Here is a 55,428-nt window from a genome sequence, read left to right as displayed (position 1 = left end):
CGTACGTCCGGGGGCAGCCGTCACAGCAGCGCTGCATGGGGGCGTACGCGACCTGGACGCCGAGCGAGTTGAGGGCGAAGTGCACCGACTGGTGGCAGGAGCGGTCCGCGAGGACCCGGGAGCCGGGCTGGGTCAGCGCGGTCAGGGCGACCCGGTTGGCGGTGCTCGTGCCGGCGGAGAGGAAGAAGGTGGCGTCGGCGCCGAAGCTGCGGGTCGCGAGGCGCTGGGCCTCGCGGAGCGGGCCCCGGGGCCGGAAGAAGGAGTCGAGCATCGTGCCGCTGTAGGACACGTCGGCCGCGAGCTGCGCGACGCCGAAGAGCGCCTCGTAGGTCTCCCGCATGTGGGAGTCGCGGATAGACCGGCCGTGCGAGAGGGGCAGCGCGTGGAACGTGGCGATGTCACGTCGGGCGACTGCCAGCACGGCATCGGCGAGGGGGGTCCTGCCGTCCGGGTGGGCCCCGGAGTGAGTCGGCAGTGAAGCCGACTCCGGAGTGGAGCTGGTGGATGCGGTCATGGACCCATGAAATAAAAACCTTTGCGAAGGTATCAACTGTCATCAGTGACGCTGATGGACGGCCGGGCCACTCCCCCGGCCGACCTGCGGCAATGACGACGCCCCCTAACCAACGGCCCGCCCCGGCCGCACCCGCGACAACACCGCCGCGGCTGCCGCCCGCGCCCACTCGGCGAGTCGACAGACGGTGCAGGCGCCGAACGCGGTGATCGCCGAGGCACGCCGCCACATCCGCAAATCGGTCAGCGACAGCAGCTCGGTGCGCTTGGGCGGACGGCTCTGGTCGGCGGCCTGGCGGGCCAACGCGTAGCTGGCCCGCTCCCCCGGCGCGTGCCCCTGCTCCTCCTCGTACCGGGCGGTGAGGATGGCCAGCGCGTCCTCGATCTACTGGCGGCGGGTCGGCTGCCAGCCGATGAGCCGCCGGTCGATGCCCGCGACGTCCCTCACGGGTCGGCGGCCCGGGGTCGCCTCACGCGGCTCCCACAACCCACCCGAGCCGGGCGGTCACCTCCTCCATGAAGTAGAAGGGTGTCGGCGGCGACGATGTGGGTCATCAGCGAGCCGGCCGGCAGGTCGCCCCACTTCCCGCCGTACGGCTGGCCTTGTCGAGCAGTAGGGGGTTCTGGCACAGATCTTGGGAACCGTCGCGGAGAGTGACGACTTTGTTCGATTGCGGGGGGCACGAGTCCGAGGCCCGTCAGCGTTCACGCGTTCTGGTCCACCACCAGCCGAACACCGCCAACTCGATGTGGTGGGGTTCCGGCAAGGTGCGGCGCTCGAATTCCGCGTCGATGCGCGCGATCAGCCGTCCCAAGTCCCTTTGGGCTCCGGAAGGGAGGCGCAGCACCGCCTGCTCCAGATCGTCACGAGCGTCTTCCACCTCCATCCCGGGCGAACAGGCCTCGGAGGCGTTCAGGTAGCGACCAGACCGCTTGAAGGCCCACTCGAAGCGAGAGAGCGCAATCGCGACCGCGTTGGGCTGCATCTCCTGGTCTTCGACCCGGCGGATCGCTGCACGAGTCCGCGCGGAGACGCCGGGGACCCTCAGGACCGGATACTGCCATCGTGGCCGCCACCGCTCTGCACGGACGGCCTTGGGACGCCTACGCGGCATCGCCCTTTCGGATCAACATGAGGTCATCCTGCCACGGCTGGGCACCTGCCTGGGCCTGGATCCGCATGTCCGCCGCAGCCGGTGTCCCTGCCTCTCGGTTCTGGCGCAGATCTTGAGTGGCGTCTCGGAGTGCCATGGGAGCAGGATCAGTTTGCGCAGGAGTACGAATCCGGCCCGACCGTAGAGCTGTCGCTTGATCTTCTTGATGCGGTTGACGGCGCCCTCGATGCTGCCCGAGCTCCAGTCGAACAGCTCGGCCGCCCGCACACGCCGGGCCTCAGCCAACTACGGCCGTGCCAAAGGAGGAACAACAGGCGAAGACTTCAAAGACACCGCGCCAGGGTCCCACCGACACAGCCGCCACACCCACGAAACCAACGAAAAGACCAGTAAGACGCCGGTGTGTTCGTGGTGGTCCGGTCGGTCGTGCCGGCGGACCACCGGGGCCGTCCGGTCGGTCCTCAGGGCACGGAGGTCGCCCGACGGTCCCGTACGGCCGGGACGAGGGCCAGCGACATCAGGGCGGCGGTGACCACGAAGGCCCATGGATAGCCGGTCTGAGCGGCGAGCACCCCGAAGCCGACGGCCCCGGCGCCCATGCCCGCGTCGAACGCGAGGTTCCACAGGGCGCTGACCGTGCCGTAGCCGGACAGCGGGACACGGGCGTACATCAAGGTCAGTGTGACGTTCTGGGTGATTCCGAAGCCGATGCCGAACAGCGCCACCCCGACGACGACGGCGACCGGGCTCCGGGTCAGGGCAGTGAGCAGCGTTCCCGCGACTGCGACGGCAAGGCCGGGCAGCAGCAGTGTGGCCTGGCCGTGACGGTCCCCGTACCGTCCGGCGACCCAACGGGCCCCCGTGGAGGTCGCCGACTGGCCGAACAGGGCCATTGCGATGACGCCTGCCGAGGCCGACGGGACGGCGAGGGGAAGGAAGGTGACGATGATTCCGGCGGCGAGGGCGGTGGCCGCGAAGACCACCGCGGGCCGGAGGAGCGCCGCCGTGCGGAATCCTTCCGTCATGCCGATCGACGGCCCGGGGGTGGGTTCCCGGTCCGGCAGGCCCGGCACGGACAGCACCGCCACGAGCGAAGCGACGGCTCCGGCCGCGAAGACCGGCCCGTACCCCACGTGCGCCGCGAGCCACACGCCCAGTGGCAGCGCCACCAACGCGGGCACCCCGGTCACGATGCCGACCAGCGCGAGGCCCTCGCCGCGACGTTCGGGCGGAACGAGCGACGCCGTCAGTGCACCCCCCGCGACGACCGTGCACGCGAAGCCCAGACCACGCAGCACACAGACCGCCGTGATCCAGAGGGCGCCTCCTTTGACGATCAGCACCAACGCGGGCGCGCCGAGGAGCACCAGTCCGATCCCCAGGACCAGACGGTAGCCGAAGCGGGAGACGAAGCGGGGGGTCAGCACCTCGCCCCCGACCGTGGCCAACAGCAGCGCGCCCGTGGCGAGCCCGGCGACACCGCCGTGGTGTCCGGTGCTCGCCTCGGCGTAAAGGGGGACCACTGACAGGAGCAGGTAGAAGCTCGTCGCGGCACCGATGATCGAGACGAAGCGGAGCAAGAGGGGCCGCGTCACCAACCGCGGTCGTGACGGACTTGCCCCACCCGAGCGCGCGTTGGTCATCCTGGTCATGCGGCCACGCTAGAGGCCCGACGGGGCTCCCGTAAGATCCGTTTCCACGCTCACGGGGGCATCGTTTCCGGGCGCACGGGGCATCAGCGGGCCCTGGCCCCCAACGGCCTGCGGCGCACTGCCGGCGACAACGGGTCCGGCAAGCGGTCCGCGGGCGTCCTCCCCGTCGTCTGGTCGATCGGATCGTGGCGGATGCGGTCCGCCGGCATTCCCCTCGCCGTGAGGCGCCGCACGGTGGCGGCGACCATGGCCGGTGGACCGCTCACATAGGCGAGGTGGCCGGACCAGTCGGTGTGTCGGGCCACCACGGCGGCGATCGAGGCCTCCTCATCGGTGCCGAGGCCCTCACCGACCACCGGGACGACGCGCAGCCAGGGGTGGCGCGTCTCCAGCTCGGCGAGGGAGGCCGTGTCGTACAGGTCGTCCAAGGTCCGGGCGCCGAGGAACAGATGGGCGCGCCGATGCCCCGAACGACGTACGGCGAGGTCGTCGAGCAGCGCCTTGGCAGTGGCCCAGCCGGTTCCGCCGGCCACGATCAGCACGTCACCGGGGGGAGCGTCGTCCAGCGTCATGGCCCCCTGTGCCGGTCCGAGCCGCAGCCGGTCGCCGACCCCGGTGCGGGCCACCAGTGCGTCGCTGACCCCGTCCGGCCCGGTACGACGGACGTGGAACTCCAACTCCCCGTCCTCCCGGGGTGCGCAGGCAACGGAGTACGGCCGCCACGCCTGCGGCAGCAGCGGGGATTCGAGCCGGGCGTACTGCCCCGCCCGGTAGGGGAACGGTTCCGCGGTGCGGACCCGGAGGACGGCGACGTCGGGGCCGCGCACCTCGTGTTCCGTCACCGTCGCGTTCCAGTAGGCGGGCTCGGCCAGGGCCTCGCGCGCCCCGTCGACCATGGCGGCGACGGCGAACCTCACCATGCGCACCCAGGCCCACTCGGCCTCCTCGGCCCAGCGGTCGCCCGCACTGCGGCGGAGGGCCGTGACGAGTGCCTCCTCGAACACCTCGAAGTGCACCGGCCGCACGCCCAACTTGCGGTGGTCCCGCCCCAGCCGGGCGCAGAACCCGGCCACCTCGTCCGGCCGGTCCAGGTTCTCGATCAAGTACCAGAAGGCCCGCTCCAGATGGGCCCGCTGGAAGTCCATCGATTCAGGGAACAACCCGCGCAAATAAGGGTGTTGCTCGAACATTGCCCGGTAGAGGCGGTCGATGAGGTCACTGAAGGGCGTCACCAGGGGCAGGTACCGCCTGATCACCTCCTGGTCTCCGGCCCCGTCGTAGAAGTCCCCGGACTCCACCGGCCTTTCCGCTCCCCCCGGTCGGAGCAAGCGCTCCCGGAGCCGCATCGCGTCCTGGCGCGCGAGGAGCGCATGGTACTCGTCGTACGTCTCGCCTGTGGTGCTCACGTGCTGGTTCTCTCCTACTGCCGTGCCTGCCGCGGCTCCGCCCCGGCCCCGGCGCAGTCTGGCACCGCCGGCCCGCCGGCGTCCGGCCCCATCGGGCAGGGCCGTTCGGCCCTTTCCTCCGCCGTGCCCGCCCGTACCGGAGTGATCAAGAGCAGGGCGAGAACCACGGCTGCGGCCAGTGCAGCAACGGTTCTGCGGGCGAAGGCGTACGGCTCGGGGCGAGGGGACGCCCGGGGCGGGGTGGGGGCCAGGGCCGCCCAGCAGACCGCGTCCTCCCGCTCCTCGCGCCGGCGCCGTACCGCCGCGCCGACCCGCACCGTGACGCTGGCGGCAGCACCGGCCACCACCCCCGCGAGCACCAGCGGGCCGGGGGCTCCTGCCAAGAGCAGCAGGGCGGTCACGGCGGCCGTGGCCCAACCGGTGACGCACGCCGTCGCGGCCAGGCGGCGGGAGGCGGGACGGTCGGCTCCCGCACGCAGGTCGACGAGTGCCGGAACGTACCAGACGCACCCGGAGGCGGTCACGGCACCGATGCCCAGGGCGAACACGGCGGCGGTCACCGGGGCGTCACCGTCTCGTCGGCGGGGCGCTCGACGCCGTGCGCGGACCGGTCCTCGGGGTGTCCAGCGGGCTCGTCCGCGGGCCGGTCGGGGGACTGGTTCTCCAACCGGTCGACGGCCGCGATCTCGGGGTGGTGCAGGTCGAACGCCGGGGATTCGGAGCGGATCCGCGGCAGGGTGAGGAAGTTGTGCCGCGGCGGCGGGCAGGAGGTCGCCCACTCCAGCGAGCGGCCGTAGCCCCACGGGTCGTCGACCTCGACCTTCTTGCCATACCGGCCGGTCTTCCAGACGTTGTAGAAGAACGGCAGGAAGGAGAGGCCGAGGAGGAAGGAACCCACGGTGGAGACGGTGTTGAGCGTGGTGAAGCCGTCGGCGTCCAGGTAGTCGGCGTAGCGGCGCGGCATGCCCTCGGCGCCGAGCCAGTGCTGCACCAGGAAGGTGGCGTGGAAGCCCACCGTGAGGGTCCAGAAGGTGATCTTGCCGAGCCGCTCGTCGAGCATCTTGCCGGTGAACTTCGGCCACCAGAAGTGGAAGCCGGCGAACATCGCGTACACGACGGTGCCGAACAGGGTGTAGTGGAAGTGCGCCACGACGAAGTACGAGTCGGAGACGTGGAAGTCCATCGGGGGCGAGGCCAGGATGACGCCGGTCAGACCACCGAAGGTGAAGGTCATGAGGAAGCCGACGGCCCAGAGCATCGGGGTCTCGAAGGACAGGGAGCCCTTCCACATCGTTCCGATCCAGTTGAAGAACTTCACGCCGGTCGGTACGGCGATGAGGAACGTCATGAAGGAGAAGAACGGGAGGAGCACGCCACCGGTGACGTACATGTGGTGCGCCCACACGGTCACGGACAGACCGGCGATCGCGATCGTCGCGGCCACCAGGCCGATGTAGCCGAACATCGGCTTGCGGCTGAAGACCGGGATGACCTCGGAGATGATGCCGAAGAACGGTAGGGCCAGGATGTAGACCTCTGGGTGTCCGAAGAACCAGAAGAGGTGTTGCCAGAGCAGGGCCCCGCCGTTGGCCGCGTCGAAGACGTGGGAGCCGAACTTCCGGTCGCATTCGAGGGCGAAGAGGGCCGCCGCCAGGACCGGGAAGACCATCAGCACGAGCAGGGACGTGAGGAGCACGTTCCAGGTGAAGATCGGCATCCGGAACATCGTCATGCCCGGAGCGCGCATGCAGATGATCGTGGTGATGAAGTTGACCGCACCGGCGATCGACCCGAAGCCCGACAGGGCGACGCCCATGATCCACAGGTCGGCTCCGAGGCCGGGCGAGTGGACGGCGTCCGAGAGCGGCGCGTAGAGGAACCAGCCGAAGTCCGCGGCCCCGCCGGGCGTGAGGAAACCGCCGGCGGCGATCAGCGAGCCGAAGAGGTAGAGCCAGTACGCCAGCATGTTCAGCCGCGGGAACGCCACGTCGGGCGCGCCGATCTGCAGCGGCATGATCCAGTTCGCGAATCCGGTGAACAGCGGCATCGCGAAGAGCAGCAACATGATCGAGCCGTGCATCGTGAACGCCTGGTTGAACTGCTCGTTCGACATGATCTGCGTACCGGGGCGCGCCAGCTCGGCACGCATCATCAGGGCCATGACACCCCCGATGACGAAGAAGAAGAGGGCGGAGCAGAGGTAGAGCGTGCCGATCTGCTTGTGGTCGGTGGTCGTCAGCCACCCCACCCACGAGGGTCGGGCCGGTCGGACCGGGTCCCCTCCGGTGGGCATCGGGGGACGGTGCTCCCCTGTCCTGGTCTGCATGCTGCGTGCCTCGTCCACCGGACGACGACCTCCACTTCCGCGTGTGTTGCCGATGGGCCGGGAAGCGTCCTCACACGGGGGATGTCCGGAGCCGCTTCCCGGCCGCCGACACATGATCGTCGGAGGGTGCCCGGGGCCCGATAGAGCCGAACAGTCCTCCCGCTCACCGGGGCGCAGGGCCGAACGGCCCTCACCCCCGGCTCCTTCGCGCACGTACGCTGCCGGGAACACGCCCGTTCCGGACGGACCCCTCCCTCACGAGAGCCGACAGCACGCATGTCTGACACCACGCCGCACGCGCGCCAGCCCTGGCCCCGCATCGACGTGCCGGACCGGATGCACGGCCTGCTCGCCGCCGTGCTGGACCTCGGTCGGGACCTCGAACTCCCGCAGGTGCTGAGGAGCATCGTGGAGGCGGCCGTCAGCCTCACCGACGCCGAGTACGGGGCGCTCGGCGTCATCGACGACCGGCAGAAGCTCTCCCAGTTCCTACCGGTGGGCATGGCCGAGGAGCTGGTGGCGCGGATCGGTCCCGCGCCCTGCGGCCACGGCATCCTCGGCGAGCTCATCGGCAATCCGATACCGCTGAGACTCACCGATCTCACCCGTCACCCCAGCAGTTTCGGCTTCCCCCCGCACCATCCGCCGATGCGCACGTTCCTGGGCGCACCGATCCGGGTGCGGGACCAGGTCTTCGGCAACATCTACCTGACCGAGAAACGGGGTGGCGGCGTCTTCGACGCCGATGACGAGGCGGTGCTCACGACGCTGTCCACGGCGGCGGGCGTCGCCATCGACAACGCCCGCCTGTACCACGACAGCCGGCGCCGGGAGCACCGGCTCGAAGCGCTGGGCGAGATCACCCGGGCCCTGCTCGCGGGCACCGACACCGACGAGGTGCTGCGCCTGATCGCCCAGCGGGCCATGGAGGTGGCCGACGCCGATCTCGCCGCGGTGCTGCTGCCGGCCGTACCGGCAGGGGACCTGACCGTGCGCGTGGCGCACGGCGACGCCGCCGAGCGGGTCCGTGGCGCCGTTCTGCCGGCGTCCGGCTCGCTCGCGGGCCTCGCGGCGAGCGTCCGCGGACCGGTCGTCACGACGGACGTGCGCACCGACCCCCGCGCCCTGTCGCTCGGCGAGGGAAGGGTCGGGGAGGAGCACGGTCCCGTGGTGGCCGTGCCGCTCCCCGTGGACGACTCCGTCTGCGGAGCCCTGCGGTTGAGCCGGAGGGCCGGGCGACAGGGCTTCGACGCCGCCGAGACCCTGCTGATCAGCGGTTTCGCGGACCAAGCGGCGATCGCCCTCGAACTCGCCGGGCGGCGGGCCGAGTCCGAGGAACTGGCCGTCCTGCACGACCGCGACCGCATCGCCCGTGACCTGCACGACGTCGCCATTCAGCGGCTGTTCGCGACGGGCATGACGCTGCAGAGCGCCACGCGGGTCATCGAGCATCCCGGAGCCGCGGAGCGGGTCGCCCGTGCCGTGGACGACCTCGACACCACCATCCAGATCATTCGCTCGACGATCCTCCAACTGCGGACGAGCGATGACGACCGCACCGGGAACGGGCTGCGCCGCCGCATGGCCGAAACGATTCGCCTGGCCTCTCAGCACATGGGCTTCACACCGTCGTTGCGCATCCTGGGGCCGGTCGACACCGGTGTCCACGAGGCGCTCGCCGAGCACGTCCTGGCGGTGACGGCGGAGGCCCTGAGCAATACGGCCCGGCACGCCCGTGCGGGACGGTCCGACGTGCTGCTCTCGGTCCCGGACCCGGCCGATCACCTCGTGCTGACGATCACCGACGACGGCATCGGGCTCGGGACGGTCACCCCGACCGGCGGACTGCTCAACATGGGCTCGCGTGCCGCGCAGTGCCGGGGCGCGTTCCGGCTGGAAGCGCCCCCGGAGGGCGGCACGCGGATCGTCTGGAGCGCTCCCCTGTCCGTCGACGGAGCGCGTCGCGCCTCGGCGGGGAGGGCCCCCTGCGTCACGGGGGATTCCCCTGCTGCGGCTCCCTGAGCCGTTCGGCGATCATCGCCGCCTGGATCCGCCGCCCCACTCCCAGCTTGCCGAGGATCGACGACACCCGGTTCTTCACCGTCTTCTCGGCGAGGAACAAGCGCTCGCCGATCTGTCGGTTGGTGAGACCCAGGCCGATGAGGTCGAGGATCTCCAGCTCACGGGGCGAGAGCCGGTCGAGCTCGCCGGGTGCGGGCGTCTCGGGCACCGGCTCGGGGCCCCGTATCCGGTCCATCACGCGGCTCGTCATCCGGGGGTCGAGGAGCGACCTGCCCGTCGCCACCGTACGGACGGCGGCGACGAGGTCGGAGCCGCCGATCTGCTTCAGCACGTAACCGGCAGCGCCGGCCATGATGGCGTCGAACAGGGCCTCGTCGTCGTCGAAGGACGTCAGCATCAGGCAGGCCAGTTCCGGCATCTGGGCCCGGAGTTCCCGGCACACCTCGACCCTCTCGTGGTCACCGCCGGTCGCACCGCCGAGGCGGACGTCCAGCACGGCGACGTCCGGTCGCGTCGCGGGAATGCGGGCGAGCGCCTCGCGGGCATCGGCGGCCTCGCCGACCACCACGATGTCGGGCTCGGCTTCGAGCAGGTCGCGCACGCCCCGACGGACGACCTCGTGGTCGTCGAGCAGGAAGACCCGCACCGGTGTGGCCGACGGGGCGGTGGAGTGACCGTCGGTCAGCACGGAGCACCTCCTCGGGACTCACGTGCGTCGACGCGCCCGCGGGATGCCGCCGACGTGCGGGGCGAACGGGCGATGAGCGCCGCACGGGCGATCGGAGAAAAGAGAGGGGGCTTCACCGGGTACTCCTGGGCAGGGACAACACGGCCGCCACGACGGCGGCTTCGCGACCGCGCCGAAGCCCGGCCGCCTGCGGAACGGGCGTCAGTATGGCACCGGCTCCCGGGAGCCGAAGGGCCCTGGTCGGGCAGGGTCGTTCGGCCCTGGCGGGCCGGGGGCGGCACGTGGTCGACTCGCCGCTGCGACCCGGGGTGCCGCCCCCGTTGCGACCCGGCCGTCCCCCGGGTCCCCGGCGGGCACTCCCGGGCCGCAGCGGCCCGTCCCCCGCGGGCTGGCCCTGCCGGCTCACACCGTCCCCCGTCCGTAGTCCCAGAAGCGGGTGACGACCAGCAGGAGCACGCTCGCGCACCACACCGCCGGTACCACCCAGTGGAATTCGGCCACCCCCGCGACCAGCACCCTCGGTGCGCGCACGATGCCATGGGCAAGGTTGTGCACCGTCGTGTACCAGAACATGACGATCGTCGTCGCCCAGGCCAGACAGCACCACAGGCACAGCGCACCGATCTCGTACAGGGCCCGGGTCATGAGCCACATGCAGAAGCCCACGCCGAGCAGCGTCCCGAGATGGAGCGCGCGCCAGAACCAGGGGCGGTAGCGGGCACCGGCGAGCACGCCGGCCCCGACCGCGATGACGACGGCGTACCCGACGAGGCCGAGCATGGGAGGGGGGAAACCGAAGGAGGAGGCCTGCTCGCTGCGCATCACGTCCGTGCAGGAGAGCACCGGACCGAGGTTGCAGACCGGTTGGAACCCGGGGTCCTGGAGCAGAAGGAACCCGTCGAGCGTGAGCACGAACGAGGCGAGGGCGCCGAGCGCCCCGGTGACGAGCAGGATCCACCCGAAGCCGCGACCGGCTCCGACCGCACCATCGGCCGGAGCGGTCCGTCGGGGGGCGGTGCCGGCTTCGCGCCGGGCTCCGATCACCGGAGGCCCCCCTCTTGGCGGGCGGGCCGGGGAACGGTGGCGTTGCGGTGCGCCGTACGGCCGGGAAAGGTCCCCCGCAGCGCTCCGGGCCGGTTCGCTCCGCGTCGTGCGCCCGCGCGGCCCGGCATCGGGGCGACGGCCGCACGGGACGCATCCGCCGGCCACACCACCTCCACCGGCACGCCCCGCGCCCGCGCATAGGCGACCATGTGCGCCGTGGCGTCGACCCCGTTGGACGGCGAGCCGTCCCACACCGCCAGGAGCCGCCCGCACTGGGTGATCAGCTTCTCGTCGGCGCTGATGCAGGCGTCGCGGTCGCCCGGGTCGTAGGGGAGCAGGCGCACCTCCTCGGCAAGGGCCGTCACTTCCCGGGCCGGCCCGAGGGAGGGCGGCGGCAGTGCCGCGGGAAGCGCCTGCCGTGCGGGCAGGAGGACGACGAGCCGCCGGCCCGAAGCCCTCACGGCGCGTCCGAAGGCGGCTGCCAGCCCGGATCCGGCCCGCACCAGGCCGGGCGCCGTGTCCCCGAGACGCTCCAGGCGCACGCGCAGTTCGCGCTCCACGACCTCCAGCGTGTCCGGGGGCAAGTCGGCATGCCCCACCGCCGCGATCATCGATTCGCCTCGCTTCCTCGCCCTCCGGGCGCACGTCCGTGGCTCCGTGACCGACCGGTTCGTTCCGGTCCGATCGGGCCGGGGTTCAGTGAAGCGGGCCTGCTCGCCGGGTCGACAGGGGCCGAACGGCCCTTCCAGGCCGCGGCCGCGTGCCCTGTACTGAGGGACACCGGGGCCGTCCGCCCCGTCCCGCGCCGACCGGGTGACCGACGGCCGCGACACCACCGACCCCCCGGGAAGGCACCGTGTACGACGAGGCAGTCCACGACGTGAAGGAGCCGTCGAGCGAAGCCGGCGCGGTCCCGCGGCGACGCATCGTCGAGCTGGACCCCGGCGAGGCCCTACGGCTCCTCTCCCGCACCCCCCTCGGCCGGATCGTCTTCACTCGGCACGCGCTGCCCGCGATCCGCCCCGTCCACCACCTCGTGGATGCCGGTGAGATCATCGTCCGCACCCACGAGGAAGCCGCGCTCACCACGCGCACCCGGGAGGCCGGCGCCTGCGGGGTGGTCGTCGCGTACGAGGCCGACGAGATCGACCTCGTCACCCGTCTCGGCTGGAGCGTCGTGGTGACCGGCTACTGCACGGTGGTGACGGACCCGCAGGAGGCGGCCCGCTACAAGGCGATGCTCCACCCCTGGACCGACCAGCACTTGGACCGGGTCATCCGGATCCGTCCCGACCTGGTCACCGGCATCCGGCTCGCCCCCGGCGACTGAACGCCCCTGCCCGTGCGAACGCTCCGGGCCCGGTGGGGGCCCGGAGCGTCTTCCGTGCGTCCTCGCCGTCAGGCGGCGTCCAGCAGCCCGTCGGCCGCTCGCTGACCGCTCGCCACGCACTGGGCGATGCCGACCCCGTCGTACGCCGCCCCGCACAGTCGCATTCCCGGCAGCTTCGCGACGGCGTCCCTCACCCGCTCGACCCGGGCCGTGTGGCCGACCGCGTACTGGGGCAGCCCGTCGTGCCATCGGCTCACCCTGGTCGCCGCAGGCGCGGCGGTGAGTCCCAGGACGGTGCCCAGGTCCTGCCGGGCCGCTTCGACGAGTTCGGCGTCGTCCAGGTAGAGAGCCTGTTCGTCTCCGTGCCGTCCGATGGAGACGCGCAGGACGAAGAGTCCCGTCGCCGTCTCCCGGAGCCAGCGCCACTTGTGCGTGAGCAGGGTGGTCGCCTTGATCGTGAGGCCTTCGACCGGAGGCACGAGGAAGCCGCTGCCGCCCGGCAGGACGGGCAGGTCGGCGCGGCGGAACGCCATCGTCACGAGCGCGGGCGAGGCGTACTCGATCCGGGACAGTTCGGCCGCGGCGGCCGGGGCCTCGCCCTCCAGGAGGTCGGCGGCGGACCAGGCGGGTGTGGCGATGACCACCCCGTCCGCGGCGAAGAAGCGGCCGGGCGTGCGGACCTGCCAGCCGTCTTCGGTGCGGGCCAGGGAGAGGACCGGGGCGTCGAGGAGGATCTGACCGCCGCGGACCCGTACCGCATCGGCGACCGCACCCGGGAGCCGACCGATGCCTCCGGTGATGCCCATGAAGAGCGGACCGTCGGACGTCGCAGCGGTGGGGGCGCGCCGGAGGGAGGCAACGGCGTCGAGGAGCGAGTCGTGCCGCCGCACGGCCTCGAAGAGGGCCGGTGCCGCCGCACGCATCGAGATGCGGTGGGCGTCGCCGGCGTACACGCCGTCCAGCAGGGGTTCCAGCAAGCGGTCGACGACCTCCTTGCCGTACCGCTCGGCCACGTACCCACCGATGGGGACGTCGTCCGGGACGGCGGTGCGGGGCAGGGTCCGTTCCCCCGCCATGCGGGCGATGCCCTCGGGGGAGATCAGGCCCTTCAGTGCCGTCGCGTCCCCCGGAACGCCCATGACGTGGCCGCGGGGCATGACGTGGAGCGCGCCGCGGCTCCACAGGCTCGCGGAGGTCGTCACGGCCGGTTCCAGGCATTCCCCGAGTCCGACCGCCCGCGCCAGGTCGACCGCCGCGGGGCGCGGTGCGAACAGGGCCTCCGCGCCGAGGTCCACGGGCACGCCCGCGATCTCCCCCGTCCGCAGTTTCCCTCCGAGCCGTCCGGACGCCTCCAGGAGCGTCACCCGGACACCGGCTCCGACGAGCCGGTGAGCTGCCGCCAGACCGGCTATGCCTCCCCCCACGACGACGACGTGTCCCGGATCCGGTGCGGCCTGACCACCCATGTGCGTGCCTTTCGCGCGAGAACTGCTGGTGGACCTCCGGCCCGGGGACCGGAGCGTCGGTGGGCCGGAGGTCCACCAGGAGTGAACGCCAACGGCGGGCGCGGCAGTAGGGGCCGAACGGCCCCCTCGGGGGCAGCGTCCGCAACCACGACAGGGATCTATTGGATCTATGAATTGCATAATTCTGCAATTTGTTACATCATGGTTCCGCTGTGCCCGTAGGTAGCCGCGGGCACAGCACCGGACGACGCCCCGCGGACGCGGGGCCACGAGGAGGGCGCTGGCGCGTGACGGTTCCGCTGTACCAGGCCAAGGCAGATTTCTTCCGGATGCTGGGCCACCCGGTCCGCATCCGCGTCCTCGAACTGCTGCAGGAGGGCCCCCTGCCCGTACGGGACCTGCTCGCCGCCGTCGAAGTCGAACCGCCCGCGCTCTCCCAACAGCTGGCGGTGCTGCGGCGCTCGGGGATCGTGACGTCGACCCGGGACGGGGGGACCGTCGTCTACCGGCTGGCCGGTGGCGACGTCGCCCAACTCCTGCAGGCCGCCCGGCGCATCCTCACCGAAGTGCTGACGGAACGCAACGAGCTCCTCGTCGAACTCCGGGCCACCGGGGCGCCGACCCGGTGAAAAGCGCCCTGACCCCGCTGCGGTCGCTCCTGCCCGTGCGTGCCGACTTCACCGCCATGGCCCGCAACCCGCGCCGGGACCTGCTGGCCGGACTGACCGTCGCCATCGTCGCACTACCGCTCGCACTCGGCTTCGGCGTTTCCTCCGGACTCGGCGCCGAAGCGGGTCTCGCCACCGCCGTGGTCGCCGGGGCGCTCGCCCTGCGCGCCGTGGCCAAGCAGGCCCGCCTGGCGGAGGTGGGCTTCGAGGCGGACCTGCCGGGTGAACACGGTCAGGAGGAACGCGCCCTCCTGGCGGAGCACATCGTGGCGTACCGGATCGACGGCCCCCTCTTCTTCGCCGCCGCCCACCGCTTCCTCCTGGAACTGGCCGAGGTGGCGGACGTTCGCGTGGTCGTCCTGCGGATGTCCCGGATCACCACCGTCGACGCCACCGGCGCCCTCGTCCTCAAGGACGCCGTGGAGAAGCTCAACCGGCGCGGCATCACCGTCATCGCCTCCGGGATCCGTCCGGGACAGCGCCGGGCCCTCGACTCGGTGGGGGCGCTCGACCTGCTGCGCCTGCACGGACGGGAGTTCTCCACCACACCGGAGGCGATCGACGGCGCCCGCGCCCACCTCCGGGGCACCGGCGTGCTGGCCGGTACCGCCGCGCGGCACGCCCTCACGGTGCCCCCGGAACCCATCGGAACTGACCGACCGACGCAAAGGCGCGAGGATGGTCCCCATGGCAACACGCTCTAGGTGGACACGATGCACGAAGCAGACCCGATGGCGGCCTTCCGGGAGCTCCCCGGGGCTCGGGTGGTGGGCGGGGTGAGCGCACCGCTGTACCAATTGAAGGCGGAGTTCTTCAAGACGCTCGGACACCCCGTGCGCATCCGCGTCCTGGAGCTGTTGAGCGAGCGGGACCACGCGGTCTCGGAAATGTTGGCCGAAGTGGCGGTCGAGCCCGCACACCTGTCGCAGCAGCTCGCCGTGTTGCGGCGGGCGAACCTGGTCGTCGCGCGACGTGAGGGGTCGGCCGTGTACTACTCGCTGGCGAGCCCCCAGGTCGTCGAACTGCTCGCGGTGGCGAGGTCGATCCTCTCCGGCGTGCTCGCGGGACAGGCCGAGCTGCTCGCCGACCTCCGGGCCGACGGGCCCGGAGCCCCACCGGCCGCCTGACGGCGGCCCCCAGGACCGGCGGTCACCCCTGCTGCACGTGGACAGCGCTGTGCGCGGCAGGGGTGACCGCCTTCGGCAGGGGCGACGGAACGGCCGGTCACTCGCTCAGCGCGTCCTCGACGTCGTCCATCCATGCGGTGACCGAGTTGGCGTCGGAGACGTTCAGGCCGGGCGTCGATGCCGTGAGCGGCACCTGCCGCAGGTCGGACTCGGTGTTCATGGTCATCGCGATCGAGGAGACCGTCCTGCTGTGGGCGTCCCTCGGGCCGCCCATGAGCCCGGCGTAGGCGGATCGTCCCGGAGCGAGCACGAGGGCGTCCTCGATGCCGGGGGCGGTGCCGCGCTCGGTGGCCTGGCCGTCCAGATCGCCGAAGGTCACGACGGGGTGGCCGAGCACGCGGCAGGACGTGCCGGTCTTGTTGGTGATCCTCAGCAGGTAGCTGCTGGTCGTGGGTTCGGCCAGGCTGGCGGTGAACCTCAGGTCATGGGTGCTGCAGGGGAAGAGGGCGCGCTCCGGACCGGTGGTCGGCGAGGCGGGCGTCGTCGGCTCGGGAGGCGTCGTCGGCCTCGCGGGCGTGGCGGCGGTGGGGGGCGTGGCGGGCAGGTCGATCCCGCCCCCGGCCTCGTCCTCGGAGGGCCCGCAGGCGGTCAGGGCCAGTGCGGACGCGGCGACGAGGACGGCGGCTCTGCGGATGGTGCTCATGGTCCTTCTCCCCCTGCTGGCAGCGCACGGACCGCGCTGAGGTGGGAACCAGGTTGGCGCGCGTGCTTCACCGTTCGGTGACGGGGCCTTCCCGAACTCACCACGGTTCGCCCCGGACGTCACACGGGGCTCCCGTTTCCGGTGCGTGCCTGCCGGGAGGCCCCTCACCGGATGTGCCTCAGCGCACGCCCTCCCAGAGCAGCCGTTCCCGCGCACGGGGATCGTCGGCCGTGGCGGCCTCGGGCCCGACCGTGAAGGTCCTCGTCGTACGGGTCGTCCGGTCGTACGCCGGCCAGCCGGGGCTGCCCGTCTTCGCGAAGGAGACCCACGCCCCGTGCACGGCGTCGGCGAGGGCCTGGGGCGGACGGTCGCCGAGCATCGGTGCGTACGACGGGTCGTGGAGCCGGTCGAAGACGAAGGGGAGTTCCAGGGCGTGGCAGGCGCCGAGGGTTCCGCCGCACCCCGGGGAACGCCAGGCGAACTCGTACAGGTGGGAACCGGGGACGGACTCGGCGAGGCGGACGGCAGGGATACGGTAGAACCAGTCGGTCGCCACCGCGTCGAGGAGTTCGCCCGGTGTGGCCGTGGGGCGAGCGGCCCGGTAGACGGGAAGGGCTTCGTCGGGATCGAGGCCGTAGGCCGCGGTCAGGGCGCGCAGCGAGGATTCCGGCAAGGCGTCGAGGCGCCCCGTCGGGGCCAGGAACAGGCGGAACTCCTCCCGGTTGCTACCGATCAGGAGGTCGACCCCGCACTCCGGACCGGGGAGGGCGAGGCCCGGGAGGACCGGCTCGAAGGGCATCATGTTGAGCGCTGCCTCGCCCCACCGGGCCGGGACCGGGTCGGCGTTCAGCTCCGCGCGCAGTTCCACCTGGGCCGGAAGGAGTTCCGCCAGGGGAACGGCCGCGAAGGCCTCCGGGGTCGCTTCGATGCCCCATCGCTCCGCCAGGCGGGCCGCCACCCGCGCCGCCGACGGGGGGCGCAGGAAGTGGTGGCAGGCTCCGCTCTGCAGGATCGCCCGGTGGAACAGGCCCCGGGCCGCGCCGGTGGCCAGCAGTGCGCCGATGCTCATGGCCCCCGCCGACTCGCCGAACAGCGTGACCCGGTCCGGGTCGCCGCCGAAGGCCGCGATGTTGTCGCGGACCCAGCGGAGGGCCGCGATCTGGTCGAGCAGCCCACGGTTGTCGGGACGGCCGGGAAGCCGGAGGAAGCCGTCGACGCCCAGGCGGTAGTTGAGCGTGACGCACACGATCCCGTCGCGGGCGAAGGCGGTTCCGTCGTACGCGGACGCCGAGCCGGACCCGTGCGAGAAGGCCCCTCCGTGCAGCCACACCATGACGGGGAGCCCGGCACCGGGTTCCGGGGCCGGGGTCCACACGTTGAGGTTCAGGCAGTCCTCCCCCGGCACCTCGTGGTCGGGGACGAGGACGTCGAAGGGCGGGGCGTAGGGGGCGTGCGGCGCCGTCGGTCCGTGGGCGGTCGCGTCCCGCACGCCGGTCCAGGACGCGGGCGGGAGCGGTGCGCGGAACCGTCGGGGGCCGAAGGGCGGAGCGGCGTACGGGATGCCGAGGAAGCGGGTCACCCCGTCGACCGGGGTACCGCCGCGGACCTCGCCCTGTCGGGTGCTGCACACCGTCATGCCGACAGGGCTCCGAGCAGTGCCCCGCCGAACTCCTCGGGGCGTTCGAGGTGGACCGCGTGCCCGGCATCGGGCACGACCACCTCGCGCACCGTGCCGCCCGCCGCTGCGTAGCGGTCCAGGACCCGGCGGGTCTGCGCCACCATGGGTTGCGCCGGGGTGCCGTCCCAGCCCGGTACCGCACCGGCCGCCCCCAGGTGGGCGAGGTCGAACATCGAGGCGTCCGAGACGATGACGTCGTCTTCGCCCCGGATCCAGCAGACCGGCGGCTTCGGGTCGATCCGGTGCAGGTCGTCGATGCGGAAGCGGGTCGGGGAAAGGCAGTTGAGCACGCCGCGGGTACCGGGGGCGATGCCGGGCCAGGCGGTCGACGTCGTGCTGTCGCCGGGATAGTGGTCGTCACCGGTGCGCGTGGTGAGCATCGACTCAACGTACGCGTCCTCGTGCTCGGGGCGCAACGGCGGCTTGACGTAGCAGTTCGCCAGGACGGAACGCGGGGAAAGCGGGGAGTCCTCGCCGCGGTCGCCCCGGGCGAGGAGCCGGACGAACTCCGGATTGGCCGTGCCTCCGCCCGACCCGGCGCCGTCCGCGGAGTTGAGGACCCCGTCCGCTCCGTGGGTGCCTCCGAAGCCGTACGGGGAGACCGGGTTGACCAGGGTGAGGGAGCGGACTGCGGCGGGGCGGTCGCGGAGGTACTGCAGGGCCACGCCGCCGCCCATGGACCAGCCGACCAGGTGTGCCCGTTCGATGTGGAGGGCCGCGAGCAGTGCGGCGAGGTCGTCGGCGTAGTCGCGCAGGCCCCGGGTGGCGTCGACGGGCCGGGGGTCGGTGCCGCCGAAGCCGCGCAGGTCGACGGCGAGCGGACGGTAGCGATCGGGCAGCGCGGTGAGGGTGGTGTGCCAGAAGACGGAGGAGGACACGTTGCCGTGGACGAAGAGGACGGGTTCGCCCTCGGATCGTGCTTCGGTGATCTGTTGGGTGAGCCGGCTGGTGGGGACACGGCGGGTGCGGAGCGTGGTCATGGTGGGTCCTCGGTGCGGTTCGGGTTCCTGTCGCGGGTCGTTCAGGAGAGCCAGGCGGCTACCTGGGCGACGGCCGAGGCGTGCCAGCCCAGTTCGAGGTGGTTGGCGGTCGTGATGGTGGCCTTGCCGCCGACCGTGGCGATGCCGGTGGTGTCCAGGGCGCTGGAGACGAAGACGACGCCGTCGCTGGGTCCGCGGTTCTCGTTGAAGATGCCGAGGACGTCCGCGGATCCGCCGGCCAGGAGGTAGGTGGGCACGGAGGCGGGAACGCCGGCGCGGTGCAGGGGCGTGATGAGCGAGCCGGCGTCGATGGCGGCCTGGATGCCGCTGCCGGCGGTGAAGAAGCCCTGGCCCCCGTAGTAGGTCGTGTACCAGTCCTGGGCGGCGCCGTCGACTCCGTACTGTCCGTCCCAGCGGGCCAGCATCTGGCGTTGTCCGGGGTAGTTGTCCTGACCGCCGGAGGGGGTCATCGAGTACTCGGGGTGCGCGGTGTAAAGGCCGTAGCAGGTCATGTGGGAGTGCGGGGAGGGTGCGTTGACGGTGCCTCCGCACTCCGGCCAGATGGAGAAGTCGTGGGCCCAACCGTGGGCGTAGGGGTAGTCGTAGCCGCCGTTCGGGCCTCCGAGGGTGACCAGCCGACGGACGTCACCGGCGTACGCCCGTCCCCAACTCGGTTTCACGGACGACACGTACGCGCGGGTCGACATCTCGCCCTTGCTCCAACCGACCAGGTCCACCGCGTCGACGCCGAGCTTCGCCTTGATGACGGCGATGGCGTCGCCCACGATCTGCGCCTGCATGAGGTTGTCCCCCTGCTTGTGCGCGAAGCCGACGGCGAAGACCCGGTGGCCGCGTGCGGCGAGGAACTGCATGAGCCCGGTGGACGGGCAGGAGGCGGCACCGCAGCCGTAGCCACCCGATTCCCCGGGGTTGGCCCAGGCACGGTCCGCGGTGTCGTTCGCGCCGTGCACGAGGAGGACGGGGGTGGTGCGGCTGCCGCTGTTCCAACCGGGGGCCGAGTAGAGGAGGAAGCGGCCCGAGGAGGGCCGGGAGACGCCGCCGAAGTAGGTGACGCGCTTGCCGTCCTGATCGCCGCGGCCGTCTGCGGGGAAGCCCTCGGTGCGGAAGCCGTCGGTGCCGTCGGCGTAGCGTTCGACGCGCTCCCAGCCGTTGGTGACCGTCCCGGCCCCGTAGCTCGCCTCCAGGGTGAGGTACGGGGGCGGTGCGGCCGTGGCGCTCGCGTTGCCGGGTGCCGCCGTGACGGCCGCCGCGACGACCCCCGCCACCGCCACGGCCCGGGCCGCACGCAGCAGCCACCGGCGCCCCGCACTCGGTGATTCGGTCATGTCCGGACCTCCCCCGTCGCACGCCTCCGGCGCGTCCTCCCGGTGCCGCGCCGGCGCCGGGTCCGCACACGGTAAGGGGGCGGGCCGGTGGCAGGGCATGGGGCCGGTCCACACAAAGCGGGAGGCGCTCATGGTGGGAGACCCTGGGAGCCACCGGCCTCGGGGGCGATCAGCGCTCCTGCCCCGGTCCTGGATCACCGGCGCGGCGCTGCCGGGAACGGGGAGCGCCGGCGCGCCGACACCGGGCCCGTCGCGGACCGACCCGGCTTCCCCCTGTGATCACGGGGCCGAGCGCGCAGACTGGAAGGAGCAAGGGCGCGTCGGACGCGCGCCAGCCCCCTCGTCCTCCTCTGCGCCACGGCGGTCACCATGAGTCACCCCACCGGTGAGCAACGAATCCTCCGCGAGATCGAGCGCGGTCTGCTCAACGACGACCCCGCGCTGGCCGCGCTGATCGAAGCGCTGAACGAGCAGTTCCCCAAGACGCCGGGCTCCTCCGCGTCCACACGGGCGTCCCCACGCCGCGATCCCCGTGTCGTGGCGGTGGCCGTCCTCACCGTCATCGCCCTGCTGGGGTTGGTCCTCACCCTCCTGCTCAACGCTCCGTCCGCCCCGCCCCCGGGGATGGACGGAGGTCCCTGACGCCAAGGGCGAGCCACCGGCCCGGGCGTTCCACCACTCGTCGGTGCCACGGCCGATCTCCTCGGCCCGGCCCGGTCGCCCGGTCCGCACCCGACAGCGGTGCGGCACCGATCGGCCCTCCCGCGTCTCGGGCAAGGGCCGTGTGCGCCCCTGCGCCCCGCCCCGGGGGCTCCCGAACCGTTCGGCGACGGACCCGGAACCCGCCGCCGGAGCCTCGGGCGTCACGTACCGGCGACCACGTCCGCGAGGGCGTACAGCCGCAGGGCGAGCTGGATCTCCAGGGCTCGTGACGGGGACTGCCAGTCGGGGCCGAGCAGTCGGGCGACGCGTTCCAGCCGTTGGGCCACCGTGTTGACGTGGACGTGGAGTTCGTCCTTGGTGCGGGCCGGGCTCATACCACTGGCGAAGTAGGCGTCCAGGGTCCGGACCAGGTCGGTGCCGCGGCGCCGGTCGTAGTCGATGACCTGACCGATCGTCCGTCCCACGAAGCCGTCGACGTCCCGGCCGTCGGCGAGCAGCAGGCCGAGGAAGCCGAGGTCCTCGGCAGCGGCGCCCTGGCCCGAGCGGCGCAGGAGGACGAGCGCGTCGAGGCAGCGGCGGGCCTCTCCGTAGGCGAAGGCCACCCGGTCCGGATGGTCGAGGGGTGCTCGGACGGGGGCGGAGGCGCCGACGGTGACCGGCTCGCGCAGGCTGCCGCCGAGGCTCCTGGCGGTCTGTCGCGCGAGGTCGGCCGCGCTCTCGCCGGGACCGAGCGGCAGCAGCAGGACCGTACCGCCGTCGCGGGCCGAGGCCAGCCCGTGGCGGGTGGCTGCCAGGTGCGAGGCGGCCGACCACAGGTGCTGTCGGTCGACGCTCTCGCGACGACCGGCGTCGGCGGCGCCGTCCTCGGCGGCCCGGTCGATGCGGGCGGCGAGGACGACGTGCGGGGCCTCGCTGTCGGTGCGGAGGCGGGCGGCCCGCTCGCGCAGGAGCCGACGGTCCCGGTCCGGGGCGTCCAGGAGGTCGTCGAGGAGTTCCCCCCGCACCCGCTGCTCGGCCTCGCCCGCCGAACGGCGGGCGAGCAGCAGCAGCGACGTGACCAGGGCGGCCCGTTCCAGGGTGCGCTGGTCGACGGGGTCGAGCCGGGGTTGACCGTGCAGGACGAGGGCTCCCAGGGTCTCCCCGCCCGCGGAGACGGACGCCACCCAGTCGTCGCCCTCGCGAACGGCGTGGCCGCCGACCCGGTGGGCGGTGCCGGCACCCGCTTCGGTGAACTCGACGGTCCCGCCGAGGACCTCGGAGACGGCCTCGGCCACGTCGTGCACCCCGCCGCCGTGCAGGACCAGTTCGGAGAGCCGGTCGTGGACCTCGGAGGCGCGTTCGATGAAGGCGCTGTGCTCGCGGATGATGTCGTTGGCCCGCTCCAGTTCGGTGAGGGCCGAGCGGGTCTCGGCGAGCAGGTTGGCGGTGTCGATGGCGACTGCGGCATGGGCGGCGAAGGAACCGAGCAGCGCGACCTGCTCGCGCTCGAAGACCCTGGCCCTGCGGTCGGCCGCGAAGAGGACGCCGATGACCTGGCTGCCGAGGCTCAGCGGCACGCCGAGGATCGCGACGAGGCCCTCGTCCCGTACGGCCGTGTCGATGGTCCGGGTGTGTTGGAAGCGCTCGTCGTCGAAGTAGTCGTCGGTGACGTACGGGCGGGCGGTTTGGGCGACGAGGCCGCCCAGTCCCTCGCCCATGCCCAACCTGAGCTGCTGGAAGCGGGCGGACACCGACCCCTCGGTGACCCGCATGTAGGTGTCGCCCGCGGTCGGGTCGTTGAGGCTGAGGTAGGCGACCTCGGTGCCGAGCAGCGAGCGGGCCCGCTGCACGATGGCGCGCAGCACCGCGTCGAGGTCGCGGAGACCGGCGAGGTCGTGGGCCGTGGCGAAGAGCGCGGAGAGCTCCGCCTCCCGACGCCGTCGGCCCTCCAGTTCGGCCCGGACCCGCAGCGCGAGCTGCTTGGCCTCTTCAAGCTCGGTCAGCGTCTCGGGGTCGGCGCCGCTCGCACGGGCGAGCAGCACCGGGCGGTCATAGGCCTCCGTCGCGGCTCCCCGGGCGAGGAGTTCCAGATAGGAGACGTGTGCGTGGGACATGGACACAGGGATACCTGCCGTACGCATGGTCGCACCACCCCTGTGGACGGGCTTCACCAGGGGTGCGCTCAATGGGCGGTCCAACCTCCGTCGAGGGTGAAGGAGGTGCCCGTGACGAAGGACGCTTGGGGGCTGCAGAGGTAGAGCACGGCCTCGGCGACCTCCTCCGGTTCGATGAGCCGCTTGATCGCGGAGTCCTTGAGCAGGACCTCGGCGGCGACCTGCTCCGGCGGAATGCCGTGGGCGGCGGCCTGGTCGGCGATCTGCCGTTCGACGAGCGGGGTGCGGACGTAGCCGGGGCTGACGCAGTTCGAGGTGACGCCGTGCGGGGCGCCTTCGAGGGCCGCGGTCTTGGAGAGGCCCTCCAGACCGTGCTTGGCCGCCACGTAGGCGGACTTGAAGGCGGAGGCACGCAGCCCGTGGACGGACGAGAGGTTCACGATCCGCCCCCACCCCTGCCCGTACATGTGGGGCAGGGCGCCCCGGATGAGCCGGAAGGGCGCCTCCAGCATCACGGTGAGCACGGTGTGGAAGACGTCCGGCGGGAAGTCCTCGATGGGGCGGACCAACTGGATCCCGGCGTTGTTGACGAGGATGTCGGTACCGGCGGCGGCCTGCTCCGCCGCGTCCAGATCGGTCAGGTCGAGCAGCCGGGGGAAGAGGCTTCCGGGCAGGGCTCCGGCTTCCTCCGCCAAGGCGTCCAGGCCGTCGGCGGCACGGTCGACCGCGATGACCCGGGCCCCGGCAGCTGCGAGCCGCAGGGCGCAGGCGCGTCCGATGCCACCGGCCGCACCGGTGACGAGCGCGGTGCGTCCGGTGAGGTCGGGGACGAACCCGACGGGTCGTGGCAGGGGGGAGGCGGACCTGGTGCCGGGTACCGTGCCGGACGCGGTGGTGGGGGCGTTCATGCTCCGCACCCTATGAAGGGACGACTCCCCCACCCATGTGTGCGGGAACTACTGTTCAGTTCTGCTCTGTGGGGTGGAACCATGTGGGTTCGTCGGCGAGCGCCTTCTCGATCCGGAAGTACGAGAAGCGCTTCATCTCCGGCAGCTCGTTCACGTCGAACCAGCCGACCTCGGTCGACTCCTCGTCGTTGACCCGTGCCTCTCCCCCCACGGCCCGGCAGCGGAACGAGACGTCCACGTACTGGCAGGTGTCGCCGTTCGGGTAGACGACGGGCCTGCTCAGGGTCTCCACGAGCACGATCCGCTCGGGCACGCAGCGCACGGCGGTCTCCTCGAACACCTCCCGCACCGCACAGTCGGCGGGCTGCTCCCCCGGTTCGACGATGCCCCCGATGATCGCCCACAGTCCGTTGTCGGCACGCTTGCCGAGCAGCACCCGGCCCCGGTCGTCGAACACGATCGCGCTGACACCGGGCAGGAAGAGCAGCTGGTGACCGGCTGTCCTGCGCAGTTCCCGGATGAAATCAGGAGTACCCATGCCCCGACCCTAGATCACCCGCGGGGCGGGACCGGAGGCACCACAGGGACGGCCCCGGGGGCCCGCTCACAACCGCCTCAGGCCGTCCGGTTCCGGCGGGCGCGGATGGCCGCCCAACCGAGACCGGCCGCGGCAAGCGCCATGAGCAGGGCCTCGGGCAGGGTGCCGAGCCGGGTGGCGGGGGTCTGCGAGGAGCGCAGCGGGACCTTCTCGACCAGGACGTCCGGCGTGAACATCTCGGTCTGCGCCACCACCCGGCCGTCGGGTCGGATGACCGCGCTGACCCCGCTGGTGACGGGCACGACGACCGACCGGCTGTGCTCGACCGCGCGGACCCGGCTCATCGCGAGCTGCTGGTAGGTCATCTCGCTGCGGCCGAAGGTGGCGTTGTTGCTGGGGACGGAGATCAGTTGGGCTCCGTGGGTGACGGTGTCGCGCACGGCCCAGTCGAAGGCGGCCTCGTAGCAGGTGGCGAGGCCGACCTTGGTGCCCGCGAGGTCGAAGACGCCGACCTTCGTGCCGGCGCCGAAGTCGCGGGCCACCCGGTCGACGTTGCTGTTGAAGATCCGCACGAAGGACCGCATCGGGATGTACTCGCCGAAGGGCTGGACGTGGCGCTTGTCGTAGGTGGCGACGGGGCCCCGATCCGGCTCCCACTGGATCAGGGTGTTGCGGAGCTTGCCGGTCTCGGGGGCGATGACGGCACCGATCACGGTGGGCACGCCGATGGCCCGGACGGCGCCGTCGATGACGTCGGTGGCGTCGGCGTTCGCGTACGGGTCGATGTCGGAGGAGTTCTCCGGCCAGAGCACGAAGTCGGGCTGCGGCTCCCGGCCTTCCTGCACGGCCCGGGCGAGCTCGCGGGTGCGGGCGGCGTGGTTGTCGAGCACCGCCCGGCGCTGGGCGTTGAAGTCGAGGCCGAGGCGGGGCACGTTGCCCTGGACCGCGGCGACGGTGGCGGTGCCGTCCTCGGGCGAGTCGTCGACGAGGGGCAGCGCCGCGAAGGCACCGGTGACCGGGACGAGCACGGCCAGCACGGCGGCGAGGGAGTCGCGCCGGAGGGAACCACCGGTCCGGTGGGCGCGGACCTGCCGGTACGCCTCGTACAGTCCGAAACCGCAGAGGGCGACGGCGAAGCCGAGCACCGGGGTGCCGCCGACGGCGGCGAGCGGCAGGAAGACCCCGTCCGCCTGCCCGAAGGCGATCTTGCCCCAGGGGAATCCGCCGAAGGGCACGCGAGCGCGTGCCCCCTCCGCGAGGATCCATGCTCCGGCGGCGAAGAAGGGCCACCACGGGAGGCGGGAGACGGCCGTGATGCCGAGGCCCGCGACGGCGACGAAGAGTGCCTCGACCGCGGCGAGGGCGAGCCACGGCCCGGGGCCGACCTCCTCCCCCGTCCACACCAGGAGCGGCAGCAGGAAGCCGAGCCCGGCGAGGTAACCGAGGCCGAATCCGGCGCGGAGGCGACGGCCTCGCAGGGTCCAGCCGAGCAGTGCGAAGGCGGGCAGCGCCAGCCACCACAGGGGGCGCGGCGGGAAGCTCAGGTAGAGCAGGGATCCGGACAGCAGGGCCGCGGCGGGCCGCACGATCCGCCGCAGCCGGGAGGCCGGCGTGGGTGCGGTGTCGGGGCCGGGCACGTCGACGGGGGTGGTGGTGGCGCTCACCTGGCGGAGTCTACGGGGCGTCCCTGTCCGCCGAGAGATCGGTACGGCCCGGCGCACGCCCCGGGTGACCGGTGCGGACGCCCGGATCGGCAGCCGGCGGGATGACTCGACGGGGGTGGTCACGCACCGGTCGGCGCGGGCGGGACCGGAGGCGTCGGGGGGCGGAGCCGGTCGCGGATGACCCGGACCGCGGACTCGGCGTCGTCGACGGTGACCGTGAAGCGCCGTCCGTCTCCCAGGCGCAGGACGAGGCCCTCGCCCCGTCGGACCACCACCGCCGTGCCCTTCCCGGGCCGCCATCGGTAGCCCCAGCCGCCCCACTGGCGCGGGGTGACCCTCGGTGCGAAGTCGGCGCCGACGACGTGGGAGAGCGGAATGCGGCGGCGCGGCACGCCGATGTGACCGCACCGGACCTCCATGGCCCGGTCGTCGACCTTCACGGCCACGTGGACGAAGGCGAGGGTGCCGAAGAGGACGAGCAGCCCCGCGACGACGCAGCCGATCACCGCCATCAGCAGGGGGGCGATGCCCGAGGTCCACGGCGACTCGACCGCGAGGGTGATGCCGAGGGCCATGCAGGCGGCGCCGGCGACCGCCGCCAGCCACTGGAAGCGGTTGGTGGCGCGCCCGGTCCAGACGGCGGGCGTCCGCTCGTCGCGGTTGCGCTTTCCGGGATGCTGCCTCATAACGCGAGCGTACCCAGGATCGGGCGCCCCAGCGCGGCGGAACGCAGTCGCTCGGTGATCGTCCGTGAGGGTCCGGAAGTGCCCGCCCGCAACACGCGACGGAACAAGAGAGGGGGGGAGGCCCCGGTCCGTCCCCGCAGTGTCAGAGGGCGGCTGCGGTGGGGGCCAGGGAGTGGCCCTCGGCATAGCCGAGGGCGGTGGCGGGAAGCGCCCCGGGACGGCCGCTGAGCAGGACGGAGAGGGTGCCGACCGGGTCCGCGCCGGGGGCGGGCCGGGCACCGATGCGACGCAGGGCTTGTGCGGCGACGGCCTCGGCGGAGCCGTGGAAGACGATCGGCGGGAGCCCGTCCCTGTCGTGCACCGCCAAGGCGGCGAGGATGCGGTCCTCGACCAGTTCGTAATGGGTGCAGCCGAGGACGACGGCCCGGACGTCGGGCGGGGTGAGCTCCGCGGCTGCGGTGATGGCGGCGTCCACGGCTTCCGGGTCGGCGTGCTCCACGGCGTCGGCGAGCCCGGGGCAGGGCACCTCCGTGACCTCGGCGTCGCCGGCGAAGTCACGGATGAGCGCGTGCTGGTAGGCGCTGCCGGTCGTGGCCGGCGTGGCCCAGATGGCGACCTTGCCGCCGGCCGCGGCGGCCGGCTTGATCGCGGGCACGGTGCCGATGACGGGGATGCCCGGTTCGAGGGCGGCGCGCAATGCCGGCAGGGCGTGCACGGTGGCGGTGTTGCAGGCCACGATGAGCGCCTGCGGCCGGTGCTCGGCCGCGGCGAGGGCGACGGTGAGCGCGCGCGCGGTGAGGTCCTCGGGAGTGCGGGGGCCCCACGGCATGCCGTCGGGGTCGTTCGAGAGGAGCAGATCCGCGTCCGGCCGGAGCCGGCGCACCGCGGCTGCGGCCGGGAGGAGGCCGATTCCGGAGTCCATGAGCGCGATCTTCACCCGGTCACCCTAGCCGATGAGCCGCGCATCCCCCTCGTTCTGGGGCAGACTGCCGCGAATGAGCGCCCTCGCCTGGTCCTCGATCGTCTCCCTGGCCGCCTGGGTCTGGCTGCTGCTCGGCCAGGGCTTCTTCTGGCGCACCGACCAACGGCTGCCACCGCAGCGGGGCCCACAGCCGACCCGGTGGCCACGGGTGGCCGTCGTCGTGCCGGCGCGGGACGAGGCCGCGGTGCTGCCGTCGAGCCTGCCGTCGCTGCTCGCACAGGACTATCCGGGGGTCGCGGAGGTGTTCCTCGTCGACGACGGGAGCACGGACGGGACGGGGAGGCTCGCGACGGAGTTGGCGGGCCGGTGCGGCGGGCTGCCGCTGACCGTGGTCTCCCCGGGGGAGCCGGAGTCCGGCTGGACGGGCAAGCTGTGGGCGCTGCGGCACGGCATGGCGCTGGCACGCACGCGCGGACCCGAGTTCCTGCTGCTGACGGACGCGGACATCGCGCACGCGCCGGACGGGCTTCGACGCCTGGTGGCGGCGGCCGTGGACAACGACCTGGACCTGGTGTCGCAGATGGCGCGGCTTCGGGTGGGGAGCCCGTGGGAGCGCCTGGTGGTGCCGGCGTTCGTCTATTTCTTCGCCCAGTTGTACCCCTTCCGCTGGATCAACCGGGCCCGCCCCCGGGCGACGGCAGCCGCAGGCGGCTGCGTGCTGCTGCGCACGGAGACCGCGGTGACGGCGGAGGTGCCGGAGGCGATCAGGCAGGCGGTGATCGACGACGTGTCCCTGGCCCGGGCGGTGCGGCGGAGCGGGGGCCGCATCTGGTTGGGGCTCGCCGAAGGGGTCGACAGCGTGCGCCCCTATCCGGGGCTCGGCGAGTTGTGGCGCATGGTCGCGCGGAGCGCGTACGCGCAGCTGCGGCACAGTCCGCTGCTCCTCGCGGGGACGGTGGCGGGGCTCGTGCTCGTCTATCTGGTTCCGCCGACGGCACTGGTGGTCGGGGCGCGGGACGGGGACGCGGTGGCCGCGTGGGCCGGCGGCACCGCTTGGGCGGTGATGACGGGGACGTACCTGCCGATGCTCCGCTACTACCGACAGCCCCCGTGGCTCGCTCCCCTGCTGCCGTTCACCGCCTTCCTCTACCTCTTGATGACGGTGGACTCGGCCGTGCGGCACTACCGGGGGCGGGGTGCGGCGTGGAAGGGGCGGACGTACGCGCGACCGGACACGGCGCCGGACCGCTGAGCGCGGCGTCGCCCACCGGGAGGCGCTCCGTGGCCCGGAACCCCGGGAGGGTGATGACGGCCCGCCCGTCCGTTCGCCGCCCGGAGGGCGGGAGGCCGTGCCGGTGCGCAGTCGAACGGTTACCGAGAGCGTCACGCCGTGGGAGAACGACGAACTCCGTTACGTTCGGTAATAGATTGATAATCCTGCGTTTCCCGTGCTCAAGATCGTAAATCCGCCACCCTCGTCAACAGGGGCGGACACCCCCTATGCGCGGCGCACTCGTTTCTCGTCAAAACGACCGCCCGCAAGGAAAATGCCCCCTTCGTTAACGCAGTCTTTAACAATGTTTCGGCAGGTCAGGAAGACAAAAAGCGTGTAAATCGGATGACCCGAAGATAGGGACTCCCCAACCAGCACATCGTGGGCTTAACTTATGTGCCATGACCTCCCCCCGCTCCACCTATGGAGGCGGTTACCACACCGCGCCGTCCTTCCCGGACACCCCGATCTACGACTCCCTGGTCGCGGAGCGGGGCACGCCTCAGATCGCCCCGATCCGAGTGCCCGCCGCGTACGACACCGGCAGCAACTTCTCCGGAAGCAGCTCCCATCTGCCGGCGCTCCCCGCGGCACTGCCCGCCCTTCCGTCGGCGCCCTCCCCCACCCACGGCGGGGGTTACGGCTATCCCCAGCCCGCACCGCAGATGGCGCCCGCACCGCAGATGGCCCCCGTGCCGCTGCAAAGCGCCCCGACCCCCTACATCCCCCAGCAGCCGGTGGCCCCCCGCGGTTACCCGAGCGGCCCGTACCCGCAGCAGCCCCGCCCGGCCGCCACGGGTTACGAGTCGATGCGACCGGCGGCTCCCCGCCCCGCGCCGGTCCCGTCGCACTCGACGTACGACGACCCGTACAACCGCCCCTACCAGGGCGGGGGTTACTGACCGGCTCCGCGCACCGGCCGACATCGGGGCCGGAGCGGCTGGCAGGATGAGGCCATGCCCATTCCTGTGCTCCGCTCCGTCCACGTCCATCCGGTGAAGGCCATGCGCGCGCTGGCACCCGATGAGGCAGAGGTACAGCCCTGGGGGCTGGCGGAGGACCGCCGTTGGACCGTCGTCGACGCGGCGAACGAGGTCGTGACCCAACGCCGCCACCCCCGGATGGCCTTGGCCACGGCAGCGCCGCACCCGAACGGCGGGGTGTCCCTGTCCGCTCCCGGACACCCGACGCTCGTGGTCGAGGTACCGCACCCCTCGACCACGATCACGGTGAAGATCTTCGACAAGCCCGTCGAAGCCGTCCCGGCCGGTCCCGCCGCAGCCGCCTGGCTCTCCGCGTACCTGGAGAGCGACGTGCGGCTGGTGCACATGGACGCGCCCGAGCACCGACGCCCGGTCGATCCGGAGTACGCGCTGCCCGGCGAAACGGTGAGCTTCGCGGACGGCTACCCGCTGCTGGCCACCACCACTGCTTCGCTCGACGCCCTCAACTCCCTGATCGCACAGGGCGACCACGCCTCCGAGGGCCCCTTGCCGATGAGTCGGTTCCGACCGAACCTGGTGATCGGGGGCACCGCCCCCTGGGCGGAGGACGGCTGGACCCGGATCGCGGTCGGAGAGGTCTCCTTCCGCGTCGCCCGTCCCTGCGGACGCTGCGTCGTCACCACCACGGACCAACTGACCGCCGAACGGGGCAAGGAACCGCTGCGGACCCTCGCACGGCACCGGAAGAACGACGGCCGACTCGTCTTCGGGCAGAACCTGGTCCCCGAACACACCGGCACGGTCCGGGTGGGTGACGCCGTGAAGATCCTGGACTGAGGGACCGCCCCGCCGGAAACACCGAACGCTCCACCCGCCCACCGGGGTGCGCGCGTAGCGGAACGGCCGGAGCAGGGGGCATCCGCGCACGCGGAGCCGGCCGCGGCGGCGTTCCCCGACGCCGGGTTCGAGTTCGATCACTCCCCGACCGACCCCGACCGCTCCGGACCGCCCCGGACCGGCACTGACGCGTGCCGGACGGCGTCCGGCCGTTCGTACGGGCCCGGGCCCGGCGACCCGTCAACCCCGGGACGCCGCGCGCGCTACGGTGGGGCATCGGATCAGCGGCGAAGCACGAGGCGGGGGCAGGACACACCCATGGCACAGGGCACGGTCCAGGTGACGCACACCGGCACATCGCGGTGGCGGCGCCGCACGGGTGAGTACCCCTCCCTCGCCGCCGCCCTGGAGGCTGCGAGCGACGGGGACGTGCTCACCGTCGCGCCCGGCACCTACCGGGAGAACCTCGTCGTCCGACGGGCCGTCACCCTGCGCGGCCCCGAGGGCGGGGGCGGTTCCGTGCGGATCGCGCCCGCGGACGGCGTCCCGCTCACCCTCCGGGCCTCCGTGACCGTCCAGGACCTGCACGTCGAGGGACAGGACGTCGCCGCGCCCGCGGTGCTCGTCGAGGACGGCACGCCCGAGCTGCTCGACCTCCGGATCATGACCCGCTCGGCCGCCGGGATCGAGGTGCGGGGCGCCGCACGGCCGACGGTCCGCCGGTGCACGGTCGACAACCCGGCCGGGGTCGGCATCGCCGTGCTCGACGGCGCGGGCGGCGTGTTCGAGGAGTGCGAGGTGGTCTCCGCCGGGCAAGCGGGCGTCTCGGTGCGCGGCGGGGCGCATCCGCGCCTGGAGCGCTGCCGGGTGCACCACGCCTCGGGCGCCGGCATCGCCGTCACCGGAGAGGGCAGCGCCCTGGAGGGCGTCGGCTGCGAGGTGTACGAGATCAAGGGCGCCGGGCTCCAGATCGCCGCCCGGGCCACCGCCCACCTCACCGACTCCTCCGTGCACCGCACTTCGGCGGACGGCATCACCCTGGACACGGACGCGGTGCTCACGCTCTCTGACTGCGACATCCACGACGTCCCTGAGAACGCGGTCGACCTGCGCTCGCGCTCGGTGCTGACCCTGACCCGGTCGACCGTCCGCCGTTTCGGCCGCAACGGCCTGTCGATCTGGGACCCGGGCACACGGGTGGACGCCAACCAGTGCGAGATCCACGACAGCACGGGCGACTACCCGGCGGTGTGGGTGAGCGACGGCGCCACCGCCGTCCTCGAGGCCTGCCGGGTGCATGACGTGCCGGACGCGCTGTTCGTCCTCGACCGGGGCTCGCGCGTGGACGTCGTCGACAGCGATCTGACGCAGGTGCGCAACACCGCGGTTTCGGTGAGCGACGGCGCCACCGCCCAGCTCGACGACTGTCGCATCCGGGAGGCCTCCACGGGCGCCTGGTTCCGGGACCACGGCAGCGGCGGCACCCTCGGCGGGTGCACGATCGACTCCGTGCAGACCGGGGTGATCGTCACCAAGGGCGCCGACCCGACCATCGACCGGTGCGCGGTCACCTCTCCGACCGAAGCCGGTTTCTACGTGTCGGCGGAGGGACGCGGCTCCTTCCACGGCTGCCGGGTGACGGGCAGCGGCGGCTACGGCTTCCACGTCACGGACGGTTGCCGAACCCTGCTGCGCAAGTGCCGTACGGAGCGGTGCGCACGCGGCGGCTACGAGTTCCCGGAGGAGGGCGCCAGTGCAGAGGACTGCACCAGCGACGAGAGCGCGGTCCGCTCCTCCGTTCCCGACGGAGGAGCGGTCCTGACGGCCACCCAGTCGACGGGTCTGCTCGGTGCGGTGCCCCCTCCCCGCCCCACGGTCGCCGTGCCGGAGCCCGCTCCGGAGACCCGCTCCTCACAGGACGTGCTCGGCGAATTGGACGCGCTGGTGGGCCTGGAGAGCGTCAAGCTGGAAGTGCGGACCCTCACCAACATGATCGAGGTGGGACGCAGGCGGCAGGAGGCGGGGCTCAAGGCGGCCTCGGTCCGTCGCCACCTGGTCTTCACCGGCAATCCGGGCACCGGCAAGACGACGGTGGCACGGCTGTACGGCGAGATCCTCGCCTCGCTGGGGGTCCTGGAGCGCGGGCACCTGGTGGAGGTGTCACGGGTGGACCTGGTCGGCGAACACATCGGTTCGACGGCGATCCGCACCCAGGAGGCCTTCGACCGGGCGCGCGGCGGAGTGCTCTTCGTGGACGAGGCGTACGCCCTGTCACCGGAGGACTCGGGCCGGGACTTCGGGCGCGAGGCGATCGACACGTTGGTGAAGCTGATGGAGGACCACCGGGACGCGGTGGTGGTCATCGTCGCCGGCTACACGGCGGAGATGGAGCGCTTCCTCACCGTCAATCCCGGTGTGGCCTCGCGTTTCTCGCGGACCATCACCTTCGGTGACTACGCGCCGGACGAGTTGCTCCGGATCGTCGGCCAGCAGGCGGAGGAGCACGAGTACCGACTCGCTCCGGGTGTCGACGTGGCCTTGCTCTCGTACTTCGAGAAGCTGCCCAAGGGGCCCGCCTTCGGCAACGGCCGTACGGCTCGCCAGACCTTCGAGTCGATGGTGGAACGACACGCGGGCCGGGTCGCCCTGCTGGCCGAGGCGAGCACGGACGACCTGACCCTGCTCTACCCGGACGACCTTCCCGAACTCCCCTGATCCGAGCGGCTGTCGTTGCCGCGCTGGTGGGGCAGGGCAGGGGGGAGCCGGTCGAGGAGCGCGGCCCGGTGCCGGTCGAAGGCGGGGTCGGCCTGGTAGGCGGAGTGTCCCAGGACCGGTTCGGGCAGCGGATGCCGGTGTGTGCGGCCGTAGGCCACCGGGTCCAACAGCACCGCTTCGTCGACGACCGGGCGGCCCGCTTCGGCGGGGACCCGGACGGGGCCGCCGATCGGATCGGTGGCCCGGTACAAATTGCTCCAACAGCGCACCGTACGGTTCAGCGCGCGCAGCGCGTCGGGGCCGAAGTAGGCGGGGAACCAGCGCCCGTAGAGCCGTTCCAGGGGCGATCCGTACGTGAGGAGGGCGACCCGGCTCCGGGTGTCGGGCGGTAGCTGCCAAACGGCGGCGGCGGCGAGGACGCTGCCCTGGGAGTGCCCGGAGATCACGAGCCGACCACCGGTGCGGGCGGTCCAGGAGCTCATCCGCCAGGTGAGGTCGGGCACCGCCCGCTCGGCGTAGCAGGGCGGGGCGAAGGGATGGGCCGCGCGGGGCCAGAAGGTGCCGACGTCCCAGAGGATGCCTATCGTTCGTCGGGCCGAGGCATCGCGGTAGGCGCGCCGCCCCCAGGTGACGAAGAGCAGGAAGCCGAAGCCGACCATCCACGAGCCGAGGGCCTGGGCCGTGGCGGCGAGGGAGACGACCGCGGGATGGGCTCCGCCGAAGGCCCGACCCGGTACGGTGCCGCTGACCCAGGCACCCGCGACGGCCCCGGCTCCGAGGAGCAGGGCCGCCCCGGAGACCATGCCGACGAGGAGGGGCGCCGAGTCGGTGAGCGAGGCACGGGCCCGGTCGGCGGCGATCTCTCCGGTGCGGGTCCGCTCGTGTGCGGCGGCGGGGTAGTCGGCCTCCACCTCGGCCCGCAGACGGCGCGCGTCGAGGACGGTCCGCACGACGAGGGCGACGGCGGGCACGAGCAGCAGCAGGAGCAGCACCGGAATGACGGAGGCCTGCCAACTGAGGAGGACGGGCGGGCCGATTCCCGCACCCGCCTGCCCGGAGGCGTCGGGGCCCGCGGGGCCGTCGAGCCAGTCGGCGACGCGCTGGGCCACTCCCCCGGACATCACTCCGGCGAGCGCACAGGCGAGCATGGCGACGGCCGGCCCGCCGAGTCCCCGCAGCGCGGTACGGGGATCGCTGCGGGGCCGTTGGAGGAGCAGCGCCACGACGCCCAGGGCGACGACGAGACCGCCCTGGGCGAGGGTCAGTGCACCGAAGACGGCGTCCCCGGGGAGGGTGCCCGTGGAGGTCCAGCCCGGGCGGGGCCAGCAGGCGTGCAGGGCGGTCAACAGGAGCAGGACGAGGGAGGTGCCGGGAAGCCAGGCGACGAGGGCGCGTTCGACGCGCAGGTCGAGCTGGCGCTCGCTGCGACCCCGTCGGCAGACCACGCCGAGCACGACGACGCCCAGGACCACGACCGCGCCCTGGAGGACCCATCCGAGGACGGCGCGGAGTCCGGGGGTCGCGGCGTCGTGCCGGGCGGTGGCGAGGGCGAGGGCGGTGGTGACGGTGAGGAAGCCGGCTGCGGTGTGGGCGGCCCTGAGCCGGGCGACGAGTCGGCGCCCGTACCAGAAGCCGGGCCGCCCGAGGGCCGGACGGAGGCCGACCGGGCCGGCGGGACCGACGGGACCGACGGGGCCGACGGGACCGACGGCCTCCGGGACGCCGGGGAAGGGGGCGTCGTGACCGGTGGGCGGGAGTTGGGCCTCGTAGGCGCTCCAGGTCCGGTTGGAGAGGTACCAGAGCAGGCCGACGAGTGCGGTGGGCACGACGGCGGCGAGGGCGAGGCGACGGCCGGGCGGCGACCACCATCCGTCGCGTTCGACGGAGAGGAAGCCGAGCCAGGAATAGGCGTCGGTGCAGCTGGGTGCCGCGGCGCACTGCCAGGCCGTCAGGTCGAGCGCGACCTCGCACGCCGCGGCGGTGAAGAGCACGGTGAGGGTGAGGGCGACGAGCCGGACGAGGAGTCCGTAGAGCCGGACGAGGCCCTGGCTCCCCTGGGCGGGCGGACGCATCCAGTGCGCCAGGTTGGCGACCATGAAGGGCAGGAGCAGCAGCCACAGGGCACGGGCGCCGTCGCCGGAGGTCAGATTGGACCAGCAGTACGCTTCCTGGATCGGGCGTGCCGCGTACCTCTCGGGGTGCTCCTCGGCGTCGAGGTCCTCGGTGCGGCGATACACGGCCGCGGTGCGGTCGCCGGTGACCCGCGCGCTCCGGGGGTCGTCGAGCATGGACTCGGGGGTCGCTCCGCCGACTCCGTGGACGAGGAGTTCGAGCGCCGCGCCCCCGCTCTCCGGGGCGGGTGTGGCAGGAGACACTGCGGAGTCTTCCTCTCGGAGTGGGAAGATGCGACGTCGGCAACAGGATCGCGGACGGCCGTGGAACGCGCACGGTCCCTCGCCGAATCCGACGCGCATTCCCTCGTCCCCTGCGGAAGGACCGGCCCCAACGGTGACTGACAACCAGAACCTCCTCGCAGAGCAACGGCGTGCCCTGATCCTCGACGAGGTTCGGCGGCGTGGTGGCGTACGGGTCAACGAACTGACCCGGCGCCTGAGCGTCTCGGACATGACGATCCGGCGCGACCTGGACGCACTGGCCCGGCAGGGCATGGTGGCGAAGGTGCACGGCGGGGCCGTTCCGGTGGTCGAGGCGAGCACCCACGAGCCGGGGTTCGAAGCCAAATCGGTGCTGGAACCGAGCGCCAAGGACGATATCGCCCGGACGGCGGCGACCCTCGTCGCGCCGGGGACGGCGATCGCCCTGTCCGGCGGAACGACGACCTATGCACTCGCCCGCCACCTGCTCGACGTGCCCGACCTGACGGTGGTCACCAACTCGGTGCGGGTCGCGGACGTCTTCCACGAGGCGCAGCAGACCGGTGGCACGGGTGAGTCGCGGCGCGGCGCGGCGACGGTGGTGCTGACCGGCGGGGTGCGCACGCCCTCCGATGCCCTGGTCGGGCCGGTGGCGGACCGGGCGATCCGCTCGCTCCACTTCGACCTGTTGTTCCTCGGTGTGCACGGCGTGTCGGTGGAGGCCGGGCTCTCCACGCCGAACCTGGCGGAGGCCGAGACCAATCGGTGCCTGATGCGCTCGACGCGACAGGTCGTGGTGGTCGCCGACCACACCAAGTGGGGCACGGTGGGCTTGAGTTCCTTCGCGGCCCTGGACCAGGTCGACACCTGGGTGACGGACGGGGGCTTGCCCGAGGGGGTGCGTGCCGAGGTAACGGAGCACCTGCCGGGACTCGTGGTCGCGGGCGAGGAGCCGGCATGAGCCCCTTCCTGGTGGAGCGGACGGTTCCGTTGCCGCCGGAGGAGGTCTGGCGGCGGCTCACCGACTGGCCGGCACACGGTGCACAGGTGCCGCTGACCCGGACGAGGGTGCTGACGCCGGGCCCGAGCGGGGTCGGAACCCGGTTCACCGCCCGGACGGGCATCGGGCGGCTGTCCTTCGACGATCCGATGGAGGTGGTCCGCTGGGAGCCCCCGGTGGACGGGCGCCCCGGTGTCTGCCGTCTGGAGAAAAAGGGGCGGATCGTTCGCGGTTGGGCGCTCGTCGAGGTGGTGGGAGCGCCGGGAGGCGACTGCCGGGTGCGGTGGACCGAGGCCCTGACGGTGTGGGGGGTACCCAGGGCCTTCGACGGACTGCTCGCCCGCGCGGGAAGGGTCGTGTTCGGGCGGGCGCTGGACGGATTGCTGCGGGGTTGAGCCACGGCCGGCGGGGCGGACGCGGGGTTGCCGGTCGGGCCGGGCGTCCGTCGCGCTCCGCGGCCGGGGCCGCGGCGGAACACCGGGGCGCAGCCCCTGTGCTGCTGACCATCCGTCAGCTAGGGTGCTCTCCCCCCGCTCGCCCGTCTTTCCCCCGCCCCGGGAGGTTCGGCCCATGACACGCCGACTGAGGCCGGTGGAACTCGGCTTCACCGCGTCCGCGCCCGTCCGTCTCGTCTTCACCGCGGCCCTGGCCGCCCCGCCCAGGGCCGTCTACCGTTCGGTGGCCGTGGAGGTGGGGAGCCTGCCCTCCTGGTTCACGGCGGTCTCCTCCGCCGTCCCGACGGGCGACGGCACGGGCCGGACGGTCCGGCTCCGGGGCGGGGTGACCTTCGACGAGACGGTCCTGGCTTCCGAACCCGACCTGCGGTACGCCTACCGGGTGGACACGACCAACGCTCCGGGCGTGACCGCCCTGGCGGAGGAGTGGGTGCTCGCCCCCGCCCGGAGCGGCACCCGCCTGCGGTGGACGATGGCGGCCGACGGCCCGCCCCCGTTCCGGCTGGCGCTGCGCCTCGTGGCGCCGGGCGTGCGGCTCTCCTTCCAGGACGCGGTGCGCCGGCTCGACCGGCGACTCACTCCGGCCAGACCCCCGTCGCCAGGAAGCGCTCGATAGCGGTCGTGTACGGGGCGATGTCCAGCCCCTGCTCGGCCAGCCAGGCGTCGGAGTAGTACTTGTCGAGGTAGCGCTCGCCCGGGTCGCAGATCAAGGTGACGACGCTGCCGGTGCGCTGGTGGGCGACCATTTCCGCCACGATCTTGAACGCGCTCCACAGGCCGGTGCCGGTGGAACCGCCGGCCTTGCGGCCGATCGCGGTCTCCAGGGCACGGACCGCGGCGACGCTCGCCGCGTCGGGCACCTTCATCATGCGGTCGACGGCCCCGGGCACGAAGCTGGGCTCCATGCGGGGGCGGCCGATCCCCTCGATGCGCGAGCCGCAGTCGGCGGTGGCGTGCGGGTCGTGGTGGGTCCAGCCGTCGAAGAAACAGGAGTTCTCCGGGTCGGCGACGCAGATCCGGGTGTCGTGCTGCATGTAGTGGACGTAGCGGGCGATGGTCGCCGACGTGCCGCCGGTGCCGGCGGTGGCGACGATCCAGGCGGGCTCGGGGTACCGCTCCAGCTTCAGCTGCTGGTACATCGATTCGGCGATGTTGTTGTTGCCGCGCCAGTCAGTGGCCCGCTCCGCGTAGGTGAACTGGTCCATGTAGTGACCGCCGGTGCGCTCGGCGAGGGCCGCGGCCTCCTCGTACATGGTGCGCGAGTCCTCGACGAAGTGGCACTGCCCGCCGTGGAACTCGATGAGCCGACACTTCTCGGGGCTGGTGGTGCGGGGCATGACGGCGATGAAGGGAACGCCGATGAGCTTTGCGAAGTACGCCTCGGAGACCGCCGTCGAACCGCTGGACGCCTCGATGACGGGCTTGTCGGGTCGGATCCACCCGTTGCAGAGGCCGTAGAGGAAGAGGGAGCGGGCCAGCCGGTGCTTGAGGCTGCCGGTCGGGTGGGTGGATTCGTCCTTGAGGTAGAGGTCGATGCCCCACTCCTCGGGGAGCGGGAAGCGCAGCAGGTGCGTGTCGGCGGAACGGTTGGCGTCGGCCTGGACCTTGCGGACGGCCTCCTTCAGCCAGGACCGGTACACGGGGTCGCTGCGGTCGACGTCGACGGTGACCGCAGCGCCGGCCGTGGTCTCGTGGGTGGTGCTCATCCGTCCCTCTCCTCATGCATGGCATCGGGGGCTCCCCCTCGCCGACCATACCGCTCCCACCTGGGCAAACGTTCCCTTTGACGATCCATAGGGCTGCCTTGTGGAAGGGGTGGAGGAGGGCTACTGGTGCAGGGCTCGACGGCCCGGCACACTGGGTACGACAAGCGGGTGAAAGGGGCGGATCCACATGGTCGAACCGGAGTTCAGCGCCAGGGGCGTGGAGATCACGCGCTGGCCGCGCTCGTTGACGCGCGCGGGCGAAGTGCGGATCGAGGACGGTCGCCTGGCGCTCCTGACGAGTTACGGCAGCGAGATCGACAGCGCTCCGGTGTCGGCGGTGCGGGCCGGACGCCCGTGGTTCACGAAGGGGGAGGAGACCGTGGCGACCGTGAACGGAACGCGCTACCGGCTGACCCTGCACCCGGACGGCGACCACGACGACCGCGCACAGGCCTCGGGACGCTTCCTCGCAGCGCTGAAGCAGGCGGCAGGACGGTCCTGAGCTGCGACGGCTCGCGGCGAGTTGCGGGGCGGTCACGGCTGGTTCAGGCTGGAGTTCACCTCACTGAGGGTTGACCGGTGGTGACACCGTGATCGGTCACCACCTTTCTGTACCGCATTGACGGATCCGAATCTTCGTCTTCTTCCGGACCACTTCGGGGAGTCGCAGCCGTGATCAGCGAGCCGAGCAGGTACTACGCGGTGGAGCTCCAGGCCCTGCCGCCGCGGATCGGACAGATCCGCCGCATCATCTCCGCCCATCTTCGACATTGGCAACTGGACGCCTTGGTGGACCAGGCCGTGCTGGGCGTGACCGAACTCCTGACGAACGTGCACCGCCACGCCCAGCCGGACAAGGAGTGCACGGTGGAGATCGAGCTGTTGCTCGACCGCCTCACCGTGTCGGTCCGGGACCACGATCCCCGGCTTCCCGAGGTCGACGGTCAGGGCGCGCTCGACGCGGTGGACGACCTCGACGTGCTCGCCACCTCCGGCCGTGGCCTCGCCATCGTCGGGGCGGTCAGCGAGAGCTGGGGCATCCGCCCGTGCGGTGCCGCGGGCAAGGTCGTGTGGTTCACCCTCACGGCACCGCCCGCCGGCGGCCCCTTCGAGGACCGTGCGCGCGCCGGGTCCGGCGCCGCCCCGGAAAGCGTCTTCGCAGACGTCGGGTACAGCCGGTTCCCCGGCGTGCCCCTGAGCGCTCCGGCCGAACCGGTCACGGCCCCGTCGGTGGCCAGCCCGGTCCTGACGGGCCGGGTGGGCTGAGGGCTCCGTACGGGCGACCGCGCGGGAAACGGGGCGTCGCCGGCCCGGGCCGCTTCCGCGGCCCGGGCCCGTCCACGGAGGTCGTGCGCGACGGGGCGACGGCGACCGGGGCGGAGCGGGTCACGACCGGCGCCCCCGGGGAGCCGCAGCGCGGCCGAACTGTTCCTCCAGGACGGTCAGCCGCCGCCAGTACTCGTCCTCGTCGATCTCTCCGGCCGCGAACCGGTGGCCGAGCAGCGCGAGGGGCGCGTGCTCGTCCGGTCCGCCGTCGCCTCCGAACCGGACGCCCCGTCCGCGCCGCCACCCGGCGCGGCGGGCGATCGTGACGATCCCGATGACGACGGCGGCCCAGACGAGGGGGAAGAAGAGGACCCACGGGCCGGGTCCCGCATGGGCGAGCGTGTTCACGGCGGTTCAACTCCTCGATGTGGTGGGCGCCCCGCGGTGCAGGGCGTGCACCGCGGTCGTGTCCGTGGTTCGAGGATCGCTCTGGGGCGCGGGCGGGTCGTCGTACGGGCAGCGGCTTCCGGCGTACGACACGGGGAGTACCCGGCAGCCCCCGCTCCCCTCCCGCCCCGTGTCCCCTGGACGCGCCCCCCCGTGGGCGCCGACGCGTCCGGCCGGGACGGCCCGCGCACCGCTGCGGGGACCGTGACGGGGTGCGGGTCAGGCCACCGCGACGAGGGTGAGGTAGGCCATGCCGAGGACCCCCCGGTAGCCGTTCAACCAGCTCGCGCGCTGCCGGTCGACCCGCTCGCGGGTCTCGGGCGCGAGCGGGTGGTCGGGATGGGCGGCGAGCCAGAGCTCGGTGTCGTACCGGTAGCCCGACTCGAACTCCTGCCACTCGTCGGCGTTCGCCGTCTCGATCCGCAGGGGGCGGAACCCCGCTTCGATCGCGAGGTCGACGAGGTCACCGAGGGCGAGGTGGTCACCGGTCGTCGCGCCGGGCCACATGCCGGCCAACTCCGCCTCGGTGGGCGTGCGCTCCCAGAAGCCCTCGCCGAGCACGACCCGCCCGCCCGGCCGGACCAGCCGGCGCAGTTCGCGCAGCGCCGCAGCGGGGTCGTGCGGCAGTTCGGGGTCACAGAGCGCCTGGCTGGACCCGATACAGAGGACCGCATCGACGGGCCCCCGATCGGTGCCGAGGGCGGACTCTTCGACGAAGGCCACGCGGTCGGCGAGCCCCCGCTCCTCCGCGAGGGCCCGGCCTCGGGCCAGGTCTTCCGCGTTGATGTCGATGCCGGTGCCCTTGGCGGCGGGGGCTGCTTCCAGGAGGCGCAGCAGCACCTCGCCCCAGCCACAGCCGATGTCGAGGACGTCGGAGGGGCCGGCGGCGGCCAATCGCTCGATGAAACGGGTGGAGCGGGCCTCGGAGAGCGGACTGTGGAAGGTGAGGCTGCCGAGGCGCGGCGGAAGGTCGGACGACGGTGCGGAGGAAGGTGCGGAAGAAGTCACGAGGGGGAACGCTACGTCGCCCCGGCTCCCTCCGCGTAATGGTTTTCCCGGGGATCGGACTCCGAGGGGAGTGACGGGTGACCTGCGTTGCGGCCCTTCGACGGCCCCGCCTCGCCCGCTCCTCCGGTGGACGCCCCCGCTTGCCCCGGGGACGGCCTCCGCGTCCGGTGCGGGGAGCGCCACGGCACCCTGTCCCCGGGCTCCCGGCGCCGTCCGCGCCGGTGCGCGGGCACCGCCACCGGCCTAGCCTGGGAGGCGTGTACACCACGCGCGTGTCCCGGCACATCGCCGCCCCGGCTCCGGTCGTCTACCGGCTGCTCCTCGACCCGGACGCGGTCGCCCACTGGCGGGTGCCGTACGGGATGAGCTGCGAGGTGCACGCCTTCGAGGCGCGTGAAGGGGGCGCCTTCCGGATCTCGTTGCGTTACGCTCCGGGCGGCGACGACGGGAAGTCGGAGGACCGGGCGGACACCTACCACGGCACCTTCATCGAACTCGTGCCGTACGAACGGGTCGTGGAGAAGATCGAGTTCGAGACGTCCGACCCCCGACTGCACGGCACCATGATCCTCACGACCACGCTGGCCGCGATCGAGGACGGGACCGAGGTGCGGATCGTCCACGAGGAGGTGCCCGACGCGGTTCCGGCCGCTGACAACGAGCTCGGCACCCACATGGCCCTGAACCGGCTGGCCGCACTGGCAGAGGGACGCCCCGACCCGCAGGCCCGTCGAGAGTGATCGGCCCCTCCCCCGTGCCCCCCTGCTCGGCCGGCGCCGCGCGCACGGTACCGGTCCCGGAGCCCTCGACCGGTGGGACGCGCATGCCTTCCGGCCCTCTGGGCGACACCCGACGAGGAGGGGTACGGGCTCAGACCGGTTCGCGCCCCAGGGCGGCCAGCGGGTCGTCCAGCACCGGCTGCCAGGCCAGTTCGGCTGCACCGACCAGACTGTTGTGGTCCAAGGTGCACGGGAGGATCGGAACGCCGCCGCTACGGCCCCACAGGCTCCGGTCGGCGACGACGGCCCGCAACCGTTCGGGATCCGCGTCGAGGAGCTCCCGGTGGAGCCCGCCGAGAATGATCCGGTCGGGATTGAGGATGTTCACCAGACCGGCGAGGCCGAGGCCCAAGCGGTCGATCAGCTCTCCGACCGCGACCCGGACGCCCGGATCGTCCGGGCTCGTGCGCAGCAGGTCACGGGACTGCTGGAGCAGGGAGACCTCGGGGCCGGGGTCCCGGCCCGCTGCGGTGAGGAACGCAAGCGGGTCGGTCTCGACGTCGAGGCAGCCGCGGCTTCCGCAGTGGCACGGGCGCCCCTCCGAATGGACGGTGAGGTGGCCGACCTCCAGGGCCAGGCCGGAGCTGCCGGTGTGGAGGCGGCCGTCGAGGACGAGCGCGCCGCCGACGCCCCGGTGGCCGGTGGCCACGCAGAGCAGGTCCCGGGCGCCGCGTCCTGCTCCGTGACGGTGCTCGGCGAGCGCCGCGAGGTTCACGTCGTTGCCGGTGAAGGCGGGGCCCTCGATGCCGGCGCTCCGTACCCGCTCGGCGAAGATCTCACGGACCGGGGCTCCGGCGGGCCAGGCGAGATGGAGCGGGTTGAGCGCCGTGCCCTCGGGCTCGGCCACGGCCGAAGGGGCGGCCAGACCGGCGCCCACACAGCGACGGCCGCTCTCCGCGAGCAGCGCGGCACCCGCGTCCACCACCGCACCGAGCACCTGCGCCGGGTCGGCGGAGACGGTGACGCAGCCGGGAACCGTGGCCACGATGGTGCCCCCGAGACCGACGAGTGCGGCGCGGAACCCGTCCGCATGGACCTGGGCGGCAAGGACGACGGGCCCTTTCTCGTCGACCGCCAACCGGTGCGAGGGCCGGCCCTGGGAGCCCGCGGCGGCACCGGGATTGGAGTCGACCCGGATGAGGCCGAGGGCCTCCAGCTCAGCGGCGACGGCACCCGCGGTCGCCCGGGTGACGCCGAGTTCCGCGGTGAGCACGGCCCGGGTCGGCGCCCTACCGGTGTGCACCAGTTCCAGCGCGGGGCCGAGCGCGTTGCGCCCCCTGTCCAACCGTGTCCGGGCCGTCGTCGCCTTGCCGTTCATGGAGGTGAGTCTCCCATGATCGGACGGGGCGGACGGCCCCCGGTCGCGGTGGTCCACGGGGTCCCGGGGAGAGCGGTCCCGAGCCGCTCCGGGCACGGCGGACCCGCTCCCCGCGTCCCGAGGGCGACCGGGTCCCGGACGGCACCGTGGCCGCTTCACTCCGTCCGGCGTTTCCTCAGCTCGGCGAGCCATGCCCGTATCTGCTCGTCGTCGTGCAGATAGCCGCCGTCCGTTCCTGCGGGGAGATCCACTCCGTGGAGGAGGTTCAGCGCCCACCAGGACGATGCGTCCCAGGTGGCCGCCTCCTCCTGCACCCAGCGAGCAGCCCAACGGTCGGCCTCGTCCCGCGACAGCCGCCCCGCCACGAGCTCGACGAAGCGGGCCTCGATGTCATCGGGGGTCGGCAGGCCTCTGTCGTGCATGCCTCCACCGTACGGGCACGGTGCGTGACGCGATGCCGAGGCAGCTCCTCACGGCCCGGCCTCCCCCGACGCGGCAGCGACTCGCGCGTAGCCTGGTGACATGCCGACGGTGGAGATCAACGGTGTGGAGGTCGCCTACGCGCGCACGGGTCACGGGCCGCCCCTGGTCCTCGTGCACGGAGCGGGGCTGGACGGCCGGATGTGGGAGCCGCAGCTCTCGGCGCTCTCCGAGGACTTCACCGTGGCGGCCTGGGACGAACCGGGCGCGGGGCGCTCCTCGGATCTGCCGGCCGGTTTCGGCCTGGCGGACTTCGCGCATGCTCTGGCCGCCGTGATCGAGGCGCTGCAGCTCGGTCCGGCGCACGTCGCCGGGCTCTCCTGGGGCGGCACGGTCGCGCTGGAGTTGTACCGCCACCACCCCGAACTGGTCCGGACGCTGCTCCTGGTCGACACCTACGCCGGGTGGAAGGGTTCGCTCCCCCCGGAGGAAGTGGCGGTTCGGGTCGAAGGGGCCAGGAGGATGCTGGCGGTGCCGCGGGAACGATTCGATCCGGTGCTCCCGGGGCTGTTCGCCGACGGCCCGCCCGCCACGTTCACCCCGTTGCTCGATGCCATGGCCCACGACGTACGGCCGGAGACCATGGGGGCACAGCTGTTGATGATGGCCGAGGCCGACGAGCGCGACGTGTTGCCGGCGATCTCGGTGCCGACCCTGCTCCTGTGGGGCGAACTCGATGCCCGGTCCCCCTTGAGCGTCGCACGCGCCTTCAAGGAAGGAATTCCGCACGCCGACCTGCTGGTGCTCCCCGGTGTGGGGCACGTCAGCAACCTCGAAGCGCCGGATCGCTTCAACGAGGCCGTCCGCAGGTTCTGTCGCGCCCACGACTGATGGGGCCGGGGCCGGAGGAAGCCGGGCGCCGCCGACCGCACGCCGGGGCGGCGGACTCCTTCCAGGCCCACGGGCTCCGCCCGGTGCACACGACGGGGGCGCCAGGTCGTGGCGGGGTGCCGTGGCCGTCGCCCGGAGCCGGATCCGTGCGGCCGCCTCAGCCCAGCCAGCCCGGTCGGACCAGACCCGACTCATAGGCGAAGACGACGAGTTGGGCCCGGTCCCGGGCCCCCAGCTTCACCATGGCGCGGCTGACGTGGGTCTTGGCGGTGAGCGGACTGACGACGAGCCGTCGGGCGATCTCCTCGTTCGACAGGCCGATCCCGACCAGCGCCATCACCTCCCGCTCCCGCTCGGTGAGCGTGCTGAGCACCGCCGTCACCGCCGGGACCCTGGAACGGGCCGCGAACTCTTGGATCAGTCGCCGGGTGACCCCCGGCGAGAGCAGTGCGTCTCCGTGGACGACGGCCCGCACCGCCCGCAGCAGCTCCTCGGGTTCGGTGTCTTTGACGAGGAAGCCGGAGGCTCCGGCGCGGATCGCTTCGAAGACGTACTCGTCGAGTTCGAAGGTGGTCAGCATCACGACCCGTACCCCGCCGCGGTCCGGGGCGTCGACGATGCGTCGGGTCGCCTCCAGGCCGTCGAGCCTCGGCATGCGGATGTCCATGAGGACGACGTCGGGGCGCAGGGCCCCGGCCTGCTCCACCGCTTCGTCGCCGTCGGCGGCCTCCCCCACCACCTCGATGTCCGCCTGGGCGTCGAGCAGGGCGCGGAAGCCCGCCCGCACCAAGGACTGGTCGTCGGCGAGCAGGACGCGGATCGCGGTCGTCACGGGGTCACCTCCGAGCGGAGTGGGAGTACGGCACGGACGCGGAAACCACCGGACGGGCGGGCGCCCGCCTCGATGCTGCCGCCGAGGGCGCCTGCCCGCTCCCGCATGCCGGCGAGTCCGTTTCCGCTGCCGCCCGCCTCGGTCCCGGTGGCGGGGCCGTCGTCGTCGACCGTCAGGTCCAGCCGACCGGAGCCGTGCTGGATCTGGATCCGGGCGGTGCGGGAACCCGAGTGGCGGACCACGTTGGTGAGCGCCTCCTGCAGGATCCGGAAGGCGGCGAGGTCGGCGCCGGGCGGCAGGACGTCGGGGGTACCGCTGGTGGACACGGTGACGGCGAGACCGGCGGCGGCGGCCTGCTCGACCAGTTCGGGAAGGTGGGCGAGCCCGGGGGCGGGGGTGCGCGGGGCGTCACCGGGGGCGCGGAGGGTGTCGAGGACCTGGCGCACCTCGCCGAGCACCTCCTTGCTGGCGGCTTTGATGGTGGTCAGCGCCGATCGTGCCTGCTCGGGGTCGGAGTCCAGGAGGGCGAGGCCGACGCCCGCCTGTACGTTGATCACGGAGATCGAGTGGGCCAGCACGTCATGGAGCTCTCGGGCGATCCGGAGCCGCTCCGCATCGGCGCGGCGGCGCTCGGCGGCGACCCGCTCGGCCCTCCGCTGGGCACCCTGCTCGCGTCTGCCGCGGACCGCCTCGGAGGCGGCCAGGACGGCGACGGCGACGGCAGCGGCGGGAAGCTCCTGTCCCCAGGGCGCGGCGCCGTCACCGGCCGGGGGGAGCCAACGGTGGAGCCAGTGGGCCAGGAGGAGGTGGCCGGCCCAGAGCAGGCCGACGGCCCACCAGGCGGCGGTGCGGTGGCCGTGGACGACGGCCGCGAAGCAGGCGACGGCGACCAGGACGAAGACCGGACCGTACGGATAGCCGGCCGCGAGGTAGCCGAGGGTGACGGCCGCGACGGCGAACACCACCGCCACGGGCCTGCGGTGCCGGAACAGCAGGAGGACCGCCCCGAGGAGCAACAGGCCCCGCCCGGCCGCGTCGAGCGCCTCCCGGTCGAACTGGTTCCGCGCGGCGAACCCGGTGCCCACCACAACGGCGACGGCGATCAGCGAGGTCGACCGCCAGGGCAGCCCGGTGGCGTCCCGCTCCCCCCGCTCCCGTGGGATGCGCCGAGACCTGCGCGACCGCCGTTCGTCGATGCCCGCGTCCATACCGGCCACGCTAGCCCGGCCGCCCCCGGGCGCACGTCGGTCCGGAGGGGTGGTCGCGGCTACTCCCGGCGGAGTACGGACCCGGCCGGGGGCGGGTCAGCCGCGCGGAAGCAGGCCCACTTCCTGCCCCAGTCGGCGGGCCGCCGCCGAGAAGAAGGCGTCACGGTCCTCGACGACCCGGTGGAACTGGCCGAAGACTTCGAAGGAGACCAGACCGAAGAGCTGCGCCCATGCCGCGACGAGTGCAGCGGCGAGGGCCGGGGGGAGGTCCGGGGCGATGTCGGCGCTGATCCTGGCGGCTTCGGGACGCAGGGCGTCCGGAAGCGGTGGGAGTGCGACGCCTTCTCCCGACTGTGCCCGACGGACGACGTCGACGAGGACGAGACCGACACGGGCGGCGGGACCGATGGTGTCCTGGGGGGCGGTGTAGCCGGGAACCGGGGAACCGTAGATCAGGGCGTACTCGTGGGGGTGGGCCACGGCCCAGGCGCGGACCGCCCGGCAGACGGCGGTCCAGCGGTCGAGGGGGCGCTCCGTGGTGCTCTCGGCGGCGGCCCGTTCGGCGGCGGCGCCGACGGCGTCATAGGCATCGACGATCAGGGCGGTCAGCAGGTCGTCACGGCTGGGGAAGTAGCGGTAGAGCGCGGAGGACACCATGCCGAGTTCGCGGGCGACTGCTCGCAGGGAGAGCTTGGCGGCGCCTTCGGCGGCGAGTTGGGTGCGGGCCTCGTCCTTGATGGCGGCGGTGATCTCGATGCGGGCGCGGGCGCGGGCTCCTCGAACGGTCGTCATGGAGAGCAGTGTGCCACTTTCAGAGCACTGAAACGAAGAGAGAGCACCGCTCTTGATTGTGGGCATCGATCCGTGCACACTGATCTCAGGCGAGAACAGTGCTCTCGAATGGATTCCACAGGATTCAGCAGGAGGCCTCCATGTCCCCCCAGCCCACCACCGGCGACTCCGCCACCCCCGCCCCCGCGGCCTCCCACGTCATGAAGCCGGGCTGGTTCACGGTGAACGTCTTCAACCGCGCGGTCGCCTGGATGACCCGCCGCGGCATCAGCATCTGGGGCTCCCGGGTCCTCGCCGTCCGCGGCCGCAAGAGCGGCGAATGGCGCCGCACCCCGGTCAACTTGATGACGGTGGACGGCGCCCAGTACCTCGTCGCCCCCCGCGGTCACGTCCAATGGACCCACAACATGCGGGCCGCGGGCGGCGGACAGCTCCATCTGGGCAAGCACGTGCAGGAGTTCACCGCCGTCGAGGTGGACGACGATGACAAGCCCGCACTGCTCCGCGCCTACCTCAAGCGCTGGAAGGCCGAGGTCGGGGTCTTCTTCGGCGGCGTCGGGCCCGACTCCTCCGAGGAGGAACTCCGGGCCATCGCCCCCCGACACCCCGTCTTCCGCATCACGACGAAGGACCCCGCCGCACCGGAGGCATGAGCCGACCGGGGCAGCGGGGTCCGTACCGGGGCGTCAGGCCCCTTCCGGATCCTTCGGGGCGTCGGCCCCGTCCGGGTCGGACGCCGTGCGCTCGCGCCCGGTAACCCCCCGCCCCGCCGGACCGATGCCGGTCGAGGTGTCCATCCTCCGGTCGAGGACCTCCAACGCGCGCCGGGCCATGCCGTTCGAACGGACCATGCCGCCGAGCGTGGCGGCGCCACGGGTGATGTCGGCGAAGGCGTTCCAGGCCGGCCGCAGCCCCGTGATCGTGGCGTGCAGCAGCCCGGGCCGCCGCTCGAACACGGCGAGCATCCGTCGCCCGACCGCCATTTCGACACCGAGCCCCGCCTTGATGGCGAAGGCGTAGTTCAAGGCCTGCCGACGGGCGTCGACGGCGTCGTTCGACTCCGCGACCCGCACCGCCCACTCGCCCGCGAGCCGGCCCGAGCGGAGCGCGTACGAAATGCCCTCGCGCGTCCACGGTTCCAACAGACCTGCCGCATCACCGCAGACGAGGACCCGCCCCCGGGAGAGCGGGGAGTCGTCGGTCCGGCAACGCGTCAGGTGCCCGGAGGAGAGCGCGGGCTCAAAGCCCGCGAGGCCGATCCGGGCGACGAAGTCCTCCATGTAGCGCTTGGTGGCGGCCCCTTCGCCGCGCGCCGAGATGACGCCGACCGTCAGCGTGTCGCCCTTCGGGAACACCCAGCCGTAACTGCCCGGCAGAGGGCCCCAGTCGATGAGGACGCGCCCCTTCCAGTCCTCGGCCACGGACGGCGGTACCGGAATCTCCGCCTCTAGACCCAGATCGACCTGGCCGAGCTTGACCCCCACATGGGCGCCTATCCGGCTGGCACTGCCGTCGGCGCCGACGACCGCGCGCGCAAGGACGGTCTCGCCGTCCGCGAGGACCACGGCGACGGTGCGCCGGTCCGGTACGGCCGGGCCGTGCTGCTCCACCCGGGTCACCGTCGCGCCGGTCCGCAGCTCGGCACCGGCCTTCTGCGCGTGCTCGACGAGCTGGGCGTCGAACTCGGGGCGGTTGATGAGGCCGAACAGCATCCGGCGCGAGCGGCGGGTGCGGGCGAAACGGCCGTCCAAGGAGAAGGTGACGGCGTGGACCCGATCCTGGAGGGGCAGCTCGAACCCCGGGGGGAGCGCATCGCGCGAAGGGCCGATGACGCCTCCACCACAGGTCTTGTACCGGGGCAACTCCGACTTCTCCAGGATCAGCACCCGACGCCCGGCGACCGCCGCCGCATAGGCCGCGGAGGCACCGGCCGGCCCCGCGCCGACGACCACGACGTCCCAGACCTCCGCGGCCCCGTCAACGGAACGCTCCGCTGCGTCGTACTCCCCCGGCATCGGCGTCCCGACGGCCGGCCCGACCGGCGGCTCGCCCGACGCCCCGTCACCCGCGGCCCGCGCCGACTCGGCATCCGCGCTCTCGGCGACGGCCTCAGGAGCCGCGCCTTCGGCCTCGGTGTGCTCCGGACCGGCGTTCTCTGCGTGCTCGCTGCTCACGATGTGCTTCTGCTCCTGATCCGACCGGTGGTCTGCTCCTGACGCATCCTACGGCGCGGTAGCCGGGGCCCCGCCCGTAGGATCGTTGCTGCGCTCGCCGTACCACGACATACGACGACCGCCGTCCCACCTCGTAACGTCGCACCCACCAGGAGCGTGCCCATGACCTCGAACCCGATCGCCGAGACCGTCCGATCGCTGATGCCCCGTGCCAAGGCGGAGCTGACCGAGCTGGTCGCCTTCGAGTCGGTGGCGGACGAGGCCGTGGCCCCCCGCAGCGAGTGCGAGGGCGCGGCGAACTGGGTCGCGGACGCGCTGCGCGCCGAGGACTTCCGGGAAGTGGCGCTGCTCGACACCCCGGACGGTTCGCAGGCCGTGTACGGGATCCTGCCCGGCCCGGAAGGCTCCCCCACCGTCCTCCTCTACGCCCACTACGACGTGCAGCCCAAGCTGGACGAGTCCGCCTGGCTCAGCCCGCCGTTCGAGCTGACCGAGCGGGACGGCCGCTGGTACGGCCGCGGCACCGCCGACTGCAAGGGCGGCTTCATCATGCACCTGCTCGCGCTGCGCGCCCTCAAGGCGAACGGCGGGGTCCCGGCGACGGTCAAGGTGATCGTCGAGGGTTCGGAGGAGCAGGGGACCGGCGGTTTGGAGCGGTACGCGGAACAGCACCCCGAGCTGTTGACCGCGGACACCATCGTGATCGGCGACGCGGGCAACTTCCGGGTGGGCCTGCCGACGGTGACCGCGACCCTGCGCGGGATGACCATGATCCGGGTGCAGATCGACACCCTGGAGGGCAATCTGCACTCCGGTCAGTTCGGCGGCGCCGCGCCCGACGCCCTGGCCGCACTGATCCGCGTACTGGACTCGCTGCGGGGCCCGGACGGCTCCACCGTCATCGACGGGCTGCCGGGCGACCAGGTGTGGGAAGGCCTCCAGTACCCGGAGGAGGACTTCCGTCAGGACGCCAAGGTGCTCGCGGGCGTGGCCCTGCCGGGTGCGGGCACGGTCGCCGACCGGATCTGGGCGCGCCCGGCGGTCACCGTCATCGGCATCGACTGCCACCCGGTGGCAGGGGCGACCCCCTCTGTCCCGAAGTCGGCCCGTGCGCAGATCAGCCTGCGGGTGCCGCCGGGCGAGGACGCCGCCGAGGTGACGAAGCTCCTCTTCGCCCACATCGAGAAGCACACCCCGTGGAACGCCCGGGTGTCCCTGGAGCAGGTCGGTCAGGGGCAGCCCTTCCAGGCGGACACCTCCAGCCCGGCGTACGCGTCGATGGCCGAGGCGATGCGGATCGCGTACCCCGGCCAGGAGATGCAGACGGCGGGCATGGGCGGCTCGATCCCGCTGTGCAACACGCTGGCCTCGCTCTACCCGGAGTCGGAGATCCTGCTGATCGGGCTGAGCGAGCCCGAGGCCCAGATCCATGCGCCGAACGAGTCCGTATCGCCCGAGGAGCTGGAGCGACTCTCGGTCGCCGAGGCACACTTCCTCGTCAACTATGCGCGCTCCAAGCAGGGTTGACAGCCATCCAGGTCTTCGCTCTCGGCGAAGCTCGCCGAGAGCGAAGGCTCGCGCGAAGGTCCGCGCGGATGCATAGGTTCCTCACATGGCATCCGTCGAAATCATCAGGATCACCCTGCGGCTCCACCTCCTCGACTTCTCCATCGGCCAGGCCTACCTCTGGCAGGACGACGGGGAACTGACGCTGATCGACGCCGGTTGGGCCGGTACCGCCGACGGAACGGCGGCAGCGGTCCGCAGGGTTGGCCTGGATCCCGACCGGTTGCGCCGCATCGTGCTGACCCACTGCCACCGGGACCACGTGGGCTCGGCCCAGGAACTGGCGGACCGGCACGGCGCCGAGATCGTCGCGCACCGACGTGATGCGCCGGTGGTCAGGGGTGAGGCCCCGGTCCCCGAACCCGACCTCCTGGATGAGGAGGTCCCCCTCCACGAGCATGGCCTGACGGTACCTGCGGCGCCACCCACTCGGGTCGACCACGAGGTCGAAGGCGGTGAGGAACTGGACTTCGGCGACGGCGCCGTGGTGGTGCACACCCCTGGCCACACGCCCGGCTCGATCGCCCTCCACCTGCCGCGACACGGCGTGCTGTTCGCCGGGGACACGGTGGCATCGGTGGGAGACGTGATGTTCGGCGTCTTCCACGTGGACCGGGCCCTCGCCCTGGATTCGATGCGGACCCTCGCGGGATTGGCGCCGTCCGTGCTGTGCTGCGGGCACGGCGCTGCGGTGACCTCGGAGACGGCGGCCCGCCTGAAGGCGGCGGCGGCCCGGGCGAAGGCCTAGCCGGGGATGCGACCCGCCGTTCGAGCGCGGTCCCTCATCGCTCCGGAGGTCTCACGGAGTTCCGACGCCACCTCGCCCACGGGGCCCGGCCTGGGAGTGCTGGTGGCGACAGGGCGGTGCACCGCGCTCCCGAGACCCCGGACGGAGTCGCCCGGCAAGCGCCGTCCGGCCCGTTACTCGTACCGGTACTTCAGCGAATCCGCCTCCGCCTGCTCGATGTCGGCGATCGTCAGCTCCGGCATCCGCAGCTGGGCCAGCGTCACCTCGGCCGAGGTCGGCTGGGCATCCGCCGACAGCCACTGCTCCGGCTTCCAGGCCCCGCTGCGCAGGAGCGACTTGGGGCAGTGCGGGTAGACCTCCTCGATCCCCACCACCAGCGCACTGGCCGGAGGTTTGCCCACGGCGGTCAGTTGCGACAGCAGCTCCGGACGCGTGGAGACGCAGGCCCGGCCGTTCACCCTGAGCGTCGTGGTGCGCCCCGGGATGACGAACAGCAATCCGGCCCGTCCGGTGGCTATGACGTTCTGCAGGGTGTCCAGGCGCTTGTTGCCGGTCGCGTCCGGTATCGCCACCGTCCGTGCGTCCAGGACGGCTGTGAACCCGGCGGGGCCGCCGCGCGGGGAAACGTCGCAGTTGCCCTCGGCGTCCGTGCTGGCGACCAGGACCAGCGACGAGCAGCCGATCAACCGCATTGCCTGCTCGGTGAGCTCGGTCATCTGTTTGCGCACGGCCGCGTCCTTCGGCAGTTCGTAGACCCGGCGCAACGCGTCCTGATCGGGCACGGCGTCGAGGCGGAGCGAGTCGAAGGCGCTGCTGGCAAGGGATGTCGTCATGCGAACGACCCTAATGGGCCGGCCCGGGACGGGGGTCCGTGCCGGAGGACCCGTCAGCCGGCACGGACCCGGGCGAGCCGCGTCACCCCACGGGGACGCCCGCCTCCAGGTTGAGGACCGTACCGCGTTCGCGGGCGCGCAGCGCCCAGCGGAGACGACGGTAGCGGACGGGAGGCAGGAGGTCGGCGGCCTCCTCCTCGGTGACGAACCGCCAGCCACGGAGTTCGGCGCCGGGGAGGCGGAGCCGCTCGGTGTCGGCGGTCCGGAGCGTGCCGCCGTCGAAGAGGAGGCGCAGTCCGCCGTAGCCGGGGGGCTGGGGACGCTCCCAGTCGACGAGCAACAGCTTCGGCACCGCGTCGAGTTCCAGCCCGATCTCCTCGGCCACCTCGCGCATCCCGGCCCGGGCCGGGGGCTCGCCGGATTCGACGACCCCTCCGGGGAACTCCCAGCCGGGCTTGTAGGTGGGGTCGACGAGCAGGAAACGGTCCTGCTCGTCGAAGAGGAGCACTCCCGCTGCGAGGGTCTCGCCGGTCGGCTCGGGCGTCTGGACGATGCCGCAGGAAGGCGCCCGGCCGTCCAGGACCGCCTCGGCCACGGCCCCGGCGGCCTCGGCCACGGTGAGGGCCGAGGTGTCGACCGGGTAGGCGTCGGCGACGAGCCAGGGAAGGGCGGCCCGGTACACGGGGAGGTGCCGGTGGCACCAGTTCCGGACGCGGGCGTCGACCTCGGCGTCCCCGTATTCGGCCCGACCGTCGATCCGCTCCCGCAGGATCGTTTCCTCCGGCGTGAGCAAAACATGGCGGACATCGATGCGACGGGCGGCGAGTCCACCGAAGATCTCGTCCCGGTACTCCTGGCGGAGCAAGGTCATCGGGACGACCAGGACACCGCCGACCTCGGCCAGAAGGGCCGCGGCGGTGTCGACGACGAGACGGCGCCAGATGGGCAGGTCCTGGTAGTCCGCGACCTCGGCGAGCTTCTTGGCCGGCAGGAGTCGCCGCAACCCCCCGCCGGTGACCTCCGGGTCGTACAGGGTGCTGTTCGGGATCAGATCGACCAGTTCGCGCGCGGTGCTCGACTTCCCCGCACCGAACGTTCCGTTGATCCAGACGATCATTCGTACTCCAAGACAGGAAGGCCGCTGAACAGCGGCGGAGCCGGATTCGCAGGACTGTCTGGGAGAGGTATGGGAAAAGGAGGCGTCCATAATCCCGCACCCACTACTTCCTTCTCCCACACTCTCTGGAGGTACCCAGCTATCCGCTCCTCCATCGCGAGTGTTACCTCGCTGTAGGTTCCCTCCACTCCCGGCAGCTCATGGCCCATCCGCTCCTCGACTGCCACACGCGGGATGTTGCCCGGTTCGTCCAACTTCGCCTTGTGCCAGTGCCGCAGCCGATAGATGTCCTCTCCAGCCATCTCCTCGACGGCCGGCAACGCTGGTCGGACCCACCGCTCGTACCGAGGCCGGGACGCGCGCTCCTCCGCGCCGTCCCGGATCGGAAACCAGTAGGTTTTATCGAAACTCGCGCTCAACAGCGGCTTGCCCTGGATCGACAGGAACACCCACGACTGGTCGTGCGACGCCAGGAGGGCCTGGTGCATCTCGTGCAGGAACTGCGGGATGACGATCGTCCTCCAACTGTCGCACTTCGGCGCAGCCAGCACTGCCCTCTTGTCAGCCCGATAGGTCTGGCACTGCACCCGGAGAGCGTGGAGGGACTCGTACCGCTGGAGGGCCTCCTCGCGCAACTCGGCGTCCGGCTCGGAGGCGGGCCAGTACGGCGAGGCGTAGCCTCGCTGCAGTCCGAACATCTCGCCCGGCGACCGCAGTCCAGTGAAGGCGATGGTCCAGATGTAGGTCCACCCAGCGAATCCCCATACGTAGTAGGCGTTCTGGGCCGCCTGGTGCACGGATCGAGTGGACAGCTGCCGCTTGACTCGGCGCACCTACTTCTTCTTGTACAGGCCTCACCGCTTCTGCTCCACAATAGGCGACTCCTCCCGGTATTTGTACTTTACTACCGCATCATCCATGATCATCTTGAATGCACCTAGTACCGCCTTCGCGTAGTTGTACAAGTATTTGGTCTGCACGAATTTTCTGAACTCGTTGTACTGAATGGGCGTGATCTCGTCCACCGCACTTTGCGCCCAGTAGGGGCGAATCACAGCCGACAGCCGGGACTTGTACGACAACATGGAGGTCTTCTCGGTAACGTCTCGTGACGGTTTGTGATCTTCATTCAGGCGGTGCGGCCGTGTTCGAGCTGCAGGACGACGAGGGCAGCTCGGGCGATCCG

52 protein-coding genes and 3 pseudogenes (1 of these 55 only partly in view) are annotated in these 55,428 nt (G+C 72.4%); 20 read left to right on the top strand and 35 right to left on the bottom strand.

What is annotated here, in order from left to right:
• The 7 genes and pseudogenes from ACFW2Y_RS06090 to ctaD form a co-directional block, all read right to left on the bottom strand.
• On the bottom strand, positions 1 to 514 hold the beginning of the coding sequence (locus ACFW2Y_RS06090) for an arginine decarboxylase (RefSeq protein WP_384874193.1). Its footprint begins 1,145 nt before the window's first position; the window shows 514 of its 1,659 coding nt (coding positions 1-514); its start codon is at positions 512 to 514; the stop codon falls past the left edge of the window.
• A gap of 123 nt (positions 515 to 637) precedes the next feature.
• Positions 638 to 1,104 (bottom strand): annotated as a pseudogene (locus ACFW2Y_RS06085) (relaxase domain-containing protein); the annotation flags it as partial.
• A 107-nt stretch (positions 1,105 to 1,211) separates the two neighbouring features.
• Positions 1,212 to 1,499 carry a hypothetical protein gene (locus tag ACFW2Y_RS06080; RefSeq protein WP_384874190.1) on the bottom strand — a complete coding sequence of 96 codons (288 nt, stop codon included), beginning with the start codon at positions 1,497 to 1,499 and terminating at the stop codon, positions 1,212 to 1,214.
• 590 nt (positions 1,500 to 2,089) lie between these two features.
• On the bottom strand, positions 2,090 to 3,223 hold the full coding sequence (locus tag ACFW2Y_RS06075; protein WP_384874187.1) for an MFS transporter: 1,134 nt from the start codon (positions 3,221 to 3,223) through the stop codon (positions 2,090 to 2,092).
• A gap of 140 nt (positions 3,224 to 3,363) precedes the next feature.
• Positions 3,364 to 4,686, bottom strand: coding sequence for a globin domain-containing protein (locus ACFW2Y_RS06070; protein ID WP_384874184.1), 1,323 nt, complete (start codon positions 4,684 to 4,686; stop codon positions 3,364 to 3,366).
• A 14-nt stretch (positions 4,687 to 4,700) separates the two neighbouring features.
• Positions 4,701 to 5,246 carry a hypothetical protein gene (locus tag ACFW2Y_RS06065; protein WP_384874181.1) on the bottom strand — a complete coding sequence of 182 codons (546 nt, stop codon included), beginning with the start codon at positions 5,244 to 5,246 and terminating at the stop codon, positions 4,701 to 4,703.
• Positions 5,243 to 6,979, bottom strand: a complete 1,737-nt coding sequence (gene ctaD, locus ACFW2Y_RS06060) for a cytochrome c oxidase subunit I (RefSeq protein WP_384874178.1) — start codon at positions 6,977 to 6,979, stop codon at positions 5,243 to 5,245. The genes ACFW2Y_RS06065 and ctaD overlap by 4 nt, the downstream gene beginning before the upstream one ends.
• 309 nt (positions 6,980 to 7,288) lie before the next feature.
• Between ctaD and ACFW2Y_RS06055 the strand changes: the two genes are divergently transcribed.
• Entirely contained in the window at positions 7,289 to 9,034 is a 1,746-nt protein-coding gene (locus ACFW2Y_RS06055; protein ID WP_384874176.1) for a GAF domain-containing protein, read from the top strand.
• Here the strand turns inward: ACFW2Y_RS06055 and ACFW2Y_RS06050 are convergent.
• The 3 genes from ACFW2Y_RS06050 to ACFW2Y_RS06040 all read right to left on the bottom strand — a co-directional run bounded on the left by ACFW2Y_RS06050 (position 9,003) and on the right by ACFW2Y_RS06040 (position 11,365).
• Complete coding sequence (locus tag ACFW2Y_RS06050; RefSeq protein ID WP_384874227.1) at positions 9,003 to 9,719, bottom strand: response regulator; 717 nt, start codon at positions 9,717 to 9,719, stop codon at positions 9,003 to 9,005. The two genes, ACFW2Y_RS06055 and ACFW2Y_RS06050, sit on opposite strands and share 32 nt — an antisense overlap.
• Before the next feature lie 405 nt (positions 9,720 to 10,124).
• Entirely contained in the window at positions 10,125 to 10,766 is a 642-nt protein-coding gene (locus ACFW2Y_RS06045) for a vitamin K epoxide reductase family protein (RefSeq protein ID WP_384874173.1), read from the bottom strand.
• On the bottom strand, positions 10,763 to 11,365 hold the full coding sequence (locus ACFW2Y_RS06040; RefSeq protein ID WP_384874170.1) for a hypothetical protein: 603 nt from the start codon (positions 11,363 to 11,365) through the stop codon (positions 10,763 to 10,765). The genes ACFW2Y_RS06045 and ACFW2Y_RS06040 overlap by 4 nt, the downstream gene beginning before the upstream one ends.
• Positions 11,366 to 11,646: 281 nt before the next feature.
• Here ACFW2Y_RS06040 and ACFW2Y_RS06035 point away from each other — a divergent pair, with 281 nt between their 5' ends.
• A complete protein-coding gene (locus ACFW2Y_RS06035) occupies positions 11,647 to 12,096 on the top strand; it encodes a pyridoxamine 5'-phosphate oxidase family protein (protein WP_384874224.1) in 450 nt (149 codons plus the stop codon).
• A 68-nt stretch (positions 12,097 to 12,164) separates the two neighbouring features.
• Here the strand turns inward: ACFW2Y_RS06035 and hemG are convergent.
• Positions 12,165 to 13,619 (bottom strand): annotated as a pseudogene (gene hemG / locus ACFW2Y_RS06030) (protoporphyrinogen oxidase); the annotation flags it as partial.
• 230 nt (positions 13,620 to 13,849) lie between these two features.
• On the opposite strand from hemG, the gene ACFW2Y_RS06025 reads away from it, so the two are divergent.
• The 3 genes and pseudogenes from ACFW2Y_RS06025 (at position 13,850) to ACFW2Y_RS06015 (ending at position 15,357) form a co-directional block, all read left to right on the top strand.
• Positions 13,850 to 14,191 (top strand): ArsR/SmtB family transcription factor, encoded by a 342-nt coding sequence (locus tag ACFW2Y_RS06025; protein WP_384874168.1) that lies wholly within the window; start codon positions 13,850 to 13,852, stop codon positions 14,189 to 14,191.
• Positions 14,192 to 14,244: 53 nt separating this feature from the next.
• Positions 14,245 to 14,934, top strand: a pseudogene (locus ACFW2Y_RS06020) (STAS domain-containing protein); the annotation flags it as partial.
• 72 nt (positions 14,935 to 15,006) lie between these two features.
• On the top strand, positions 15,007 to 15,357 hold the full coding sequence (locus ACFW2Y_RS06015) for an ArsR/SmtB family transcription factor (protein WP_384874221.1): 351 nt from the start codon (positions 15,007 to 15,009) through the stop codon (positions 15,355 to 15,357).
• A gap of 97 nt (positions 15,358 to 15,454) precedes the next feature.
• On the opposite strand, the gene ACFW2Y_RS06010 is transcribed toward ACFW2Y_RS06015, so the two are convergent.
• The 4 genes from ACFW2Y_RS06010 to ACFW2Y_RS05995 form a co-directional block, all read right to left on the bottom strand.
• A complete protein-coding gene (locus ACFW2Y_RS06010) occupies positions 15,455 to 16,060 on the bottom strand; it encodes a DUF4232 domain-containing protein (RefSeq protein WP_384874165.1) in 606 nt (201 codons plus the stop codon).
• Positions 16,061 to 16,238: 178 nt separating this feature from the next.
• Complete coding sequence (locus ACFW2Y_RS06005) at positions 16,239 to 17,696, bottom strand: carboxylesterase/lipase family protein (RefSeq protein WP_384874162.1); 1,458 nt, start codon at positions 17,694 to 17,696, stop codon at positions 16,239 to 16,241.
• Positions 17,693 to 18,718 (bottom strand): alpha/beta fold hydrolase, encoded by a 1,026-nt coding sequence (locus tag ACFW2Y_RS06000; protein WP_384874159.1) that lies wholly within the window; start codon positions 18,716 to 18,718, stop codon positions 17,693 to 17,695. The genes ACFW2Y_RS06005 and ACFW2Y_RS06000 overlap by 4 nt, the downstream gene beginning before the upstream one ends.
• A 41-nt stretch (positions 18,719 to 18,759) precedes the next feature.
• Entirely contained in the window at positions 18,760 to 20,064 is a 1,305-nt protein-coding gene (locus tag ACFW2Y_RS05995) for an esterase/lipase family protein (RefSeq protein ID WP_384874157.1), read from the bottom strand.
• A 369-nt stretch (positions 20,065 to 20,433) separates the two neighbouring features.
• On the opposite strand from ACFW2Y_RS05995, the gene ACFW2Y_RS05990 reads away from it, so the two are divergent.
• Positions 20,434 to 20,706, top strand: a complete 273-nt coding sequence (locus ACFW2Y_RS05990) for a DUF3040 domain-containing protein (RefSeq protein ID WP_384874155.1) — start codon at positions 20,434 to 20,436, stop codon at positions 20,704 to 20,706.
• A gap of 221 nt (positions 20,707 to 20,927) precedes the next feature.
• On the opposite strand, the gene ACFW2Y_RS05985 is transcribed toward ACFW2Y_RS05990, so the two are convergent.
• From ACFW2Y_RS05985 to ACFW2Y_RS05960, 6 genes are all read right to left on the bottom strand, one after another.
• Positions 20,928 to 22,820 (bottom strand): helix-turn-helix domain-containing protein, encoded by a 1,893-nt coding sequence (locus tag ACFW2Y_RS05985; RefSeq protein WP_384874153.1) that lies wholly within the window; start codon positions 22,818 to 22,820, stop codon positions 20,928 to 20,930.
• A gap of 68 nt (positions 22,821 to 22,888) precedes the next feature.
• On the bottom strand, positions 22,889 to 23,728 hold the full coding sequence (locus ACFW2Y_RS05980) for a 3-hydroxybutyrate dehydrogenase (protein ID WP_384874150.1): 840 nt from the start codon (positions 23,726 to 23,728) through the stop codon (positions 22,889 to 22,891).
• Positions 23,729 to 23,783: 55 nt separating this feature from the next.
• Positions 23,784 to 24,266 (bottom strand): NUDIX domain-containing protein, encoded by a 483-nt coding sequence (locus ACFW2Y_RS05975; protein WP_384874147.1) that lies wholly within the window; start codon positions 24,264 to 24,266, stop codon positions 23,784 to 23,786.
• 77 nt (positions 24,267 to 24,343) lie between these two features.
• Positions 24,344 to 25,930: an apolipoprotein N-acyltransferase gene (gene lnt / locus ACFW2Y_RS05970; RefSeq protein ID WP_384874145.1), complete on the bottom strand. Its 1,587-nt coding sequence runs from the start codon at positions 25,928 to 25,930 to the stop codon at positions 24,344 to 24,346.
• A 119-nt stretch (positions 25,931 to 26,049) separates the two neighbouring features.
• Complete coding sequence (locus ACFW2Y_RS05965) at positions 26,050 to 26,616, bottom strand: hypothetical protein (RefSeq protein WP_384874142.1); 567 nt, start codon at positions 26,614 to 26,616, stop codon at positions 26,050 to 26,052.
• A gap of 142 nt (positions 26,617 to 26,758) precedes the next feature.
• Positions 26,759 to 27,553, bottom strand: a complete 795-nt coding sequence (locus tag ACFW2Y_RS05960) for a glutamate racemase (RefSeq protein WP_384874139.1) — start codon at positions 27,551 to 27,553, stop codon at positions 26,759 to 26,761.
• Between the two features lie 58 nt (positions 27,554 to 27,611).
• Between ACFW2Y_RS05960 and ACFW2Y_RS05955 the strand changes: the two genes are divergently transcribed.
• The 4 genes from ACFW2Y_RS05955 to ACFW2Y_RS05940 all read left to right on the top strand — a co-directional run bounded on the left by ACFW2Y_RS05955 (position 27,612) and on the right by ACFW2Y_RS05940 (position 33,307).
• Positions 27,612 to 28,790: a glycosyltransferase gene (locus ACFW2Y_RS05955; protein ID WP_384874136.1), complete on the top strand. Its 1,179-nt coding sequence runs from the start codon at positions 27,612 to 27,614 to the stop codon at positions 28,788 to 28,790.
• 422 nt (positions 28,791 to 29,212) lie between these two features.
• A complete protein-coding gene (locus ACFW2Y_RS05950; RefSeq protein WP_384874134.1) occupies positions 29,213 to 29,713 on the top strand; it encodes a DUF6643 family protein in 501 nt (166 codons plus the stop codon).
• A gap of 54 nt (positions 29,714 to 29,767) precedes the next feature.
• The gene (locus ACFW2Y_RS05945) at positions 29,768 to 30,592 is read left to right on the top strand and encodes an MOSC domain-containing protein (RefSeq protein WP_384874131.1); all 825 of its coding nucleotides are present in this window, start codon (positions 29,768 to 29,770) and stop codon (positions 30,590 to 30,592) included.
• Between the two features lie 318 nt (positions 30,593 to 30,910).
• Positions 30,911 to 33,307 carry a right-handed parallel beta-helix repeat-containing protein gene (locus tag ACFW2Y_RS05940; RefSeq protein ID WP_384874128.1) on the top strand — a complete coding sequence of 799 codons (2,397 nt, stop codon included), beginning with the start codon at positions 30,911 to 30,913 and terminating at the stop codon, positions 33,305 to 33,307.
• Here the strand turns inward: ACFW2Y_RS05940 and ACFW2Y_RS05935 are convergent.
• Positions 33,277 to 35,682 (bottom strand): hypothetical protein, encoded by a 2,406-nt coding sequence (locus ACFW2Y_RS05935; RefSeq protein ID WP_384874125.1) that lies wholly within the window; start codon positions 35,680 to 35,682, stop codon positions 33,277 to 33,279. The genes ACFW2Y_RS05940 and ACFW2Y_RS05935 overlap by 31 nt on opposite strands.
• A gap of 133 nt (positions 35,683 to 35,815) precedes the next feature.
• Here ACFW2Y_RS05935 and ACFW2Y_RS05930 point away from each other — a divergent pair, with 133 nt between their 5' ends.
• The 3 genes from ACFW2Y_RS05930 (at position 35,816) to ACFW2Y_RS05920 (ending at position 37,753) form a co-directional block, all read left to right on the top strand.
• Complete coding sequence (locus ACFW2Y_RS05930) at positions 35,816 to 36,643, top strand: DeoR/GlpR family DNA-binding transcription regulator (protein ID WP_384874122.1); 828 nt, start codon at positions 35,816 to 35,818, stop codon at positions 36,641 to 36,643.
• Entirely contained in the window at positions 36,640 to 37,077 is a 438-nt protein-coding gene (locus ACFW2Y_RS05925; protein WP_384874119.1) for an SRPBCC family protein, read from the top strand. The genes ACFW2Y_RS05930 and ACFW2Y_RS05925 overlap by 4 nt, the downstream gene beginning before the upstream one ends.
• Before the next feature lie 175 nt (positions 37,078 to 37,252).
• Positions 37,253 to 37,753 carry an SRPBCC family protein gene (locus ACFW2Y_RS05920; protein WP_384874116.1) on the top strand — a complete coding sequence of 167 codons (501 nt, stop codon included), beginning with the start codon at positions 37,253 to 37,255 and terminating at the stop codon, positions 37,751 to 37,753.
• On the opposite strand, the gene ACFW2Y_RS05915 is transcribed toward ACFW2Y_RS05920, so the two are convergent.
• Positions 37,713 to 38,843 carry a PLP-dependent cysteine synthase family protein gene (locus ACFW2Y_RS05915; RefSeq protein ID WP_384874113.1) on the bottom strand — a complete coding sequence of 377 codons (1,131 nt, stop codon included), beginning with the start codon at positions 38,841 to 38,843 and terminating at the stop codon, positions 37,713 to 37,715. The genes ACFW2Y_RS05920 and ACFW2Y_RS05915 overlap by 41 nt on opposite strands.
• A gap of 187 nt (positions 38,844 to 39,030) precedes the next feature.
• Between ACFW2Y_RS05915 and ACFW2Y_RS05910 the strand changes: the two genes are divergently transcribed.
• Together ACFW2Y_RS05910 and ACFW2Y_RS05905 are read left to right on the top strand one after the other, a co-directional pair.
• The gene (locus tag ACFW2Y_RS05910; protein WP_384874110.1) at positions 39,031 to 39,345 is read left to right on the top strand and encodes a hypothetical protein; all 315 of its coding nucleotides are present in this window, start codon (positions 39,031 to 39,033) and stop codon (positions 39,343 to 39,345) included.
• A 170-nt stretch (positions 39,346 to 39,515) separates the two neighbouring features.
• Positions 39,516 to 40,109 (top strand): ATP-binding protein, encoded by a 594-nt coding sequence (locus ACFW2Y_RS05905; RefSeq protein ID WP_384874107.1) that lies wholly within the window; start codon positions 39,516 to 39,518, stop codon positions 40,107 to 40,109.
• A 120-nt stretch (positions 40,110 to 40,229) separates the two neighbouring features.
• Here the strand turns inward: ACFW2Y_RS05905 and ACFW2Y_RS05900 are convergent, their stop codons facing one another.
• Entirely contained in the window at positions 40,230 to 40,517 is a 288-nt protein-coding gene (locus tag ACFW2Y_RS05900; protein WP_384874105.1) for an SHOCT domain-containing protein, read from the bottom strand.
• Positions 40,518 to 40,775: 258 nt separating this feature from the next.
• On the bottom strand, positions 40,776 to 41,564 hold the full coding sequence (locus ACFW2Y_RS05895) for an SAM-dependent methyltransferase (RefSeq protein ID WP_384874102.1): 789 nt from the start codon (positions 41,562 to 41,564) through the stop codon (positions 40,776 to 40,778).
• 257 nt (positions 41,565 to 41,821) lie between these two features.
• Here ACFW2Y_RS05895 and ACFW2Y_RS05890 point away from each other — a divergent pair, with 257 nt between their 5' ends.
• Complete coding sequence (locus ACFW2Y_RS05890; protein ID WP_384874100.1) at positions 41,822 to 42,304, top strand: SRPBCC domain-containing protein; 483 nt, start codon at positions 41,822 to 41,824, stop codon at positions 42,302 to 42,304.
• 130 nt (positions 42,305 to 42,434) lie between these two features.
• On the opposite strand, the gene ACFW2Y_RS05885 is transcribed toward ACFW2Y_RS05890, so the two are convergent.
• Positions 42,435 to 43,661 (bottom strand): ROK family protein, encoded by a 1,227-nt coding sequence (locus ACFW2Y_RS05885; RefSeq protein ID WP_384874097.1) that lies wholly within the window; start codon positions 43,659 to 43,661, stop codon positions 42,435 to 42,437.
• A gap of 155 nt (positions 43,662 to 43,816) precedes the next feature.
• Entirely contained in the window at positions 43,817 to 44,083 is a 267-nt protein-coding gene (locus tag ACFW2Y_RS05880) for a hypothetical protein (protein ID WP_384874094.1), read from the bottom strand.
• 100 nt (positions 44,084 to 44,183) lie between these two features.
• Here ACFW2Y_RS05880 and ACFW2Y_RS05875 point away from each other — a divergent pair, with 100 nt between their 5' ends.
• The gene (locus ACFW2Y_RS05875) at positions 44,184 to 44,972 is read left to right on the top strand and encodes an alpha/beta fold hydrolase (RefSeq protein ID WP_384874092.1); all 789 of its coding nucleotides are present in this window, start codon (positions 44,184 to 44,186) and stop codon (positions 44,970 to 44,972) included.
• A 157-nt stretch (positions 44,973 to 45,129) separates the two neighbouring features.
• On the opposite strand, the gene ACFW2Y_RS05870 is transcribed toward ACFW2Y_RS05875, so the two are convergent.
• From ACFW2Y_RS05870 to ACFW2Y_RS05860, 3 genes are all read right to left on the bottom strand, one after another.
• Positions 45,130 to 45,804: a response regulator gene (locus ACFW2Y_RS05870; RefSeq protein WP_384874090.1), complete on the bottom strand. Its 675-nt coding sequence runs from the start codon at positions 45,802 to 45,804 to the stop codon at positions 45,130 to 45,132.
• Positions 45,801 to 47,012, bottom strand: a complete 1,212-nt coding sequence (locus ACFW2Y_RS05865) for a sensor histidine kinase (protein ID WP_384874087.1) — start codon at positions 47,010 to 47,012, stop codon at positions 45,801 to 45,803. The genes ACFW2Y_RS05870 and ACFW2Y_RS05865 overlap by 4 nt, the downstream gene beginning before the upstream one ends.
• A gap of 96 nt (positions 47,013 to 47,108) precedes the next feature.
• The gene (locus ACFW2Y_RS05860) at positions 47,109 to 47,804 is read right to left on the bottom strand and encodes a TetR/AcrR family transcriptional regulator (protein WP_384874084.1); all 696 of its coding nucleotides are present in this window, start codon (positions 47,802 to 47,804) and stop codon (positions 47,109 to 47,111) included.
• Between the two features lie 140 nt (positions 47,805 to 47,944).
• Here ACFW2Y_RS05860 and ACFW2Y_RS05855 point away from each other — a divergent pair, with 140 nt between their 5' ends.
• Complete coding sequence (locus tag ACFW2Y_RS05855; protein ID WP_384874082.1) at positions 47,945 to 48,457, top strand: nitroreductase family deazaflavin-dependent oxidoreductase; 513 nt, start codon at positions 47,945 to 47,947, stop codon at positions 48,455 to 48,457.
• 33 nt (positions 48,458 to 48,490) lie between these two features.
• Here the strand turns inward: ACFW2Y_RS05855 and ACFW2Y_RS05850 are convergent, their stop codons facing one another.
• Complete coding sequence (locus ACFW2Y_RS05850) at positions 48,491 to 49,819, bottom strand: geranylgeranyl reductase family protein (protein ID WP_384874218.1); 1,329 nt, start codon at positions 49,817 to 49,819, stop codon at positions 48,491 to 48,493.
• A 321-nt stretch (positions 49,820 to 50,140) separates the two neighbouring features.
• Between ACFW2Y_RS05850 and ACFW2Y_RS05845 the strand changes: the two genes are divergently transcribed.
• Both ACFW2Y_RS05845 and ACFW2Y_RS05840 read left to right on the top strand, forming a co-directional pair.
• A complete protein-coding gene (locus ACFW2Y_RS05845) occupies positions 50,141 to 51,505 on the top strand; it encodes a dipeptidase (protein ID WP_384874080.1) in 1,365 nt (454 codons plus the stop codon).
• 85 nt (positions 51,506 to 51,590) lie between these two features.
• Positions 51,591 to 52,292 (top strand): MBL fold metallo-hydrolase, encoded by a 702-nt coding sequence (locus tag ACFW2Y_RS05840; protein WP_384874077.1) that lies wholly within the window; start codon positions 51,591 to 51,593, stop codon positions 52,290 to 52,292.
• A gap of 173 nt (positions 52,293 to 52,465) precedes the next feature.
• On the opposite strand, the gene ACFW2Y_RS05835 is transcribed toward ACFW2Y_RS05840, so the two are convergent.
• From ACFW2Y_RS05835 to ACFW2Y_RS05820, 4 genes are all read right to left on the bottom strand, one after another.
• On the bottom strand, positions 52,466 to 53,125 hold the full coding sequence (locus tag ACFW2Y_RS05835; protein WP_384874075.1) for an MSMEG_1061 family FMN-dependent PPOX-type flavoprotein: 660 nt from the start codon (positions 53,123 to 53,125) through the stop codon (positions 52,466 to 52,468).
• A gap of 82 nt (positions 53,126 to 53,207) precedes the next feature.
• Entirely contained in the window at positions 53,208 to 54,242 is a 1,035-nt protein-coding gene (locus ACFW2Y_RS05830) for an NUDIX domain-containing protein (RefSeq protein ID WP_384874073.1), read from the bottom strand.
• Positions 54,239 to 55,039, bottom strand: a complete 801-nt coding sequence (locus ACFW2Y_RS05825; RefSeq protein WP_384874070.1) for a hypothetical protein — start codon at positions 55,037 to 55,039, stop codon at positions 54,239 to 54,241. The genes ACFW2Y_RS05830 and ACFW2Y_RS05825 overlap by 4 nt, the downstream gene beginning before the upstream one ends.
• Positions 55,040 to 55,096: 57 nt before the next feature.
• Positions 55,097 to 55,428: hypothetical protein (locus tag ACFW2Y_RS05820; RefSeq protein ID WP_384874067.1), on the bottom strand; the 332-nt coding region annotated here is incomplete at its 5' end.

Origin of the sequence: Streptomyces sp. NPDC058877, assembly GCF_042742855.1 — a bacterium.
In the GTDB taxonomy this organism is placed as follows: domain Bacteria; phylum Actinomycetota; class Actinomycetes; order Streptomycetales; family Streptomycetaceae; genus Streptomyces.
Note: the sequence above shows the minus strand (reverse complement) of the source record. Positions and strands in the feature narration are given on the sequence as shown.

What these genes read in the sequence shown, in the direction of transcription:
- ACFW2Y_RS05975 (WP_384874147.1), bottom strand. Translation starts at nt 24,266, where the DNA reads ATGGGTACTCCTGATTTCATCCGGGAACTGCGCAGGACAGCCGGTCAC.
- ACFW2Y_RS05995 (WP_384874157.1), bottom strand. Translation starts at nt 20,064, where the DNA reads ATGACCGAATCACCGAGTGCGGGGCGCCGGTGGCTGCTGCGTGCGGCC.
- ACFW2Y_RS05830 (WP_384874073.1), bottom strand. Translation starts at nt 54,242, where the DNA reads ATGATCGTCTGGATCAACGGAACGTTCGGTGCGGGGAAGTCGAGCACC.
- ACFW2Y_RS05835 (WP_384874075.1), bottom strand. Translation starts at nt 53,125, where the DNA reads ATGACGACATCCCTTGCCAGCAGCGCCTTCGACTCGCTCCGCCTCGAC.
- ACFW2Y_RS06005 (WP_384874162.1), bottom strand. Translation starts at nt 17,696, where the DNA reads ATGACGGTGTGCAGCACCCGACAGGGCGAGGTCCGCGGCGGTACCCCG.
- ACFW2Y_RS06000 (WP_384874159.1), bottom strand. Translation starts at nt 18,718, where the DNA reads ATGACCACGCTCCGCACCCGCCGTGTCCCCACCAGCCGGCTCACCCAA.
- ACFW2Y_RS05860 (WP_384874084.1), bottom strand. Translation starts at nt 47,804, where the DNA reads ATGACGACCGTTCGAGGAGCCCGCGCCCGCGCCCGCATCGAGATCACC.
- ACFW2Y_RS05980 (WP_384874150.1), bottom strand. Translation starts at nt 23,728, where the DNA reads ATGAACGCCCCCACCACCGCGTCCGGCACGGTACCCGGCACCAGGTCC.
- ACFW2Y_RS05880 (WP_384874094.1), bottom strand. Translation starts at nt 44,083, where the DNA reads ATGCACGACAGAGGCCTGCCGACCCCCGATGACATCGAGGCCCGCTTC.
- ACFW2Y_RS05990 (WP_384874155.1), top strand. Translation starts at nt 20,434, where the DNA reads ATGAGTCACCCCACCGGTGAGCAACGAATCCTCCGCGAGATCGAGCGC.
- ACFW2Y_RS05940 (WP_384874128.1), top strand. Translation starts at nt 30,911, where the DNA reads ATGGCACAGGGCACGGTCCAGGTGACGCACACCGGCACATCGCGGTGG.
- ctaD (WP_384874178.1), bottom strand. Translation starts at nt 6,979, where the DNA reads ATGCCCACCGGAGGGGACCCGGTCCGACCGGCCCGACCCTCGTGGGTG.
- ACFW2Y_RS05985 (WP_384874153.1), bottom strand. Translation starts at nt 22,820, where the DNA reads ATGTCCCACGCACACGTCTCCTATCTGGAACTCCTCGCCCGGGGAGCC.
- ACFW2Y_RS06010 (WP_384874165.1), bottom strand. Translation starts at nt 16,060, where the DNA reads ATGAGCACCATCCGCAGAGCCGCCGTCCTCGTCGCCGCGTCCGCACTG.
- ACFW2Y_RS05950 (WP_384874134.1), top strand. Translation starts at nt 29,213, where the DNA reads ATGACCTCCCCCCGCTCCACCTATGGAGGCGGTTACCACACCGCGCCG.
- ACFW2Y_RS05945 (WP_384874131.1), top strand. Translation starts at nt 29,768, where the DNA reads ATGCCCATTCCTGTGCTCCGCTCCGTCCACGTCCATCCGGTGAAGGCC.
- ACFW2Y_RS05920 (WP_384874116.1), top strand. Translation starts at nt 37,253, where the DNA reads ATGACACGCCGACTGAGGCCGGTGGAACTCGGCTTCACCGCGTCCGCG.
- ACFW2Y_RS05875 (WP_384874092.1), top strand. Translation starts at nt 44,184, where the DNA reads ATGCCGACGGTGGAGATCAACGGTGTGGAGGTCGCCTACGCGCGCACG.
- ACFW2Y_RS05855 (WP_384874082.1), top strand. Translation starts at nt 47,945, where the DNA reads ATGTCCCCCCAGCCCACCACCGGCGACTCCGCCACCCCCGCCCCCGCG.
- ACFW2Y_RS05885 (WP_384874097.1), bottom strand. Translation starts at nt 43,661, where the DNA reads ATGAACGGCAAGGCGACGACGGCCCGGACACGGTTGGACAGGGGGCGC.
- ACFW2Y_RS05850 (WP_384874218.1), bottom strand. Translation starts at nt 49,819, where the DNA reads ATGCCGGGGGAGTACGACGCAGCGGAGCGTTCCGTTGACGGGGCCGCG.
- ACFW2Y_RS05910 (WP_384874110.1), top strand. Translation starts at nt 39,031, where the DNA reads ATGGTCGAACCGGAGTTCAGCGCCAGGGGCGTGGAGATCACGCGCTGG.
- ACFW2Y_RS05955 (WP_384874136.1), top strand. Translation starts at nt 27,612, where the DNA reads ATGAGCGCCCTCGCCTGGTCCTCGATCGTCTCCCTGGCCGCCTGGGTC.
- ACFW2Y_RS06055 (WP_384874176.1), top strand. Translation starts at nt 7,289, where the DNA reads ATGTCTGACACCACGCCGCACGCGCGCCAGCCCTGGCCCCGCATCGAC.
- ACFW2Y_RS06080 (WP_384874190.1), bottom strand. Translation starts at nt 1,499, where the DNA reads ATGCAGCCCAACGCGGTCGCGATTGCGCTCTCTCGCTTCGAGTGGGCC.
- ACFW2Y_RS05845 (WP_384874080.1), top strand. Translation starts at nt 50,141, where the DNA reads ATGACCTCGAACCCGATCGCCGAGACCGTCCGATCGCTGATGCCCCGT.
- ACFW2Y_RS05840 (WP_384874077.1), top strand. Translation starts at nt 51,591, where the DNA reads ATGGCATCCGTCGAAATCATCAGGATCACCCTGCGGCTCCACCTCCTC.
- ACFW2Y_RS05965 (WP_384874142.1), bottom strand. Translation starts at nt 26,616, where the DNA reads ATGAGGCAGCATCCCGGAAAGCGCAACCGCGACGAGCGGACGCCCGCC.
- ACFW2Y_RS05925 (WP_384874119.1), top strand. Translation starts at nt 36,640, where the DNA reads ATGAGCCCCTTCCTGGTGGAGCGGACGGTTCCGTTGCCGCCGGAGGAG.
- ACFW2Y_RS05865 (WP_384874087.1), bottom strand. Translation starts at nt 47,012, where the DNA reads ATGGACGCGGGCATCGACGAACGGCGGTCGCGCAGGTCTCGGCGCATC.
- ACFW2Y_RS05915 (WP_384874113.1), bottom strand. Translation starts at nt 38,843, where the DNA reads ATGAGCACCACCCACGAGACCACGGCCGGCGCTGCGGTCACCGTCGAC.